The organism is Nostoc sp. (assembly GCF_036917515.1).
GTDB lineage: Bacteria > Cyanobacteriota > Cyanobacteriia > Cyanobacteriales > Nostocaceae > Nostoc.
In genome coordinates this window covers 57672-115342 of sequence record NZ_JBALDE010000079.1, presented here as the reverse complement: position 1 = coordinate 115342, position 57671 = coordinate 57672, and the positions used below count along the sequence as shown (strand labels likewise).

The window sequence follows — 57671 nt, the reverse complement described above, 5'->3', positions numbered from 1 at the left end:
TCCGCCTGTCATTTCGTATTCCCGGCGATTCTAAAGAATTCCCCGAACAGGTTGCGCGAGTCTTTGGATGCAAGGCGTTTTCCGGCGAGGCTGAAGGGAGGGCAGAGAGAGGAGTCCGGCGATGATGCCGTCAACTTCTCCAACTCCGATTCTTGCAAGAGACTCAATTGTAATGTCATGGATGTCTGGGATAATTGGAATTTGTGGGAAGCGTAGATTTAGAACTTGTTGACAGTAAGAGTTGATTTCGCAAAATGCCACAGTTTCAAAACCACCGCTAATCTTATAACCGAGGGTGAAGCCACCAATACCAGAATAAAGGTCAATGGTAAATTGAATTAAAAAGGTAGATTTTTTATGAAATACATCATTCTCCATTAAATCAAATACGCCAAGATAGTTGAAGTAAAATAGGGATTGCCATTGAGCTAACTTGCTAACTGGGGACTAATTAGAAGCGGTACTACATTTCAAGATTTGATTTGTTCGCTCATCCGTTTTGAGGATCACGAAGCTCATCTTTACCCTTCTTCTGTTACTTTCCGAGTATTCTGAATAAAAGGATTAAAAGAAAAAAAATTTGAATTTGAGTCTGTTTCTCAGAATGATTGCCAAACTTTTTGGTCTACTGAATTTATTGCCCTTTGTTACACAATTAATCTTGCGCCATAACCATAAAGTTGTACCAAAAGTACTAAAACATAATAAACTCAATATTGAATTAGGTTCAGGAACATATCTCAATTGGCTAATCACGTTAACATTTATATCCAGTGGATATTCCAGGTTATATACATAGTTCAAAGCATTTTGATCATTGAGGACAGTTGCTTTTAAAAAAAGAGAACTCCATCTGGCAATTGTTTCTATTCCTACATTTTGGTCAATGCTTGGAATTGTGGAATCAGGAATTGGAAAGGGATTATTAGTATTTGTAATACTGTAGTGGTTAGCACCAATAATACCGAGCAAATATTTTGGCGGAGTCTGAAGTTGCTCATAGGTTGTCTTGATTCCGTTAAAGCTAGCTAATCCATCCAAAGTACCAGCTAATAAAGCAATAGGAATACCATCATTATTAATGGGCGGAGTTTGTTCAAATATACCTAATTGATTGAAGTCACTACCATAAAAAGCTCCTCCTACAAGTTCTTGAGGTCGAGTAAACTCACCGATACAATAAGGATATATACAGTTTCCCTCAATGGCATTTAGTCCCACAATTCCTCCATATGAATGTCCAAGTAATACTAACTTATCGATATCTATAATTTCATGAATTGGGGAATTATAATTCGATTTTTCACTCTTTATATAGTCAATAACTTGGTTAACTTCTTCCTCTTCAGAGTAAAAACCTTGGGGAAACCCTGGAGGAACAAAATTTTGATTAAAGTGATTGGGTACGACTACTATAAATCCATAACTTGTGACTATACTAGCAAACTTAGAGTAATTAGATTTATCTACAAGTGCACCTTGCAGAAACAGAGCAATAGGAAAAGTTTCGGTATTTTTCTGCGGTTCTGTTACAGGAAAGTAAACATCAGCAAAATCACCATTAATTTTTGTTTCGTAGCTATTGACCTCTTTAAATAAAGGAGTATCACTAAATTGAGCAGCGGTAGTAGAACTTGCTACACCTAAAGTTATGCTCAAAGTTCCAAACAATGCCAATAACAAGTTTTGACTAACAGATGATAAGTTCATAGTGATTAAATTGCAATTATTTTACTAAGCTTTTATTCTAAAAGTCTGATCTGTTCAACTTCCAGCTACTAGTTTTTTGTTGTTTTTGCCAAAATCGATAGTAAAGTCCGCCTAAAGCAAGCAGTTGATTATGTTGACCTTGCTCTATTAACTGACATTGGTCAAGTACCAAAATCTGATCTGCTGAAATAATGGTTGAAAGTTGGTGAGCAATGATTACTAGTGTTTTGGATGCAACCAGTGAGTCAATTGCTTGTTGAATTAAAATTTGATTTTCTGGATCTACCGATGCAGTGGCTTCATCCAAAATTACAATTGGAGCATTTTTCAAAAAAGCACGAGCAATTGCAATTCGCTGCTTTTGACCTACTGAAAGAGTCGCTCCACCTTCTCCTAAGTAAGTGTCATAAGCATTGGGCAACTGCTCAATAAAATCATGGCATTGAGCAGCTTTGGCTGCCGTTATGATTTCTTCTAGAGTGGCATTCTTATTGCCTATATTAATATTGTTGGCAATAGTATTATTAAATAAATATACGTCCTGGAAGACCATACTGATGTAGGATAAAAGCTGGTCTGTTTGCAAATCTTTGATATTTACTCCCCCCAGCAAAACTTCACCATTGTCAACATCCCAGAATCGACTAATCAAGTTTGCAATCGTAGTTTTACCAGCTCCAGAAGGCCCAACTAAAGCAGTAATAGTTTTCTCAGGAATTTTAAAGCTAACATTTTGAAGAACAGGTTTTTGTTCATAGCTAAAACACACATTTCGGAATTCGATATCAAATTGGCTAATCTGTTTTTCTTGATGAGATTGAGGTAGTAATTTTGTATTCAGAACATTTTTGACTCGTTCTAAAGCCGCATCCATCAACCGCATTATGGCAGAAAGCTCTAGCAACTCATATATGGGTGCATAAAAACGCAAACCCAAAACCAAAAATAATAAAAAGGTAGGAACATTGAGTTGACCGCCTAACAGTCCATAGATGCCAACTGAGAGAATAATCACAAATCCTAAATCGAGACTTCCAGCGAAAGCAACAGTGGGAATTATCAGCTTCCCTACTAAAGCCAAATTTGTTTGTTTATAATCATTCAGTGCTTCTTGCAACTTGCTAAAACGTGTACCAGTTTGATTGAAAGCCTTGATGATTCCAAGCCCTTGAATATACTCAATAATTCGGGAGTTGGCTTCTACCTGAGCACGTTTTTGGTCATTAGTAAGTTTTTTCATCAGCTTTTGGCTGTTGGTAAAAATCGACAATGCCAAAGGTAGCCCAGGCAAGGTGGCTAAAGCCATACGCCAATTTATAAAAAAGAGAAAAGTAGCGATAAAAGTAGGGACAGCGATCGCACTTACTATTTTGGGATATACTTTAGAAGGAATTGATTCAATATTTTGCATATCCTGGTTAACAATAGCGTTGATATCTCCGATTTGTCTCTGTACAAAGAACCCCATTGGTAACTGGCGGATATGATTACCTAAACACAAACGTAAATCGCCAATCAAGCGGTAGCTAGTTGGATAGTTGATTGAGTTTGCCCAGTATAAGGTAATGCCTTGTAAAAAAAGACAGCTTGCAATTAGAATAGTGAAAATAATGATTTTCTCTAAATTTAAAGATTGTTCAAATAGTTCCTTGAGAATCAAATAGAGAAACACGTAAGGGATGGCAGCAAAAAGTGAGGCGATAACATATAAAACAGTTCCTTGAATAAACTGTTGTTTTCTTTTCCCAGCAATTAAGAATAAATATTTAATCATTGTTTTATATTTTGATATCAAAACTCCATTCTCGTGCCGCAACATGAGCATCCCACATCTTACGGTATAGATCATTTTGTGTTAGTAACTCTTCATGTTTTCCTTGACCAACAATTTGACCTTCATCTACGACAATAATCTGATCTGCTTCGGCGATCGTTGATAACCGATGAGCAATAATTAGCAACGTTTTTTGTTTGATTAAGGTAGAAATCGCCTGTTGAATTTGTGCTTCATTTTCTGGGTCTATAAAAGCTGTAGCTTCATCTAAAATAATTATTGGAGCATCTTTCAAAATTGCTCTAGCAATAGAAATTCTCTGCTTTTGTCCACCACTCAATTTCACTCCCCTTTCACCAACAACAGTTTGATAATTATTAGGTAATGCCTCGATGAACTCATGGCAATTAGCAAAATTTGCTGCCGCTATCACATCCTGCTCAGAAGCATTGGGGTTTCCCATTCGCACATTTTCCTGGATAGTATCATTGAACAGCAAAACTTCCTGAAAGACAAAAGCAATTTTAGACATAAGGACTTCTGTTTTCAGGTCTTTGATATTGATGCCACCGAGACAAATTTCTCCTTGAGTAACATCCCAAAAACGGGTAATTAACCGCGCAATTGTTGTTTTTCCTGAACCAGAAGGTCCCACTAATGCTGTAATACTGTTGGCTGGAATCGTAAAGCTAATTCCGTGTAGCACTTCTTTCTCTTGATAAGAGAAATAAACATTTTTAAATTTTATAGTTAAATCAGAGGGATTAATTGCTTGATCTGATTCCAAGATTGGTGGTTCATTCATAATCTCTTGGAGCCGCTTAACACCCTCTTGAGTTTGCACCATAATCTCTGCTGATTGTAAAAATCTAAACAAGGGAGTGCAAATGCCTAGTCCTAAGAGCAAAAATAAAATTAAAGTGGGAATAGAAAGGCTATTATTAAGTAATAACCAGCCTCCTACTGGCAGAATCACAATAATATTAGCACTGAGACTAACTACAAAAAGTGTCCAAGGAAGGAGTGTTTGTAAAGCCCATTTTTCTTCATAATTTTGATAGTTAATGACTGACTTTTGATATTGAGTAAAGGATTCTGTTGTCTGTGTAAAAGCTTTAATTACAGCCATTCCTTGGACATATTCTATAATTGTCTCATTCATCTGGTTCATCGCTTCGTAGTAGCCTTTGAGTAACGGCTGTATATCACGAAACATTAAAATTTGAGCTAGAATAGCCAATAAAATACCGATGAGGCTGGCTAAAGTCATCCGCCAATCGACTGTAAATAAATATGCAGTTGTGAAAATTAAAGTAGCAACAGTACCAACTATCTCTGGAATACCATGAGCAATGAAAAGTTCGAGATATTCCACATCTTCATTCATCACTTTTTTCAGCACACCACTGGAGTTGTAATTAAAATAACCTAAGGGTAAAGTGCCAAACTTTTCTGCTAGTTTAACCCTGATGTCATAGAGAATGTTATATGCAGCAGTGTGGGAAAGAAAGCCAGAAATTGCTAAAAAAATCCACTTGCTAACAATCACAACAAAGCTAACAATCACTAATTTCCAGATATAGGCTGGATCAATGGGTGGATTGAATAGTGATATGGTAATTAAATAGACGAGAATAAAGGGAACCAATCCCATTGCGATCGCCATAATAGACGCAATACAGGAAAGAATTAATTTCCCTTTTTGAGGAGCTAATAATGGTAATATATTTGGAGATGTGCTAGTCACTTTTACCTCTGATAAAGCTCAAAACAATTTCCACAATTCTGATAAAGTTATTCTTAACAGATTTAAAGCGATCTGCTGCTAGAACTTGTTAGAGGTGCTACCTGTTGAGTGTCATCAAAAATTCTGGCAATCACGGTTACACTCACCAAACCAATAAAAATACAAAATGCAAATAATCCCGTATACCCTAATACTTTGGTGATAAAACCACTGAGTATACTAGCAATAATCCCGCCAAAGTAAAGAATCGAAGTCTGGAGTGTGTAGTCTGTAGCAGCAGTAGAAAGCTCACTCTTATCCATCATGATTGTGAACTGAATTGTGTAAGCCATGCTCATAGTAATTTGCACAGCAATACAGACTAGGTAAAGTATTGACAAATTCTTGACACCAATAGCAGGTAAAATGTATGTAGCGATCGCAACTGCCTGTAAAATACCAAATAAGATTAGTGATCGCTTTCGTCCTAACGGTGTAATCAAAACCCCAGCGATTAATGCACCTAACATACTTGCGCTAAAGCCAACAATTCCCGTGAGTAAGCCAATATCTGCTAACGATAGCCCAAGATCAACTAACAGTGGTCGAAACATCGTGTTTGCCATTGTTGTCGCTGCCATGTAAAGTATCAAAATTAACAGCCAATGTCCCATCCCTGGACGATGGCAAAAATTTACTAAAGCCATAAAATTCGGCTTTTTCGCAGTTGAGCGAGTTATCTTTCGCTCTTTGTGTCGTAAAACTGGAATCAAAGCCAGTAAAACACACAAAGCTAAAGTCAGTAAGCTGGCTGTCCATCCCCATCGATTCAGTGCAATTAGCATTCCCCCGCCGCCAAGAATCGCACCTAAGTAATTGCCTGCACTTTGTACCCCATTACCTAAACCTCTTTCGTTGCGATTAAGCAGACCAATAGCAAGCGCATCTGTGGCAATATCTTGGGTAGCAGCCAAAAAGCACATCAAAAATAAACAAGTTAATATCACAACTAAATTTTGTTGAATGTCAAGAAATGCACAAACTACTAAGGTTAAAGTCAAGAAACTTTGGCAGCAAATAATCCAAAAACGGTAATGTCCTAAAGTAGTAAAGCTATAGCGATCTATCAGAGGTGACCATAAAAATTTCAGCATCCAAGGTAGGGAAATTAAGGAAAGCAAACCAATGGCTTCTAAAGACATCCCATGTTGACGCCAAAACACAGGTAATGCTTGATAAAAAAAGGCAAATGGTATGTATTGAGATACATACAAACAGCCCAGCAGAAAAAATTTACTTAGATTTATCTTGCTCATTATTTCTTAATTAAGCTGCTCTAAAGCTAATCCGAATTATTTTCATTGATTTTCGTAAGAAAGGAACATATTTAAATAACTGTAACCAACGCCACCGACTACTATGCCTATCAACGTAGTACCACTCCTGAATAAACTGGATATTTTTATCCCAAGTTTCTAATTCTTTACCCGTTTGAATACCCCATTGAAATACTGCATCAGTTTTTGATACTGCTGCATGACGTTGAGAATTGGAAGTAATAATTGGGCTGAGAGCTTCAAACAAAATTTCTGCTTGGGGAAAACTTTGATTAATTTCTCTAAATAGACGCTTCACCTCTTCTTCTGACAAATACATCAGTAAACCTTCAGCAATAAACAGAATAGGTGATTTAACAAATGGTTTTATTTCTTTTATCCAAGAAAAATCTAAAACAGAATAAGCTAAAAATTTATGCCTCTCTGTTTCTTCAAAAACTATTTCCCAAACTGGCTTTACTTGGGGCAAATCTAGCTCAAACCACCTAATAACATTGTTATTTAAACGAGAAAATCTGGTACATAAACCTGCACCTAAATTTACAACCACTGCTTCCGGATTTTTTGCTAAAAATTCGTCAACAGCCTGATCAAGAATTTCGGTTCTAACAGCACAGCTTATTTGAGTTGACCAAAATCCTTGAGAAAATTTTTTCAGGTCAAGGTTTAATTGGTTAATAATTTCTGAACTTTTTTCATCTTTGATGATTCCATCTTCTCTTTGCGTTTCTAAAAATTTAGCGTAGAGAGGAATTAATAGGGTTTCGGAAACGCCAGTTAGTTGTTCCATAACTTACCTCATGATTAAATTTAGAATTGTGTTTTGAATTGCAACCCAAAAACGGCAGGAGCGCCGTAAGCAACTATTGGTTGTCCAATAAACTCATAACCGTTTGTGACATACTCAGTACTCAAGAGATTGTTAGCAAATAAATAGATGCCATAGTTTTTCGATTCATAACCTAGACGAGCATTGACCACTGCATAAGGATCTTGTCTAAGCCTGTTGCCATCATCAAAATAAGTTGTTCCCACTCCCTGAACTTCAAGCCGCCCTAATAAACCTATGGGACTACGATATTGTAGGGCTAAGTTATAGGTTAAATTAGGGGAAAAGGGTACTTGATTGTTATTAAAGCTTTGACCATTAAAGGGATTAGTATAGTTAGTAAACTCAGCATCAACCAAACCTAATCCAGCAATAATATCAAATCCATTGATTGGAGTTGCCCTCATTTCTAACTCTAAACCATTGATGCTCACTTCAGCATTAGCAATGTTGCGAGTTATGCCTACTTCATCCGCTAAAGCTACTTGATAACCACCCACATCAGTGTGAAATAATGCTAGATTAGCTATTAATTTGTTATCAAACCAAGAAGTCTTGAGGCCAACTTCATAATTCCATGATGTTTCAGTCTTATATCTCAGAGTTTGATCATTTTCAGCGCGATAATTCACCCCACTAGGTTTATAACCTTTAGCAATACTGCTATATAGCATGAAGTTAGGGTTGAAACGATATTCCAGAGCAACACGAGGTAATAATTCTTCACTATTTTGTTCGACCTTATCTAGAGGTGAAAGAATGGTAGAAGAACCAGAGCCATCAGTTAACACAAAAACTCGCTGACGGTTTTTTACTTGGCTATCAACAGATTCATATCGCAAACCAGCAGTCAGAGATAGTGCTTCAGTCAGTTGATAAGTTGTTTGACCAAAAATAGCATAGGTTTTTTGATCAGTATTAGCATTTGTTTGGTCTCTTCCTAGAGGACTACCAAATAGTGGTGCGCCATCAACACCGATAATGAAACCTTCTCCATTGGCATTAAAATCTCTTGATTCAAAATAGCCGCCGATTAACCACTGAAATTTACTCTGATCTTGAGGAGATTGGAGGCGCAGTTCTTGACTAAATACAGTTGAGTCAAATGCAGATACCGCAATACCAACATCAGTAGTAGTAGAGTCAATGTCGTATCTTGTTTCTTGGTCAGAGAAGCGCCTAGATGTAATCGAAGTAACACGAAATCTGGGATTGTTATAAGAGATTTTTAGCGATTGAGTGTTAGAAAAAAGCTGATTAAAACCATCATAATCTTGCTGTGTATTGTAAATATCTGACTGACTTCGCAAAAGTAGTGCTGGTGCATCATCATTACGAGCGTCGAAAGAGGCATTAAAAGACACTTCCCAATCTTTCGAGGGAGTCCAAAGCAATTGAGCGCGACCTGAACCTGCTGACTGTCCACCAAAATCTTTGTTTAAAAAAGTATTTTCTACATAGCCTTCTCGTGATGAATAGCCTCCTGATAGACGGAAAAATAGCTGATCGTCAATGAGAGGTCCACTAGCACTAATTTGAGTGTTCAGACTTTCATAACTACCATAGCTGATTCTAGTTTTTAATTCATCAACATTGCTGGGTTTTCGGGTGATGATGTTAACGACTCCAGCTTGTGCATTTCTACCATAGAGGGTACTTTGCGGGCCTCGTAAGACTTCAACCCGTTCTAAATCTAGTAAGTCAATATTTAAGAAACTGCCATAATCATAGGGAACATCATCCACAAAGAAGCCAACAGCATCTCTAGATAAGAAGTTAGAGTTACCCAAGCCACGAATACTGTAGTTATTGAAGTAACTTCCTATCGAATTAATAGAAAAATTTGGAGTATTGGCAGCAATCCCACTAAAGGAATTAATACCAGTATCTTCAAGTTCTTGTTCGGGTAAAACTGTAATACTTATAGGGACATTTTGAACGTTTTCTTCCCGTTTTTCGGCTGTAACAAAAAGTTCAATTGGCTCCTCAGCTTGATTAGATGGTTGTTCTGGCTGAGTGTCACTCCTCGGCTGCTGTTGTTCAGGTTTTTGTTCCGTCTGCGGTTGCTGCTGTCGTGGTGTGATGGTAGTAGTTACTAGTCCAAAAATCAAACCCTCATTACTATCAAATAGTTCAGCTTTTGGTACTCCCGCCTCTCCTGTCACAGTTACTCGAATAGTATTGGTATCAATGTTAGTTGCTGTGACTGTAGTAATTCCTACAACTGGTTTTTCTTGGCGAAATGTATTACCACTAGATAAACTCAATTGAGCGTTAGGAATATCAGCAATATAGGTGTTACCGTCTTGCTTTGGCACTACCTGTAACTGAGAGCCTTTGCTAGTCTCTAAAATTACCTCTATTCCTTGATTTGTGGGAGTAATCTTGACTCCCGTCACTAGCACGACTTCTCTAGCATTCGACTCGCTGGGAGTGGGTGATTGCACCAAAATATTTGCACTTGTTGACGGATGCTGAATGTCACTTATTTGGGGAATATTTGTAATTGCTTTCAATGGCTGTGCTGAAGTCGGCGAGGGTATTACCCTATCTTCATTTGGCTTTGTACTCGTTGACCTAGCAGAATATTGTTTTCGTTTTACTTGTACGTCTTCACCTTGAGCAGGAGTTATTAGCAACATGACAAGTGAGCCTATGAGCAACAGGCTTTTCAGTAATTCTTCCAATTTCATTTTTTACTCACACCTCACAATTTCTGCTGCGCTGGAATTTATGAAATTAGCAGATTATTAAAAATGATTTGCATTAATGAAAGTAATATACACTATTTTTCAGCAAGTTTTTATTTGTGATCGCTAAATTATTTTCAAGTAAACGATAATCATTATCCTAACATTCACTTTGGGCAACTGTTTCAAAAAATACCATTAGGCAAATAGTTTGGCTTGAAGATGAGAAAATCTAGTATGTCTATTTATCTATAATCCTTTTAAATCAATGGTTTTTGGATATTGAACAACAATTTTGCCAACTATTGATTACAAACATTTTTTTTAAAACAAAATATTTTTTTATAACGCATCTATCTAAAGAAATAAAAATAGTTATTAAGTTCAAATTTAATCATTTTTGTATTGGCCATAACATTTTCCTATTGTTTTGGGATTGTCAAGCTAGTTGAATTGCATTAAGCTAGTAGCAAGCTTGTTGAGAAATAATGTCATTGCTTATGTGAGTAGTTGTGGTAAATCCTATTGATTTATCTCCATTAATTACAATCCTAAAGTAACGACTTTACATAAATAGGACACAGGAATGTCTGAGAGCAAGCCTACGGAAAAATTTTCTTAGTACTCAAATATCAATAAGACTTACGTACTAGTCACAAAAGAATAAAACCGCAGAGGCACAGACACAAGTCTGAGTGGCCATAGAGAAATAAGATTTTGAGAGATATTTTGCATAAGTTCTAATATCTTTTCTATGCAACAGCAGGTGCGATCACACATACTGTCAACTCAAGACAATATTTATACACAGAAATTTATCATGGATTACAACAATAATCAGCAATTTGATGTAGTTGTGTTGGGATCTGGACTTGCAGGCTCTATTTTGGCGACGATCTTAGCAAAACATAACATTCGAGTTTTGATGATCGATAAAGAAGTTCATCCGAGATTTGCAATCGGTGAAGCCATGACTCCCGATACAGATTTGATGATGAGTATTCTTAGTTATCAATATTCTGTTCCAGAAATTGCACATTTGAGTTCTTTTGATAATATCTGTGAGAATATATCACCCTCTGCTTGCGGATTAAAACGCTCTTTTAATTTTATTTACCATCGAGAAGGTGAAAAACAGACACTACAAGAATGTAACAAAGTTGGTGTTCATCCTAGTAGTCACTTATTTCGACCAGATATAGACAATTACATGGCAAAAGTGGCTGTGAAGTATGGAGTTAACCTTTTAGAAAAAACTAATATAAAAGAGTTAAATATAAACAAAGAAGGAGTTAAAATCCAAATAGATAGTGGCGAATATTTTACAGCTAACTATTTAGTTGATGCTAGTGGTTATAATTCTCTGCTTAGTAGTCAGTTTAATTTACGAGATAAACCGATTAAGTGTAAAACGCATTCAAGAAGTGTTTTTACCCACATGGTTGGGGTAAAAAAATACGATGATTGCATCCAATCAGACAGAGACAGCCAAGATGAACTCTTCTGGTATCAAGGAACTCTTCATCACATATTTGATGGCGGTTGGATGTGGGTTATTCCCTTTGATAATCATGAAAAATCTAGTAATCCCATCTGTAGTGTTGGAGTAAATTTTGACTCGCGGCGCTTTCCTAAAACTGAAATATCGCCAGAGTTAGAGTTTCAAAATTTTCTTTCACGCTTTCCTGGTATCGCTATTCAGTTTGAAAAGGCTAAACCTATTCGTAATTGGGTATCTACAAATCGCCTACAATATTCATCACATTCATGTATGGGAGAAAGATTTTATCTACTTCCTCATGCTGCAGGATTTATTGACCCTCTTTACTCTTTTGGTTTAGTCAATAGTTGTACGATCATCCTCCCTTTAGCTGCTAGGATTATTAAGGCGATCGCCAAAAATGATTATTCAACAGAGCAGTTTGCTGATATTGAGACTTTACAGCATAAACTTTTTGACTACAACGATAATTTAGTTAACTGTTCGTACATTTCTTTTGCTAATTTTAATCTTTGGGATGCTTGGAGACGTATTTGGTTACTGGGAAGCTTTACACGTCAGATGAAAGCAGGTATTAAAAAAAGACTTAAAATCGCAGCAGGAAAAGGAGAAGAATTAGCAACACTCAATGTAGATAACTTGGAAAGTCTAACTCCTAGCTATCAAGGATTAGGAGATGATTTCTTTTTCCAAGCTATTGCAATAGTTGAAAAAGTCCAAGCTGGTTTAATATCTGCTGACGACGCAGCAAATCAGGTGATGTCACTGATTAAATCAATTGATTTTCTGCCACACAATTTTTGGAATTTAGGAGATGTTCTCCAAAAAAATATAGATACAGAATCTGATTTCTGTAGAGTTGAGTATTCAAGGTTTTTTTCCTGGATTAAAAAATCGTCAAAGCCAGAAATTAAAAAGTATTTTGACTACGACATAGAAGATTTAGTGGCAGCAACCAAGTTAGCTACAGCTAATAAGTAGTAAAAATAATGTGAAAAAACTATGAGTTTTGAAACTAACGGCTTAGAAGTCGCAATTATTGGTTTATCAGGAAGGTTTCCTGGTAGTAACAATATTGATGAGTTTTGGCAGAATCTAATTAATGGAGTAGAACTCGTTTCAGTTTTTCCTGATTTAGCAAGTAACAATGGAAACAGTCAATCAAATAAGACAATTAAAGCAGGCTCTGTACTCAAAAATATAGAACTGTTTGATGCTGCCTTTTTTGGCTTTAGTCCGAGAGAAGCTGAAATTATAGATCCACAACACCGGCTTTTTTTAGAATGTGCTTGGGAAGCTCTAGAAAGTGCTGGATACGATACAGAACAAGAAGACAGAGCAATAGGAGTATACGCTGGTATCGGAATGGGTTATTACTTGTACTACAACCTTTTTCCTAACCAAGATTTGATGCAATCAATAGGAGGTTTACAAACTTTAATCGCAGTTGATAAAGATTACGTTCCTACCCGTGTCTCTTACAAACTAAATTTGAAAGGACCAAGTGTCAGTGTTGGTACAGCCTGTTCTAGCTCGTTAGTTGCAGTTCATTTAGCGTGTCAGAGTTTGCTTAGTGGCGAATGTCAGATGGCTTTGGCTGCTGGTGTTGCTGTAAAAGTTCCTCAAAATGAATTAACACTATCTCCCGATGGAATTATTTCTCCCGATGGACATTGTAGAGCTTTTGATGCTGGGGCAAATGGCACGCTAGGTGGTAATGGTATTGGGGTTGTTGTACTCAAGCGATTGGAAAATGCGATCGCAGATAGAGATCATATATATGCAATTATTAAAGGCTCGGCAATTAATAATGATGGTGGTGCAAAAATTGGCTACACAGCACCTAGTGAAGAGGGTCAAGCAAGGGTGATTCACGCCGCCCACGTGATGGCGGAAGTAGAGCCAGACTCAATTTCTTATATAGAAGCGCATGGAACCGGAACTCCTTTAGGTGATCCGATTGAAATTGCCGCAATGACACAAGCTTTTAAAATTGGTACTGATAAAAAAGGTTATTGTGCGATCGGATCGGTAAAAGCAAATATTGGGCATTTGGATGCAGCAGCAGGAATTACAAGCTTAATTAAGACATCTTTAGCATTCAAACACAAGCTACTACCACCCAGTATCAACTTTGAGAAACCCAATCCCCAAATTGATTTTGCAAATAGTCCATTTTACGTCAATAACAAGCTACAAGAGTGGAAAACCAATTGCTTTCCGCGTCGTGCGGGTGTTAGTTCTTTTGGAATTGGTGGGACAAATGCCCATATCATTTTAGAAGAAGCGCCTGTTGTTGAACCTGCTAGTCCTTCTCGTTCCCGACAACTATTGGTCTTGTCTGCAAAAACTGCTGCGGCGCTGGAAACCGCTACAAATAACTTGGTGCAACACCTCAAACTGCATCCAGAACAAAATCTGGCTGATGTCGCTTATACTCTCAAAGTTGGTCGCAGAGTATTTGATCATCGGCGCACGGTTGTAGTAGAGAATTGTGTAGATGCGATCGCAGTACTAGAATCATCTGAGCCAACAAGAGTAATTACCCAGTTCCAGGAAGCCGACAATTGCCCTGTAGTGTTCATGTTTACTGGTCAGGGGGCGCAGTATGTGAACATGACTAAAGAACTCTACCAGAGTGAGATAGTATTTCGACAAGAGTGCGATCGCTGTTGTAAATTTCTCCAGTCTCATCTGGATATAGATTTGCGCTCTTGTCTGTATCCCACTCCAGAAGAAGCTGAAAAAACAACTCAGCTACTCCTACAGACTGCGATCGCCCAGCCTGCACTCTTTGTGATTGAATACGCTCTAGCTAAATTATGGATGTCATGGGGAGTGCATCCGACAGCAATGATTGGTCACAGTATTGGAGAATATGTAGCTGCTTATTTTGCAGGTGTCTTTTCCCTAGAAGATGCTTTGTTGTTGGTAGCCACTCGTGGGCAACTAATGCAACAACAACCTCCAGGGGCAATGCTTTCGGTAAATTTGTCAGCAAAGGAAGTGGGATCATTTTTAGGAGAGCAACTTTCTTTAGCATCAAGTAATAGTCCATCTCTGAGTGTGATTTCTGGGCCGATAAAAGCCGTAGAACAACTCGAACATCAACTAAATGAACAAGGTATAGACTATCGCCGCTTACATACTTCTCATGCTTTCCATTCTCAGATGATGGAGCCGATTTTGCAGCCTTTTATGCTTGCAGTCAAAAAAGTCAATCTCAACCATCCTCAAATACCATTTATTTCTAATGTCACAGGTACTTGGATTACTCCAACACAAGCCATAGATCCTCATTACTGGGCGCAGCATCTGCGTCAAAGAGTGCAATTTTCGGAAGGAATCAACGAGTTACTACTAGATGCAAACCGAATTTTTCTGGAAATTGGGCCAGGAAAAACATTAACTACTTTTGTCAAACAACAGACATCTGGAAGAATTGTACTTGGTTCAGTTCGCCATCCTCAAGAGCAACAGTCAGATTTAGGATTTATTTTGCAGACTTTAGGTAAGCTGTGGCTGGCTGGAGTCAATCTAAATTGGTCAGGATTTTATGCTCATGAAGAACGCGATCGCTTACCTTTACCAACTTATCCATTTGAACGCCAACGTTATTGGATTGATCCACCTGCTTGGTTATCTCTGAAGAATGGGAATAGTCAAAAAAACTCTACCAAAACTTTAGATAAAAAGCGTAATATAGGAAAATGGTTGTACCTTCCCAAATGGCAAACTGCTAATATTTTAAATAGCAAATCAAATAGCAATTCAATTTCATCTCACATCCTTGTATTTGTAGATCAATGTGGTTTGGGTTGGCAGTTGATTGAGAAACTTAAACAACAGGGTAAAGAAGCGATCGCAGTTAAAGTTGGCTCAGAATTTGCCCAAATAAATCAGTTTACATACAGCCTAAACCCGGAGGAAAGCAACGATTACAATACTTTATTCCAAGAACTTAAAGTACAAAAAAAGCTGCCAAAAACCATACTTCATTTATGGAATATCACACCACCAAGTGATACAGAATCAGGACTTAATGCAGTCGAAGATGCTCAATTTGTAGGTTTTTACAGTTTATTGTTTATCGCTCAAGCAATTGGAAAACAGAATATTACGCAAAAGCTAAATATAGCAGTTGTCTCTAACGATATGCAGCCAGTTACTAAAGAAGAAAATTTGCATCCCCAAAAAGCAACATTACTCGGAGCTATTAGGGTAATTCCTCTAGAATATACAAACATTATCTGTCGCAGTATCGATTTATCAATACCTTCTACTAGTAACTGGCAAGACAATCAAATAATTACTCAACTCCTTGCAGAACTGACAACTTCCAGCACCGAACAAATCAGTGCTTATCGTGACAATCAACGCTGGATACAAACCTTAGAGCCAGTGCAATTAGATGAAACTTCCCAAAAAATCCCCAGATTAAGGGAAGGAGGAGTGTATTTGCTCACAGGTGGACTGGGAGGAATTGGACTTGTTTTAGCAGAACATTTAGCAAAGACTGTCAGAGCCAAATTACTATTAACGGGACGTTCAGCTTTTCCTGCCAAAGTTGATTGGGAAGAATGGTTAGCTACTCACAACGAATCAGATCCGATTAATCGAAAGATTCGGAAGTTGCAGGAACTAGAAGCCTTGGGCGCACAGATAGTAGTAGCGATCGCGGATACAAGTAACTTAGAACAAATGCAAGTTGCGATCGCAAACTTCACACAACAATTTGGCAAGATCAATGGTGTAATCCACGCGGCTGGAGTTCCTGGTGGTGGAGCAATCCAGCGTAAAACCTTTGAGGAGGCACAAAGGATTCTTGCTCCTAAAGTCAAGGGTACAGTGGTTCTTGATAGCCTACTAAAAAACACGCAGTTGGATTTTTTTGTTCTTTGTTCATCACTAGCCTCCACATTAGGCGGATTTGGACAAGTAGACTATGTTGGAGCCAATGCCTTTCTTGATGCCTTTGCTTACTACAAAACCTTTACAGATAGCACATTCACTGTAGCTATCAACTGGGACGCATGGCAGGAAGTAGGAATGGCAGCAGAGGCGGTGAAGCGATCGGATATCACCAAACCGCAATTAAAATCAGTAACACATCCTTTATTCGACCACTGCATAATTGCAGCAGGAGAACCAGAAATTTATATTTCCAAATTTAGTGTCAGCAAACACTGGATTTTGCAAGAACATAGATTAATGGGAAAAGCGATGATTCCGGGGACAGCTTACTTGGAAATGGCTTTAGCTGCTTGGACAAACTATACTCAACAGCAAGATACTCAATCTACTGAAATCAGAGAAGTTTATTTCCCAACTCCTTTGATAGTAGAAGATGATCAAGAAAAAGAAGTTCGGACAATTCTGAAAAAAAAGGGAGATTACTTTGAGTTTAGAATTGTGAGCCAAACACAATCAAATTCATCTCAATGGTTAGAACACGCTGTTGGTAAAATAACTGATAATAATTTTAATTCGCCTGAAATTATAGACTTCCAAGGAATTTTAGCAAAGTGTAATGACCAGGAAATAATTATTAATAGTGAAGAATATAAACCTTTGGGAGATTTTGCTGAGTTTGGACCCAGATGGCACAATTTAAAAAATATAAAAATTGGGAATAATCAAGGGTTAGCATTCCTCGAACTAGCAGAATTATTTACCACTGATATTAATTGTTATCAAATTCATCCTGCTTTAATGGATTTAGCAGTTCATTTTCTGCTGGGACAAATAAAAGATGACAGTTATTACCTGCCTTTTTCTTATAAAAAATTGAATATAAAAGGTTGTTTACCAAACAAAATATATAGCTATATTAAAATAGCATCGTCAAATATCCAAAAAGGAATTTTCAGCTTTGACATTATCATTGCAGATGAGCAAGGTACGAAAATAGTAGAAATCAAAGAATATACTTTAAGGAAATTAAATGAAAATAAATAATCCAAATACTGTTAACAAAAATATTAGCCAAGAGCAAGAAAAATTTACTTTTGAATCCGACAACTTTTATTTAAGTATCTCTCAAAGTGGTACATTAGAAAACCTAGAATTAAAACCAATCACTCGAAAAAATCCTGGTGCAAGGGAAGTAGAAATTGAAGTTGGTGCTACAGGTTTAAACTTTAAAGAAGTGTTAATTGCACTGGGCTTAATTCCTTTACCTGAAAACTTTCAGATGACATTTGGATTAGAATGTGCAGGAAAAATAGTAGCCATTGGTGAAGATGTTACCGGATTTAAAATAGACGATGAGGTTATTGCCTTTGGTTCTTCATGTTTGAGTAAATTCATCACAACCTCTATTGAATTAGTAACCCGAAAACCATCTCATTTATCAATAGAAGAGGCAGCAACAATTCCTGTTGCCTTTATGACAGCCTATTATGCTTTAGTAAAATTGGGCGGTCTTAGTAAAGGCGAAAAGATTTTAATTCATTCAGCTGCTGGTGGTGTCGGTTTAGCTGCTGTGCAAATTGCTCAATGGATAGGGGCAGAAATTTTTGCTACTGCTGGCAATTCTGAGAAACAAGACTTTTTGCGATCGCTGGGTATTAAATACGTCATGAATTCTCGCTCTTTAGATTTTACTGAAGAAGTGATGAGATACACCAATGGTCAGGGTGTAGACATAGTTTTAAACTCATTAGGAGGGGAGTTCATATCTAAAAGTCTTTCAACTTTAGCTCCCTATGGACGCTTTTTAGAACTAGGTCGACGGGATATTCTTAATAACAGTCCATTAGGCTTACTACCTTTTGAGAAAAATTTATCATTCTTCGCTGTCAATGTCGAAGTAAAACATTCTAAGTTTAGGGAAATATGGCGTGAAATAGTACAACATTTCCAAAATGGTATTTTTAGTCCCCTGCCTTATCGTCTATTCTCAATTGGATTGGTGGATCGGGCTTTTGAATATATGTCTGAAGCCAAGCATATTGGCAAAATAGTGATTTCTTTACATGGTAAAGATACAATACATAACAAAACATCTTTATCGATAAATATACAGGATAACAACTTGCTACAAGGAGGACTATTACCTTCTGAAGGTGTAGATATATTTAGCCAAATTCTCGGAAGTACATTATCTCAAGTTTTGGTATCAACTCGCGATTTACTAATACCGGGTGAGCCAGAAAGTTTAAATGAAGATATTAGTGAAAATAATGTATCTAAACAAACGTATCCGCGACCTAACTTAAATAATCCTTATGTTGCTGCTAGAAACGAGATTGAGCAAAATATTATCAATATTTGGCAAGACCATCTTGGAATCAAGCCAATAGGTATTTCGGATGATTTCTTTGAATTGGGAGGACATTCTCTACTTGCTACCAGACTTGTATCTAAACTGAGTTCTGTTTTGGGGGTAGAATTGCTTTTGGGTCAATTGTTTGAGTCTCCTACTGTGGCTAGTTTAATCGAAGTAATTAGCACACAAGAAATTCAAAATACACAACAAGATACAGCTAATTTTTTACCTATCATCGTATCTGCTCCAGAACAACGCTATCAACCTTTTCCGCTCACTGATGTTCAGCAAGCTTACTGGATTGGTCGCAATAGTGATTTAGAATTGGGGAATGTTTCTACTCATTTTTATGGAGAAGTTGACGGTTTAAACTTAGATATTGAACGATACAATTTAGCTTGGCAGCGGGTAATTGAGCGCCACGAGATGTTAAGGGTAATTGTGCGTTCTGATGGACAGCAACAAATTCTTGAGCAGATACCTTATTTTGAAATCAAAGTCCAAAATTTACGAGGAAAAAGTCAAGAACTAATATCTTGCGAATTAGAGAAAGTACGCGATCGCCTCTCTCACCAAGTTATACCCAGTGACCAATGGCCCTTATTTGAAATCTGTGCATCTTTATTAGATCAAGGACGAGTGCGGATTCATATTAGCTTTGATGCTTTAATTGCAGATTTAAGCAGTGTTGAAGTTATCCTCCAAGAGCTTTACAAAATCTATCAAAATCCCAAAACTATTTTAGAAAGCAGCGAACTTTCATTCCGGGACTATGTTTTAGCGTGGGATAGGCTACCAGATTATGAAATCTATCAACGTTCTTTAGACTATTGGCTGCGTCGGATTCCCCAGCTACCGCCAGCACCAGAATTACCACTGGTAAAGAATTTTATTTCCCTGAGTCAAACGAGATTCAAACGTCGCACTAGTAAATTAGCTGCTGAAATTTGGCAACAACTCAAATATCAAGCTAGTCATGCTAATTTAACTCCTTCAGGACTATTAATTGCAGCTTTTACCGAAGTACTGACAATTTGGAGCAGACGATCACAATTTACTCTCAATCTAACGTTGTTCAATCGTTTACCTCTGCATCCTGAAGTTGACAAAATAGTGGGTGATTTTACCTCCTTAACTCTGTTGGCGGTCGATAATTCTCAATCCGAATCCTTTGAAGTTCGCGCCCAGCGCCTACAAAAGCAGTTATGGGAGGATTTGGATCGTAGTTATGTTAGTGGAGTGCGAGTACTGCGAGAGTGGAGCAAAATTCAAGGCGGGGGCGCTAATATATTGATGCCAGTAGTATTTACCAGCAACCTGATCCAAAAAGAAATATCATCGCAATCTTCCGCACTCAGCAAGTTTGGTGAATTAGTTTACAGTGTCAGTCAAACTCCCCAAGTGTTATTAGATCATCAGGTTTATGAGGACGCGGGAGAGCTAATTCTCACCTGGGATACTGTAGACGAGGTTTTTCCCGACGGGATGCTGGATGAGATGTTTGATACCTACTGTCGTTTCTTGCACCGTCTAGCTACTCAACCAGAAATTTGGCAGCAAAAACGCCAAATCAACATCACAGCACCAGCAATTAATGCAACTACAGCCCCAATTCCAGAGGGATTACTTCACACTGGGTTTGCAAAGCAAGTTCTTCGACAACCAAAACAAGCGGCTGTAATTACTTCTCACCGCACCTTTAGCTATCAAGAGTTAGATTGTCTGGTCAATCAAGTTGCTCATCGACTACGACATCTGGGTGCAACTCCCAACCAGTTAATCGCTGTAGTCATGGAGAAGGGTTGGGAACAGGTTGTAGCAGTTTTAGGGATTCTCACGGCTGGATCTGGATATTTACCCATTGACCCAGATTTACCACAAGAACGTATTTCTTATCTGTTAGCAAATAGTGAAGTTTCCTTGGTACTTACTCAATCTTGGTTGAGTGAAACATTAGAATTTAGATCAGGCATTGAGAAAATTTGTTTAGATACCGCAGAACTAGCAAACGAGAGTGACCAGTCTTTAGAACCAGTACAAAAACCAGATGATTTGGCTTACGTTATTTATACCTCTGGCTCAACTGGTTTACCTAAAGGTGTCATGATTGACCATCAAGGATCTCTCAATACTATTGTTGATATCAATCAGCGCTTCCAAATTGCTCGCCAAGACCGGGTACTAGCAGTTTCATCTTTGAGTTTTGACCTGTCAGTTTACGATATTTTTGGGACGTTAGCGGCTGGAGGTACAATTATTATCCCCGATGCGATCGCTGCTAAAGATCCAGCACATTGGGCTGAGTTAGTATTGCGCGATCGCATTACAGTTTGGAACTCTGTACCAGCTTTAATGCAGCTATTTGTTGATTATGTTGCTCAACGACCTGAAATTCAGCCGCCAGCCTTACGGTTAGTGCTTTTAAGTGGTGATTGTATTCCACTAACTTTACCTGCTCAAATTCAGGTTGTAAAACCCGGAGTTGAGGTAATCAGCTTAGGCGGTGCTACAGAAGCTTCTATCTGGTCAATTCTCTATCCCATTGCAGATATCAACCCCGCTTGGAACAGCATTCCCTATGGACAACCGATGCAAAACCAGCGTTTTTATGTCTTCAATGAGATGCTCGAACCCTGTCCTACGTGGGTATCAGGGCAGTTGTATATTGGTGGGATAGGACTAGCCAAAGGCTATTGGCGAGAACCAGAAAAAACTGCCACAAGTTTCATCACACATCCACAGACAGGTGAACGCCTGTATCGTACTGGCGACTTAGGCAGATATTTACCAGATGGCAACATTGAGTTTTTAGGACGAGCAGACTTTCAAGTTAAAATTCAAGGCTACCGGATTGAATTAGGAGAAATCGAAACGACTATAGAGAAGCATCCAGAAGTTAAAGCAGCAGTTGTGATGGCTGTGGACGAACAACAAGAGAGTAAACGCCTCATTGCCTATGTTGTTTTACATCAAGAGTCAGCACTTACCTCTGGACAATTGCACAGCTACTTAAAAGCACAATTGCCCGAATATATGCTACCTTCTACCTTCACCTTTCTCGAAGCTTTGCCATTAACATCTAACGGTAAAATAGACCGTCGCTTGCTTTTAACATCTGTCGAAATAATCAAAAAAACAACAAAAGATTACATAGCACCAAGTACTCAAATAGAAGAAATGTTAGCGGAAATCTGGATTACTATTCTCAAGATTGAGCAAGTTAGCATTCACGACAATTTTTTTGAATTAGGTGGCAACTCTCTATTAGCAATTCAACTGATGATTCAGTTAAGACAAGTTTTTCAAGTACAGTTATCTCTACGTCAGTTTCTCGGTGGAATCACAATTGCCAAACTAGCAGCTTTGCTTGAAGAAATTATCCTACAAGAAATTGAAGAAGACTTGGATACCTTGACTGAAGAGGAAGCACAACAACTTGTCAACTCAGAAACTTGATGCTTTGAGAACTTTTGCAAAAACTCTCTCAAAATCTTATTTTCTGTGTCTGATCCAAATTTATACTTTACACTCAGCAACGCTACTTTTTGCGCCTTGAAATTTAAACTAATTTTATAGAAAACAATGTCAGAAACTAACAATAAGTCTGGAAATCGCTCTAAACTCAAACAGATATTATTACAAAAACGGTTACAGGGAGAGTTAACCAGCAAAGCCCAGATAAAACAAGAAAAAACTCAAAATTCCATTAATTTACTACCGACAATCGCACCTAACCCTGACTTGCGATCGCAACCTTTCCCACTCACCGAAGTTCAACAAGCATACTGGATTGGTCGAAGTGAAACATTTGAGTTGGGTAATGTACCATCTCATATTTATTTGGAGATAGAAAGTGATTACCTAGATCTAAATAAATTTACTCAAGCTTGGCAGCAGTTAATTGACCGTCATGATATGCTGCGTGCAATTATATTACCTGATGGTCAGCAGCAGATTCTCCCCAAAGTTCCTGCTTATGAAATTGCTATCCTGAATTTGAGAAAGCAAAGTCCAGAAATAATAGAGTCACAATTAATAGCAGTGAGAGAACATTTGTCTCATCAAATGCTACCTAATAACCAGTGGCCCTTATTTGAAATTCGCGCTTCACTACTAGATAATCAACGGACTAGACTACATTTCAGCTTTGATTTATTGATTTGTGATGCCCAAAGCTTCCAAGTCCTTTTCAGAGAACTTACTCACCTATACCAAAATCCGCAAGCTTCCTTACCACCTCTTGAACTTTCATTTAGAGACTACGTTTTAGCACTAAATTCTGTTAAAGAATCGGAAATATATCAGAATTCTATTGATTACTGGCAAAAACGTTTAGCCACACTTCCACCAGCGCCAGAACTTCCCTTAATTAATTATCTTGCTGCTATTAAACATCCTCGTTTTGTCCATCGAAGCGATCGCTTGGAGCCAGAAATCTGGCAACAGTTAAAAACTAAAGCTAATCAAGCTGGTTTAACTCCTTCTGGAGTTTTATTAGCTGCTTATGCTGAAGTACTGTCTTTTTGGAGCAAAAATCCTCGTTTCACGATTAATTTAACACTGTTCAATCGCCTACCGTTGCATCCCCAAGTTAATGATATTATCGGGGATTTCACTTCCCTCAACTTACTGACAATAGATAACTCCATACAACAGCCATTTGTTACCAAAGCCAAGCGCATTCAACAGCAGCTTTGGGAAGATTTAGATCACCGCTATATTGGTGGAATAACAGTTTTGCGGGAACTAGCTAAGGCAAAAGGTAGGGTATCTAGTGCTACCATGCCTGTTGTCTTTACTAGTACGGTCGATCTGAATACCCAAGATGACACATTGACAACTAGGTTAGGAAAAATTACTGATCTAATAACCCAAACACCTCAAGTCTGGTTAGATCACCAAGTTCAACAGCAAGCGGGAGCATTAGTCTTCCATTGGGATGCGATCGCCGAGTTGTTTCCCGCAAACTTGCTTGATGATATGTTTAATATCTACTGTTGTTTACTCAAACGTCTAGCTACAGAAGAAAAAGTTTGGCAAGAAAGCGCAATTGACCTTTTACCACAGACTCAGCAAGCACAGCAAGCTGCTTTCAATCGCACAGATGCCCCCATTCCTTCGGGATTACTGCCCAGTCAATTTGAGACACAAGTAAGAATCCAACCCGACCACCCAGCCATCATCACCCCAGGAAAGACCCTCACCTACGTACAACTATCTCAGCGCACCAACCAAGTTGGTCATCGCTTGCGAGCCTTGGGAATTTGCCCCAATCAATTAGTAGCGATCGTCATGGAAAAAGGCTGGGAACAAGTAGTTGCAGCCTTGGGGATTCTCGCTGCTGGCTCTGCCTATTTGCCTATCGATCCGAATTTACCGCAACAACGCCTTTGGCAACTGCTAGAGTGCGGTGAAGTGCAACTGGTGCTGACTCAGTGGCAAATTAACCAAACTCTACAGTGGCCTGAAGGCATCCAACGTATTTGCCTGGATACTGAAGAACTAGCGACTGAGAACAAAGAGCCATTGCAACCAATTCAGACATCTGAGGACTTGGCTTATGTAATCTATACCTCTGGTTCTACTGGTTTGCCCAAAGGAGTCATGATTGATCACCGTGGCGCTCTGAATACAATTATCGATATTAACCAGAGGTTTAATGTTAGTTCTACTGACCGAGTATTTGCCTTGTCATCTCTTAGTTTCGATTTATCTGTCTACGACATCTTTGGTACTTTAGCGGCTGGTGCAACGATTGTGATTCCTGAAGCTGGGGGAATTAAAGACCCAGCTCATTGGCTGGAGATGATAGTTCAGCACCAAGTAACTCTTTGGAATTCAGTGCCAGCTTTAATGCAGATGTTAGTAGATTACGTAAATAGTCCTTTACCTGATAGCCTGCGCTTAGTACTTTTGAGTGGTGATTGGTTGCCTCTGTCTTTACCTGAGCAAGTCAAAGCCTTAGTGTCAGGGGTGGAGGTAATTAGTTTAGGCGGTGCTACTGAAGCTTCTATCTGGTCAATTTTATATCCGATAACAACCGTAGATTCTGCTTGGAAGAGTATTCCTTATGGGTTTCCGATGGCAAATCAGCGCTTTTATGTACTTAACGAGGCACTGAAATCTTGTCCAATGTGGGTGCCAGGACAGTTGTATATTGGCGGTATAGGATTAGCTCAAGGCTATTGGCGAGATGCCCAAAAAACTGCTGCAAGTTTCATCACACATCCAGAAACAGACGAACGTCTATATCGTACTGGTGACTTGGGTAGATATTTGCCAGATGGAACTATTGAATTTTTGGGACGAGAAGACAGCCAAGTTAAAGTTCAAGGCTACCGCATTGAGTTAGGGGAAATTGAGGCAACTCTTAAACAGCATCCGGCTGTGAAAGCCGCAGTGGTCAGTACTGTTGGCAACCAATTAGTTACCTATGTTGTTCCCGATGAAGAAAACTTTGAACGAGTACAGGATTATAATCACCAACAGATTTGGCGATTTGAAATTAAACCACAAAAATCTCAAAATCTCTCGGAATTAGAAAATCTTGCTAGCAGTATCCAGGATATAGACCGCCTCAGTACAGCCTATATATGTTCTGCTTTCAGAGAATTAGGAGTTTACAATCATCCTCAAGAAAGTCATAAACCAGAGACTTTAGTGCGTGACTTTAAAATTCTTCCGCGATATCAAAAGTTACTCGGACAATGGCTAGGGATTTTACAAGAAGATGTTCTGGTTCAATACCAAACAGATGGTAATTTTGTGAATCTTCAACCATTACCCATAGCTTCTTTAAATGAAATATGGCATGAGATTGTAAACATCAACCAAAATAATCAGTCAATGTTGAATCTTCTCCATTACATTAAAAACAGTGGGGAAAATCTTACTGCCATACTCAAAGGAGAAAAAGACCCATTAGAGTTATTATTTCCTGATGGATCTTGGGAGGTGGCAGAAAATCTTTATCAATTCAATCCTGTGTCTGCCTATATTAATAGTATTGTTCAACAAACTTTAAAGACAGTGGTACAGTTATGGCCATTAGCAAAACCACTACGGATTTTAGAATTAGGTGCTGGAACTGGTGGAACTACTGCCTTTATATTACCAATTTTGCCACCGAATCAAACCCAGTATACATACACTGATGTTTCAAGCTTTTTTCTTAATCTGGCAAAGAAAAAATTCCTAGACTATTCATTTGTTAAATATAAGCTTTTAGATATTAATAAAAGTTTTGATAGCCAAGGTTATGAATCACACAGTTTTGATATAATTGTTGCCGCTAATGTCTTGCATGATGCTCATAATTTGTCAGAAGTATTAAAATCTCTCAAATCTTTGTTAGCTCCTAATGGTTTATTATTATTATTAGAAACAACAAAATATCTGAGAATAAATGCTATTTCTGTTGGATTAATTGAAGGTCTTAGTCAGTTTGAAGACGAAAGAATAGTGGAAAATACCCCATTTCTATCAGTAGAAAAATGGCAGAATCTTTTATATTCTCATGATTTTTATAATTTTTTGGCTCTTCCTCAAAATAGCTCTACAGTAGAAATTTTTGGACAAACTGTTATGCTGGCTCAAACACCATCATCTATAAAGCTAGTGAATAAAGCATCTTTATTTAGTTTTCTCAAAGAAAAGTTGCCGGAATACATGATTCCTTCAACTATAATCACATTAGCAACTATACCTTTGACTGCTAATGGTAAGGTCGATCGTAAATCTCTTCCGCAACCAACTCAAGACATTATTAGCAGTGAAAAAAAATATATTGCACCTAGAACCAAAACAGAAAAACTACTTACTGATATCTGGACTAAATCACTGGTAGTTGAAAGAGTAGGAATTTACGATAACTTTTTCAGTTTAGGTGGTGATTCATTATTAGGAATTCAGATTATTGCTCAAGCAAAGCAAGCTGGTATTGATTTAAAACCTCGACAGATTTTTCAATACCCGACTATTGCTGAGTTGGCATCATTAGATAATCAATTGAGTGATTATACATTTACTTCTCTAGTAAAAATTAAACCTGAAGGAAATAAAATACCTCTTTTTTGTATACATTCATCTAGTGGTAGTGCTGATTCTTTTGCACTCTTATCTCAACATTTAGATGTAGAACAACCACTATATGGATTGCAATCTAGAGGTATGGATGACTCAACAAATTTATTAACCAGAATTGAAGATATGGCAGAACATTATATAAAAGCCATACGCTCGATTCAACCGTTTGGCCCTTACCATTTGTGTGGATGGTCAATGGGGGGTATAGTTGCTTATGAAATGGCACAACAGCTAAACAAAAGTGGGGAGACAGTCGGAATTCTCGCCCTATTAGATATTTCTGCAAACCAATGTTATCAGCAGTTAATTGCTCTCAGCCAAAAAGCTGAGGAACTCGGTTTACTATCTGAACAACTTTCTACATTTCAAGCAGATATATTGTCTAATGTTAGTCAAATCAATTTACAAGCAATGCTGAATTACACCTTACAAAAATATCCAAGTAAAATTACTATTTTTAAAGCTGCTGAACAGCCCAAAAATATTAGTTTAGACCCAGACTTTGGATGGTCTGTATATGCTCAAGGAGGTATAGAAGTACATGAGATTCCAGGAGATCATTTCTCAATTTTGAAAAACCCTTATGTGAAAATTTTAACAGAAAAATTAGACTTACACTTAAATAGTAGTTTATCATTACATCAATAGGAAGTAAAATATGAATAAAATTACAAAAATAGGTGTTATTGGAGGATATGGAGCGACAGGTTCTGTAGTTGTTAATGAACTACTTAAACAAACTGAAAATCAGCTAATTATTGGTGGAAGAAATATTGATAAGGCTCAACAATTCAGCGAAAAAAAGGGTCAGAGAGTGTTAGCAAAATATGTTGATGTCTATGATGATAAAAGCCTTGCAGAATTCTGCCAAGATTGTGGCATTATTATTAATTGTACTGGACCTGGGTATCATATTTTAGATAGAGTAGCTCAAGCGGCATTTAAGCATAAATGTCATTATATAGATACTAGTGGAGAAGAAAAAGTTCTCGAAAGCTTGAGCCATCACCAGGATGAAATGAAAACTTTGGGACTGACTTTCTTATTATCTGCTGGGTGGATGCCTGGTCTTTCAGAAGTGATGCCTATTTATGCAGATATGCTTGCAGAAAAAGAGTTTGATTCCGTTGAGAGTCTCGATTTATATTTTGCAGATGCCAGTAAATGGTCAATGACCGGAACCATAGATCAATTGGAATTTATCTATCAAAATCGTAATGGAGTTAGTTTAGATTTTTCTAATTATGTAAAAAACTGGAAAAGTAAAAATGTAGCGATCAAAAGTTCGCAATTTGTTACTTTACCAAACCCTTTAGGGATACAGAAAGTTTATTTATACTATTTTGAAAATTTAAAAAAGTTTACAGCAAAAAAAAGCTATCCAGTCAAGAGTTATATAGCTTGGTTAAATTGGAAAACCTTCATTACAGTACTTTATATTAAATTTTTTTTAAAAAGAAATCAAGAAAAAGCAGCTAAAACTTTTAGGAAGTTATACGAAAAAACTAATAAAGTTCGTGGAGGTAATGGAGGTTTTATAGTTGTGATAGTTAAAGGAAAAAAACAAAATAAAATACAAAATTTAATTGTTACTCTTTTTGAGCGTAGACACTATTGGCTAACTGGTATTGTCCCCGCTATAGCAGCAAGAATGCTTTTAGAAAACCAAATATCTACTACAGGTTGTCACTATTTAGGTGATGCAGTAAATGCGACTGATTTTATGGCAGAAATAGCTAAATCGGGTATTAAATATGATGTTTTTTTTGAGAATGACAATTGAGAAAAATCCCAGAGTTGAGAAAATTTTTCCGTAAGTATTACCAAATCTCCAGTCCCTAATCAAAGTAAAAATATGACTTTTTTACGTGATAAAGCTCATCTTCAAGCTCTCTCCAACTTATACGATCAGACATGGGCGGGAGCGCGTCTTTCCTGGCTAAACCAAGATAACTTGGCTCAACATTTGGGTTATTGGGATGAGAACACACGCACTCATGCTGAATCGCTGATTAACATGAACAGGGCGATCGCATCCCGGATTAATTTACAGCCAAATGAGTACATCTTCGATGCTGGATGCGGCTTTGGCGGTACATCTCTGTGGTTAGCACAAGAGTATAACGTTCATGTTGTTGGTTGTAGCATTTCAGCAGATCAAGTGGCGCGATCGCGTCAATATGCCAGCAAACGAGGACTAGAGAAACTCGTAAGGTTTGAGCAGAAGGACTATTTATCTACCGATCTAGCTGACGCTAGCTTTGATGTCGTTTGGGCGCAGGAAAGTGTGTGTCATACTCCAAATCAACATGCCTTTCTTACAGAAGCCTATCGACTCTTAAAATCAGGTGGTCGATTAGTGATTGAAGACTGTTATCTTTTTAACCGTCCCTATACCCAAGACGAAATGCATTTGCTACAGTCTTGGTTCCATGACATGCTTATACCTAGTTTACCGAGAGGTGAGCAAGTTATCGCTTGGGCAGAAAATACTGGATTTGAAAACGTTAAGCTTGAAGACATATCTCATTATGTCAAACCTTCATATCGCCGCATTGGTAAAACCTTGTCCTTGATGAACCCAATTGTTTTCACTCTCCATTCGCTAGGTTTGCAATCAGATATATTGTCTAAATTTGGACGCGGTATGCTGGAACAACAAAAAACTTTTGAACAAAGTCTTTGGTTTGTAGGTATTTTTTCAGCTTACAAACCTTAACTGCACTTTTCAACAAACCTAATGTTTGCAACATTAACTTAGCAAATTACATTATTACACAAATATAAAAGTAATTGCTATCTCCATTTGTGCGGTAAACGCTGGTTTCACCAATTTTGCTATTAAATAATTTTGCTGCATGGACACTTTTAAGGTAATGGATACTCTCAAAATAATACTGACAGATTTAGGTGTTGCAGAAGAATTTATTCATGAAGACACTTGTCTAAGACGTGATTTGCAGCTTGATTCTATGGAGACAGTAGAAGTTGCCTTGGGATTGAAACGCAAACTAGGAATCAATATTAAGCTAGGAAATGAACAGGATGTAACACTGGCTCAACTGTGCAACTTAGTGGAGGTACAAATAAATACTAGGTAGGTCATTTTAATTTGGTATTACTCTTGTAACGTCAATAAAATATCGAAATCTTTTAACGAACTACAAAGGAAGTAAAACAGTAAATAACAGAATAAAATAATTTTTTATTCTATGAAGAATGAGTAAATAGTACATAGTCATCACTGAATTTATTGAGATAAAGACTAAACTCATTACTACAAATTTATCAAGTACTAGCTTGGTAAATTACATGGCATTAAAGGAAAGTAAGATGGACAGTATTTCCGAACAACTACCTCAAATTTTTAATATTGCTGCTTACTTTATAGAAGGCAACTTAGCGCAGGGACGTAGTGAGAAAACAGCTTTGTATTATCAGGATGAAAAATATAGTTATGTTCAAGTGAAGAGGTTTGTCCAACGTACTGCTCAGTTATTTTCTCATCTCAATTTAGAGCGGGAAAATCGCATAGCAATTCTTGCACCGGATAGTCCAGAGTTTGTATTTGCTTTCTGGGGTGCTATTTGGCTGGGTGCTGTGCCAGTTCCGATCAATACTGGTAGTAGTGTTGAAGATATAAGATATATCTTGCACGATTCCCGTGCCAAGATTTTTCTGACTACTCAAGAATGGCAAGAGAAACTAGCTCCCATCCAATCTCAGTTTTTGCATCATATTTTATTGACAGATGGTACAAACTCATTTATATCCTTGTTATTTGAGCAAAATGAGACATTAGCTTATGCTGAAACCTCTCGTGATGAAGCGGCTTTTTGGCTTTACACATCTGGTAGTACGGGGCGTCCCAAGGGTGTGATTCACGTCCATCAAAGTATGGTGGTTTGTGCAGAGCGGTATGCTAAAAATACACTGGGCTTACATATAGATGACATCACATATTCCGCTGCTAGTATGCCCTTTGCTTATGGTTTAGGTAATACCTTATATATGCCAATGGCAGTAGGTGCAAGCACTATATTATCTAATGCCAATAATGCTTTTGATATCATCACTGACATCCACCGTTATCAACCTACAGTTCTGTTTGGTATACCCAGTGTCTATACAGCTATTCTCGCTATAGATGAAATCACTACTCTAGATGTTTCCTCATTGCGTTTGTGTGTTTCTGCTGCTGAACAGTTACCTAAAACTATCTGGCTAAAGTGGCTTGATACATACAACCATGAAATTTGCGAGGGTATTGGTACTACTGAATTTTTACACATTTTTCTCTCCAACCTATTAGGAACCTGTAAGCCAGGTAGTTCAGGCCGTCCTGTATCTGGTTACGATATTCAGGTTGTCGATGAAAATGGTTATCCCTGTCCTCCGAATGTAATTGGTGATTTAGAGGTGAAAGGAGAAAGTCTGATGTTGGGTTACTGGAACCGACTTCCAGAAACACGGAAAGTTATTTATGGAAATACTATGCGAACCGGAGATAAGTATTTATATGATGCAGAAGGCTATTTTTACTTTATGGGTCGCAAAGATGACTTTTTTAAAGTGAATGGTCAATGGATATCACCATTGGAAATTGAAGAAGTTTTACATCAACATCCACAGATTTTTGAAGTAGCAGTAATACCAGAATCGGATAATGGTGAACAATTAACTCAAATTGTGGCTTATGTCAGCCTCAAAACAGGACAAGAACCTTCGCCAGAATTAGAAAAGAATATTCAGAAATTTGCTAAACAGCGATTACCTCACTTTAAGGCTCCAAAAATAGTCCGCTTTTTACAACAATTACCGCGCACCGCAACTGGAAAAATTCACCGGAATTTATTGGTAAATAGACAGCATCTAGTTGGTAATACAGTTAGTTAATCAATTATCAAAAAAGGTTAAGTAGATGATAACAGAGCTAAAGACTGAAATAAAATATCAAGAGATATTTGTTGCTGGTCAAAGAGAGCCTATCGTTATTTTAAATAACCTGCTGCAAGCTGGTATTTTTTCAAAATATGTAATGTATGCAGGTAATAATGAGGTGCGGATTGCTGGCAATGAACTTTTGAAGGTATCGGTCAGCCAAGATTCTGTTTCAATCAATGGTTTAGGAAATGCTTACTCTGAGCCAAGCAGCGATCCTTTGAAACAAGTAGAGAATTTGTTAAAGTCTTTGACGATTGAAAATTGGACTGCTTATGGTTATGTGGCATTTGACGTAGCTCGTTTTTATTTTTCATATTCAAAATCAATTGCACAGGAAATTATCTATTTTCTCATTCCAGAAACTGAACTCCGTTTTACAGACAAAGGAGTTTACATCCGAACTACTAAGTCATTACAGCAGGTGAAAGAGCAACTATTTGTTAATCTTAGCTTAACAGATTATTTACCAACTCCCCTACTTATTAATTTTGGCGATCGCCAAAATTATCAAAACCGAATTAGCACTTTAATTAAAGCGATTAAGCAAGGTGAGTTACATAAAGCAATTATCTCACGCTCTATAAAATTAACTGGCAACTTAGATGTTATTGGAACATATTTAGTAGGGAATAAAGCCAATAATGCAGCACGTTCTTATTGTCTAGATGTAGGAAATGTCCAAGCTGTGGGTTTTAGTCCAGAGATTCTCATGCAAGTAAATCGAGATAGGTTTGTTGTGACTAATCCGTTAGCAGCAACTCGACCGCGTGGTAAAACTTTAGAACAAGATGCACGTTTAAGTGATGAATTATTTACTGATGCTAAAGAGGTGAAAGAACATTCACTCTCTGTATGGTTAGCACAAACCGAAATTGCTTCACTTTGTTTACCAGAAACAGTGCAAATATTTGATTTCATGGAAGTTAAGAAATATCGATGTGTGCAACACTTATCATCACGAGTAGGTGGTCAACTACAACCAGAAAAAACTTTTTGGGACGCTTTAAAGGTATTGTTCCCAGGAATTACTATTTCTGGAATTGATAAAGAAAAAGCCTTAGAATGGATTGACCGTTTAGAAGATGAGCCAAGAGGCATCTATGCTGGTGGTATCGGTTGGGTAGATAGTAGTGGTGCAGCTGATATTGCGATCGCTATTCGTTCCGTTTACCAATACGGTAATAGTATTTACTTAAATGCTGGCGCTGGAATCATTGCTGAATCAGTACCAGAAAATGAGTACATCGAGTCAGTCAACAAGATGAATACTATGTTGACTAACTTAGTTTTGAAGTCTTGAAGCGCATCGACAGTACTGAGTTAAGAGTTATTATTCTCTCCCTTGTCTTCCTTGTTTCCCTTGTCCCCCACTCCCCATTCCTTATGCCCCATTCTCCAATAGGTATTCGCTCGCTTGCAGTTAGTTTTCCTAGCATTATACGGACAAATGAGTATTGGCAGAAAAAGTTTCCTTATTTATTTGCTCAGGAAAAGCAAAGAAAAGCAAGAGCTTCCAACTCTGTAGAATCTTCCCCTGACAGTAATGGACTTGACATTTGGTCACAAGAAGCAAGACCTTATTTATCAGATCCATTCCGGGGCAATGTTGAGCGTCGTGTGCTTGATTCAAATGAGTCTTCACTCATCCTAGAGTATCGTGCAGCAAAAGATGCTCTTGATACAGCAAAACTCTCTCCCAATAAAGTCGATTTGATGATTGTTGCCTCTCTCTTTGGCGAACACATTGGGATTGGGAATGCCTCTGATCTTGCTCAGAAACTGGAATTACACTGTCCTGCATGGAATATAGAATCAACTTGCTCAAGTGCTTTGGTAGCCTTGCAAAACGCCCATGCACTGATTAAAACAGGAGCCTACCACAATGTCTTGGTAGTTGTTTCCCAAATCGGATCTAATACTGTAGATGAAGAAGATACTCTTTCTTTATCAATGGGTGATGGTGCAGGAGCTTTTGTAGTTGATTCACTTAAACCCGATCAAGGAATACTTAGCTGCAAAATTGTTCATACTGCTGATACTTGTGGTGCTTACTCACATGAACTAGTAATTGATGCTCAAGGTAAGCCTCGCTTACAGACTCGTACAGGAGCAAACGCGAGTATGCTCGCTCAAACAGCTGTGCATTTTGTTCGTACTTGTTGTTTTGATGCTGTAGCATCTGCTGGTTTAACTCTTGAACAAATTGATTTCTTTGCTTTTAATACTCCTAACGCTTGGTATGCCAGCCTTTGTACACGAGCATTAAATATTGATCCTGAGCGCACAATTAATATTTACCCTCGCTATGCAAACATCGGGCCAGTACTTCCGATCGCAAATCTATATCATGCTGCACAGGCTGGTAAAATTCAGGAAGATGATTTAGTTCTTGTTTATACGAAAGGCGCGGCAGCCACAGCAGCAGCGACTGTGATGCGTTGGAGTGATGTTGCTTTAGGAGTCGCTCCCGCTCCTCCAATTAAGGTGACTCAAGAAGATGAGAAGGTTCATCAAGCCAAAATCAATAGCTCGTCAATAAAAATAAACAGCTTTTCTAGAGAAAAAGTTCTTGCGGCTTACCCAGAAGAAAGACAGCAAATACTGGAAACGTATCTTTTGGAATGTTTGAGTAACTCTTTGCAACTTTCTATAGACAAGCTTAATCGAGAGCAATCTTTTACTTCATTACTAGATTCGTTGACAGCTATTCTTTTAAAGAACCGAATTGAAGCAGATTTACAAGTGCAAGTGTTATTAAAGAATTTTTTAGGCGATCGCAGTATAGCCCAATTAGCTGAATTAGTACTCAATCAATTAGCTTTGACAAACTTAATTACTACAGAACCGATTACTAGTACGGAGTTGAGTAGGGAAAAATTGAGTCTCTGACTCAAAAACTCTCTGCGCTTCTGCGTGAAATTCAAAGACATTTTTTTCGTGCAGAGACTAACCATTGTGCTGGGCGGATTTCCAGCTGTAGCTAACTAGTGTTTCCGACTGTGCATAGCGTCGAAGGGCATCGCAAAGACCAAAGAAAAATATTAAATAAGGTTAAATATATGAATTTACATTTACTTTTAAATAATCTTGCTGATCAAGGTGTAAAACTCTCTGCCGATGGAGATTTACTATTAATTGATGCACCTAAAGGAACGATTACACCAGAAATTCGAGACTTGCTAACTGAGTATAAAGCAGATTTGTTGCTGATGCTGCGTCAGAGCAAGATAAGTGCTGGTGACACTGCTTTACCTGTTATCGTACCAGCGCCAGAGCTACGTTACGAACCTTTTCCACTCACTGATATGCAACATGCTTTCTGGGTGGGTCGAAGTAATGTATTAGATTTGGGAAGTGTCTCTAATCATGGTTATTATGAAATTGAAGATGATAATTTAAACTTGGAAAGATTGAATTGGGCGCTAAAAAATTTAATTGAACGTCATGATATGCTGCGTTCTATAGTTTTACCAGATGGTCAGCAACAGATTTTACCAGAAGTTCCTGTTTACGAGATGGCGATTTTAGACTTGAGAGGACAAGATGAGGAAATTGTCAACTCACAGTTAGAAGAAATTCGCGATCGCCTTTCTCATCAAGTTATACCATCTGACCAGTGGCCTTTATTTGACTTTCGCGCCACTCAAATGGATGGCGATCGCGTCCGGTTGCACATCAGCTACGATTTACAAGTATTTGATGCTTGGAGTCTGTTTCATTTGTTTGATGAGTGGTTTCTACTTTATCAAAATCCTGATGTGGAATTATCGACTCTCGAACTTTCGTTTCGAGATTATGTATTAGCAGAACAATCTCTGCAACATACAGAATTATATAGGCGATCGCAAGATTATTGGTTCAGTCGTTTAGATAATTTCCCTCCAGCTCCAGACTTACCTTTAGCTAAGAATCCTAAAGAAATCAAACAGCATCGATGCAAGCGCTATCAAGGATACCTCTCAAAAGCTGACTGGCAGCAATTAAAGCAACGAGCCGTACAAGCTGGTTTGACCCCTTCTGGAGTCTTGCTGGCTGCTTTTGCCGAAATTTTGACAGTTTGGAGTAATAATTCCCAATTTACCATCAATCTAGCTCAATTTAATCGTCTGCCTTTACATCCCCAAGTTAATCACATTTTAGGAGATTTTACTTCTGTCATCCTCTTAGCAGTAGACAATTCTACACCAGCATCATTTACTGAACGTTCTCGCCGCATCCAGCAACAACTATGGCAAGATTTAGAACACCGCTATTGTAGTGGGGTGCGGGTAGTAAGAGAATTAGCTCGCAGGAAAGGCACAGTCCCTAGCGCCATGCCTGTGGTATTTACTAGTACTTTGGGTTTTAGTTCCTTGGGTCAAAATACTCTGACATTCAGTCATTTTGGCGAGTTAGTCTATGGCATTAGTCAAGCGTCTCAGGCTTGGATGGATATTCAAGTTTGGGAGGAAAAGGGGGAATTGACTTTTAACTGGGATGTAGTAGAAGAACTTTTCCCACAAGGTCTGATTGCAGATATGTTCGTGGCTTATAGTAATTTCCTCAAACAGTTAGCTAGTTCGGAGTCTGCATGGTTGGATATTTCTAGACAACTAATCCCCTCTGCTCAATTATCCCAGCGAGAAGCGATTAATTCTACTGACGCACCAATTTCTGATGAACTTCTACACACTTTATTTGCCAAACAAGTACAGAATCGAGGAGCAGAACCTGCTGTTATTTCATCCCAGCGCACTCTGAGTTATCAAGAGTTATTTGAACTTTCTAATCAAGTCGGTCATCGGTTGCGGCAATTAAGAGTAACTCCTAATAAATTGGTAGCCGTGTTAATGGAAAAGGGTTGGGAGCAAATTGTTGCTGTGCTGGGTATTTTAAATTCTGGCGCTGCTTATTTGCCGATTGACCCTACTTTACCCAAACAGCGCCTTTGGTATCTAATGGAAAATGGTGAAGTCGAGGTAGTGCTAACTCAATCTTGGTTAGAGAAGAACTTAGAATTACCAGAAGGTATACAGTCAATTTGTATTGACACAGAAGAAGTAGCAAACTACAGCATAGAATCCTTAATCCCCACACAAAAACCGGATGATTTAGCCTATGTTCTGTACACTTCTGGTTCCACAGGTTTACCAAAGGGAGTGATGATAGCTCATCGAGGTGCTGTCAACGCCATTACCTGTACCAATCAGTTCTTTAACATTGGGACTAACGACCGGGTACTGGCTCTCACCGCACTGCACCATGATATGTCTGTGTATGACATTTTTGGCATCTTGGCAGCTGGTGGAACTATTGTAATACCCGATGCTACCGCCATAAAAGATGCTGCTCATTGGTCTGTGCTAATGTTACGCGAGAAAGTTACTATCTGGAACTCAGTACCTGCGATCATGGAAATGTTGTTGGAATATGCAGGCGATCGCTCTAAGCTACTACCATCTTGTTTACGCTGGGCGTTTCTTGGTGGAGATTGGATATCTGTCACATTGCCAACTAGGTTAAATAATTTAGTTGCTGGGGTTCAGGTGGTGAGTGTTGGTGGTCCCACCGAAACCACCCTTTGGAATATCTGGTATCCAGTTACAGGGGTTGACTCAACTTGGAAAAGCATTCCCTATGGTAAACCGATAAGCAATACAAAATACTACGTTTTGAATTCAGCATTAGAAGATTGTCCGACATCGGTTCCAGGAGAACTTTGCTGTGCTGGCGTAGGAATTGCCAAAGGTTACTGGCGTAACGAAAAAAAGACTTACGTTAGTTTTATTACTCATCCTCGCACACGAGAACGTATCTACCGCACAGGAGACTTAGGACGTTACTTACCTAATGGCAACATTGAATTTTTGGGACGAGTTGATTTCCAAATTAAAATTCGGGGACATCGCATCGAAGCCGGAGAAATTGAGGCAACTTTAATACAGCATCCAGCAGTGCGTGCAGCAATAGTCACAGCTATAGGTAAAGAACACAATCAACAGCATTTAATTGCTCATATAGTTCCTGAACAGGAAATTACACCCACAGTTAAAGAACTGCGCGACTTCCTCAGTCATAAACTACCAGACTACATGTTGCCATCAGCATTCTCATTTTTGACAACTTTACCATTATTAGCAAACGCGAAAGTAGACCGACAGGCATTGACTACTCCCAAAGATTTGCTTCAGGATTCTCAAATTGCTTATGTAGCACCGCAAAATAAAATTGAGCAAGCTATTACTATAGTTTGGCAAGAAGTACTAAACCTAGAAAAAATAGGTGTAAATAATAAGTTCTTTGAAATTGGCGGAAATTCATTATTACTAACAGCAATTTATAGTAAACTCAAAAAGTTTTTACCCAATGACATCCAGTCAATTTCAATAGTTGATTTGTTTAAATACTCAACTATTAGGTCTTTAGCTCAACATTTAAGTAGTAATCAAAAAGCAGCATCATTAAAGCAGCAAAGCGCTGAGTCTGATCAAGAATTAAAAGCAGGCAAAAATCGTCTTGTACAAAGATATAAAAAATCAGGCGTTGCATAATAGAGGGATGAATTGAGGTGTTCTACTGTGAATTGTCCATACTGCGGGTCTACTGAGATTAGAAAAAATGGTAAGCGCCGAGGTAAACAAAATCACATCTGTATCAATTGTGACGTGCGTTCCGCCCCGCTTCTCTACGAGACGCTACGCGAACGCTAACGTCAATTTCTAGATAGCTATAATCCGCCAAAAGGGCACTCTGATAAGATCAAACTAGAATGTTTAAAAGCTTACGTTAATGGCGCAGGTTTTAGAGCAATTGAACGGCAAACAGGAGTCAGGGTAAGCGCATCTCAAACCCTATTGACAGGAGGCTTCTGAGGTCTGATTATTATAATGAGGTAAACAAGCAGTAAGAATCGTCAACATATAGTTGTTATCCATAGCCGCTCGATTCGATTTTTGACGATTACTGCGCTTCAATGATTGCTCCAAATTCAATGCGTTAATTGCAATTCGACGCAGCAATGACAAATTTTGTGGAGCATGACCAGTACGGACGCAGCAAGCGTCTCATTGAATGTAACATCCAAAGTCCAATGTAACCCGTTTTCAAAGCTCCAATGGAGGCGAATAGCTTGCCCTAGTTTGCAAGCATCGCAATCCAAACTAGTGAGATAAGGGACTTCCAAAGAATAAATTATTCCAAAAAAATAAGGGATAGGATTGATATCAAGAATGATAATCATTTTTGGGGTGGGAGAAAGGGGTTGCCTATGTCTTCCCCTTTCTCCCATTCAACGGGAGCATGAAGAGCCAATACACTTATCATTATCGTCAGATGAAACAGTGCAGATTGAATGTGCTTTATAGAACCCATTTGAGATCTATACAGGAGGGCAATCGAATTTGGCTGAACTACGAGCTAAGTTACAAATTTTATAGATTGATCGTCAGGATTTTTTTCTTGCTTTTTTTGTCGCTCAACACGACTGTATTGTAGGGTAATGTATCCGTTCCCAGCGGAATTGGCAGCTTAAAACTGGGGCTTTTATGATCGAGTTCGCCTAAATCAATGCTTTTCGTTATATCGCCATCTGTTGCCAGATAAGCGGTAAGTTCGCCTTTATAATCTTCAATTAAAAAGTCTCTAAAGAAAACGACTGCCCCACCCTCAGGATCTATACCAAGGATGACCGTACCGCTGAAAGTTGTGCCTTTTCGTTCTTCATCAACCGTTGCCACTGTGATTTCCGAGGGGTCTTGACCGGACTTATCTGCCATAAACTTTTTCCTGGGCAAATTCTCAACAATTGAAAATGATTTTACAAGAGCGCTATGGGCGATCGCAAAACTCTCAGGACGTATTTCTGCATCGGTCTTGCAAATGTATAGCCAAGTTACTTCTGGTTATACGCCTAATTGGAAGATTGAGTAGGGATGATTCGGGGCTGAAAGCGATCACGAAGCGTTGCTGCAAAGCAGATCGCATCGCAGAAACCTGATAGAGGGGAGACGTTGAGAAGTTTCCGCATAACTTGATCCGACTTTGCCTCGGCAGTAGAGTGCCCTTATCTGTGAACTGACAGGTTTATGGAGTCCAAGGATATATAGAACCCATTTGATATCTATGCCTGAGCTAACCGCTTAAGCATGAGTCTGATAAAACATAGATTGAGCTTGGCAGTCGCATGAGGCAATGTTCGCTTCTTCGTTCTTGACCAAACTCTTACATCGTTCCATCCAAGCATTTGAACCTTCTCTTCCCCCAACGAGTTGCAACCGGGACAAACCCTGTTTTACCAAGGGCATCTTTTTCTGCTTTCGTGGGTTTGGGTGCCAGTTGGAATCTGAGCTTGGTCATAATCTGAGGATAAAGTGTTTGCAGGGCGGCTGTGATCTTCTCTGGATGGTAGCCGTCGCCCGTGCAGAATCGTAATCTTTGGAATATTCATAGGCTTGGCACGAAAGTAATCCAAGTTCTAGCTCAATAGTTCAATCAAGCCAAGGTCATCACTCACACTGGCTCTAGTGCAGTGGGTGAAGAATGGTAGACCGAGAGTATCTACTGCCAAGTGCCGTTTGATGCCATTGGTACACTTTTATGAGCAGAACCCTTTGGACTCCACGCCTGCATTGCAGGTATTCTTGACTGCTTGCGAGTCGATGATCAGTAGGGTTGTCCATTTTGGTTTTTTTTTGCATCTGCGCGCACTTCCCATGCAACGTCGTCATCATCTGCTCTATTACTCCCCCTTCTCGCCACTGCTTGTAGTGCCAAAACACCGTTGAGTAGGGCGGTAAATATGCAGGGTAAATCACACCAGTTACACCCATTCTTGAGTTGATAGAAGATACCATCTAAGATTTGTCGCTTTGTCCACTTTGGTGGTTTGGTTTGCTTTTTCTGCGGCAATAGTGGTTCAATGATTGCCCACTCTTTGTCGGTTAACCTGCTGGAGTACGGCATTTATTTCTCATTTTACCCGTTCTTCCAAGATCCCAAATGGGTTTTATAGATTGATAAATGCTACCCTTATAAATAAGTCACTATATTTTCTCATAACAGATATCAACAAACCAATTACCTAAATTGGAAAAAACTTCATGGGTAGAATTGGTTAATCGCTCAATCTGTTTCTCAATTTGAGACATAGCTTTTTTGGTAAGCTTTACCCCCGTTTCATAAGTTTCATGTACCAGTTTAACTACCGGATGTTTTTCTTTCCATGTCATCGTGGCAGCAAAATTTAGAGCTGTTTCTATTTCATCTAAAATACTGCCATTCCAATGATTTTCTAATACTGCCCAAGTCCGTTCAATAGGATTATATTTACTGTGGTATGGAGGATAGTAGGCTAAACGTATATTTACTTGGTGTTGAGAGGCAAACTCTACTATACGTTTTATAAATTGGGTACGCCGTGAACTGTTCTGCGGCCCATTATCTTGATTGAGAAGTAGTGTTTTAACTTGAGAAAAACAATGCTTTTCACTCATCCAAAAATCTTCTAAAACATCAACGATAAAATCACTTGTAACTTTCGATTCTGTAAAGTACAAAAATAGCTCATCAAGCTCTGGAAGGAATATCCCATAAGGAGTTACAGTTGTTTTTGGATTATAATCATGGTCATCAGCTTTCGCCCCATCGCGGCTTTTACCTCCTCGGTCAAATGAGCCGATCTTAACGCGGGCTTTTCCGTCCATACTTAGACGTAAAACGCTCTTATCTTCATCTGCATCTTGATTTATTATGTCTAATTGCTCAAAGATTGCATCAGTTTGTGGGATTTTTTTTGGGGTTGAACTTTCTTTACTTTTCTGAGCTTGTAACCTAAATTATTTAATTTGACTTTTTAGGCGAAATAAATCAAGGTTTATCTCCAGAACAATGGAAAATTCACTGCGTCCGCTTTGCTTTTAATTGCCCATCCCAAAATCCTATAGAAGATATTTGGTTACAAGCAAAAACTTGGGTGAGACGTTTTTGTGCTTTAATTCCAACATTCTCTCATTTCAAGTGGATGGAAGAAATGGTTTATCCGAAACACAAATGAGTGATTTTCTGTCTCTCCAGATGTACGGAGTTTTTTCAGAAATCAAATACTAGTCCTATATATAGTCTTTGACTTTTAAAGCTGGGATCAGTTTGACTATAGAAGTCAACTAAATCTTTTATATCTTCTAAAAGATTTGGCAGGTGTGATTCTGCTTTATAACGCCCTTTGCCACTCATGTTATCAACACAAGTAATACCGCTTTTTAATTCTCTTGTTCCTTTCCGAATCGTGTCTCGATTCCATCCTAATTCTGATTGTGCAAGCCTTTGCCCTCCTAAACCTAAGCCCTGAACTGTCTGTGCTATAAATTTGCGCTTTGCTGCACCTTTTAATTGAGACGCAGTTTGAATTAACAACTTTTTGAGAGAATCAGTTAATACTATAGCCACCAGTTACCACACTCAAAAACTCAATCATTATTCAAATTACTACAAAAGGGGATGAAGGGGCTGCCGACGGCAGCCCCTTCATCCCCTTTAAAATGATTATCATTATTGTTAATGGAATAGTTTATTTTCTGGAAGTCCCTTAAAACTGCACTTCACGGATTGTTTAGTTCGACACATGTCTCACGCGCACAACGATAACTATAGACCTTAATCCGGACCAATCAAAATGATTGTCTAGGGGTGGTAATTGAGAAACGGGAACACACCAACAGGAGCGTTTTTCGGTGCGGTGATCCTCTTTTTCTAGTCGTTCGTCGTAACTATGGGTAATCCCTGAAAAATCTTCTCGTAAGCACTGCTCAAACCAGTCTTTAACTTGTACATGAAGCGTGGGATGGTTTGCTTTGAGCGCTAAAACGTAATCCGCTTTTGCATGGAAAAATAATCAGGGTTTCAAGCGACGTTTTTGGGCTGATGATTGCGTAGGCGTAGCCCACCGTAGGCATCGCTTGCACTGCATTCTTAACTCACCAACACCGCCCGTTCCTTGAAAAGTAGACTCTAACAGGATTGCAGCAAATTGTGTTCCTAAACTCAAATGAACAACTGGTAAGGATTCTGGAAAACTTTTCGATCTACTGACATGCTCGTTCCAAATAATCTGTTTTTTACACTACAAAATTAAATGCGCTTACCCTGAAAACTATGTCTGTAGAAGTTATTGCCACTCACCAACTAAATTAATACTTCTTTGCTGTTGTCTGATGCCTTTCTTTGTCAGATTAAAAACTCCTTGACGAAGTTGTGATCCTAGTTTGGAAAATTATCAAAAAGCGATCGCCATATCTACATGAAGGTGCATTCCTACTCTTTGCCTCCAGTGCCTCATACTCAATGCAACTTTTCTAACGTTTGTTAACCAAGATATGGTAGTGGGAATTATAACACTAGTATAAAGAAATTTTCGTCAAAATTTATGAGCACAAAAGTTGATGGAACTTTAAGGATTGCTGGCTACCAAATCATCGAGCAACTTTATTCAGGTTCTCGTACTCAAGTGTATCGGGCAATTCGAGAATGCGATCGCCTACCAGTTGTCATCAAGCTCTTAAAACGAGAATACCCAACTTTTAGTGAATTAGTACAATTTCGCAACCAGTATGCGATCGCTAAAAACTTAGATATTCCTGGCATTATCAAACCCTACAGCCTGGAAGCCTATCACAATGGTTATGCCCTAGTCATGGAAGACTTTGGTGGTGTTTCCCTGCGGCAATTTCCTCAAGGAAAAACACTGACATTAGAGCAATTCCTACCCATTGCTCTGCAACTGCTAGACACTTTACACCAGTTACATCAACAGCGCGTCATTCACAAAGATATTAAGCCAGCCAACATCTTGATTCACCCTGACACCAAACAAATCAAGCTGATTGACTTTAGTATTGCTTCGCTTTTACCACGAGAAATCCAGGAAATCCAGAGCCTCAATGGATTGGAGGGAACGCTAGCCTATCTGTCCCCAGAGCAAACCGGACGGATGAACAGAGGCATTGATTACCGCAGTGACTTCTATTCTTTAGGTGTGACTTTCTTTGAATTACTGAGTGGACAACTGCCTTTTGACTCCCAAGAACCGATGGAGTTAGTGCATTACCACATTGCAAAACTTCCACCTTGCGTTTGCGATTTCAATCCCAAATTGCCGTTGATGCTGGGCGAAATTATCCGCAAACTGATGGCGAAGAACGCCGAAGACCGCTATCAAAGCGCGCTAGGACTTAAACATGACCTTGTTACCTGCTTAGAACAGTGGCGAGAAACAGGCAAACATACCTGGTTTGATTTAGGACAGCGAGATATTAGCGATCGCTTTCTCATTTCTGAAAAACTCTACGGACGCGAATCGGAAGTACAGACGTTACTGGAAGCATTTGGTCATGTCGCTAATGGTGACTCTCAACTGATGCTGGTGGCAGGTTTCTCTGGCATTGGCAAAACCGCAGTTGTTAATGAAGTGCATAAACCGATCGTCCAGTGGAATGGCTACTTCATCAAAGGAAAATACGACCAGTTCAACCGAAATATTCCTCTATCTGCTTTTGTCCAAGCCTTTCGTGATTTGATGGAACAGTTGCTTAGTGAAAGTGATACTCAACTAAAGCAATTGCAGAGCAAGATTTTAGCGGCAGTTGGTGAAAACGGGCAACTTCTGATCGAGGTGATTCCTGAACTGGAGCAGATAATTGGTAAACAGCCTGCCATCGCTGAATTATCGGGGAGTGCCGCACAAAACCGTTTCAATCTGCTGTTTCAACAGTTCATTCAGGTGTTCGCAACAAGAGAGCATCCTTTGGTAATATTTCTGGATGATTTGCAGTGGGCAGATTCGGCATCGCTGAATTTGCTGAAGTTGTTAATGTCTCAGAGTAATTGCGGCTATCTATTCATTATTGGCGCATACCGCGATAATGAGGTGTTTGCGGCTCATCCACTGATGTTAACGGTAGATGAAATCAAAAAGGCATCTTCTGCGATCAAAACCTTGAGCCTAGCTCCCTTAAGTCAAGCAGATGTCAACCATTTAATCGCCGACTCCCTCAGTTGTACAACGGCACAGGCATTACCGTTAACAGAGTTAGTTTATCAAAAAGCTAAAGGTAATTCCTTTTTCACGACTCAGTTTTTGAAACTGCTATATGAGGATGGGCTGATTACCTTTGATGCAGAGGCAGGTTACTGGCAGTGTGATGTAGCGCAAGTGCGATCGCTTGCCCTCACCGATGATGTGGTGGAATTTATGGCACAGCAGCTGCAAAAATTGCTATCTAACACTCAAAATATTTTGAAACTAGCAGCCTGTATTGGCAATCAGTTCGATTTAGCGACGTTAGCGATCGTCTCTGAAAAGTCGCAGATGGAAACTGCCTTAGACTCGTGGAAAGCATTGCAAGAAGGATTAATCGTTCCCATCAATGAGGTTTACAAGTTTTATCAAGATTCGTCATTGGTCATCGATGATTTGCAAATGACAAATCACAGAGAACAAATGACAGTTTATAAATTCTTGCACGATCGCGTTCAGCAAGCAGCCTACTCTCTCATTCCCAACCAGCAAAAACAGGTCACTCATCTGAAAATTGGGCAACTTTTGCTGAATCATACGCCAGCTGCAGAACAGGATAAAAAACTATTTGAGATTGTTAATCAACTGAATATAGGAAATAGCTTAATTATCGATCCATCTCAGAAAATAAAACTCGCTCAACTCAATTTACAAGCTACACAAAAAGCAATAGCTGCAACAGCATACGCCGCCGCATTTGAGTATGCCACTATAGGTATTGCAATGCTTGCACAAGATCGATGGCAAACAGAATATGAACTAACCCTGACACTTTATGAAGCTGCCACCGAAGCAGCTTACCTAAGTGGCAACTTTGAGCAGATGGCACAATTTGCAGCAGTCATTTTGGAAAATGCTAGAACTTTATTGGATACCGTTAAAGTCTATGAAATCCAAATTCAAGCCGCTCAAGCTCAACATCAATTTTTACAGGGCGTGGATCTGGCTCTCAAGATTTTAGAGCAGTTAGGAATCCATTTTCCCAAGCAACCCAGCGAATCAGATATTGCATCGGCGCTCAAAGTAACCAAATCTATCTTAGCTGGAAGGCAACCGCCAGATTTAATCGCTCTACATCAGATGAGAGAGTCAGACAAATTAGCCGCTATGCGGATTCTCGTAGGTGTCTCTTCTTCTGCCTATGTTGTCGCTCCAACACTCTTACCATTTATTATCCTTGAGCAAGTAAATTTATCTGTTCATTATGGCAATACCTCAGACTCTACAAATGGTTATGCCTACTATGGACTGCTGCTTTGTGGGGCGGTAGGAGATATTGAATGCGGCTATCAGTTTGGACAACTGGCACTTAAATTACTCGAACATTTTAATGCCAAAAAGTTGAAAGCCAGAACCTATGTTGCAGCATGCTGTAGTGTATTGCACTGGAAAGAGCCGCTCAGAAATACCTTAGGGCTTTTCCGGGAAGGCTATCAAATTGGGCTGGAAACGGGAGATTTAGAATCAGCTACCATTTGTGCATTCGGTTACGTCATGCACTCTTTGTTTGTCGGTAAAGAACTGGGGGAGCTAAGTCGGGAGAGTGATGCCTTTTACCTTCAACTCACTCAACTAAAACAAGAAGGACTTCTCAGCCATCTGACTATTTTTCAGCAAGGGGTTTTGAATTTAAACGGTGATTGTACCCAAGTATGGCAATTGGTTGGTAAGGCTTTCAATCAAGAGCAAATGTTGCCAGTTCTCCACCACTCAGGCGATCAAACTGCGCTGTACTATTTCTATGTGAGTAAACTTTTTCTCAGTTATTTGTTTGGGAAGTTTGAACTTGCAGTGGAAGCTGCGATCGCAACTGAAAATTATCTAGGCAGTGTCATCGGATTATTTGTGGTTCCAATCTTCCACACTTATGATTCTCTAGCTCATCTGGCAATCTATTCCCAAGTTTCCCCAACAGAACAACAACACATTCTTGAGCGGGTGAGCAAAAATCAGCAAAAGATCAAAACTTGGGCTAGCTATATTCCAGCCAATCATTTACACAAGTTTTATTTGGTTGAAGCAGAACGATATCGGGTTCTGGGACATAAATCAGAGGCAATAGAATTATATGATCGCGCCATTGCTCTTGCAAAAGAACACGGCTACACCCAAGAAGAAGCACTTGCCAACGAACTAGCCGCCAAATTTTACCTCGACTGGGGCAAGCAGCGCATAGCTGGGGAATACATAATTGAAGCTTACTATGGCTATGCTCGTTGGGGCGCTAAAGCCAAAGTCGCCGACTTAGAACGGTGCTATCCCCAACTCCTTGCTCTCATCCTTGAGCAAACTCGTTCTCCCCTCTCCACTCACGAAACTATCTTTACATTGGGGAGTGTCACATCTACCAGTTCCGCCACTTCCAGCAGTAGCAGCGTCTCTGTTGCTTTAGATTTAGCTGCCATTATCAAAGCTTATCAAACTATCTCAGGGGAAATCGAACTCGAAAAACTGCTCTCAGCATTACTGCATATCGTCATTGAAAACGCGGGAGCCGATAAGTGTGTGTTCATGCTTTTGGAATCAGAGCGTTTGCTAATTCAGGCGTCAGCACAGCTTTCCTTAAACGGTGTACAGAACCAGGCTGCTAAAGTCGATTTTTACCCAATGTTGCTCAACCCACAGACTGTTGAAGACTCATCTGATGTACCAGTTGGTTTAATTAATACCGTCAAACGCAGCTTACAACCAACAGTGATTATTGATGCTAGAGTGCATCCTCAATTAATTAATGACTCATATATTCAACGACAGCAGCCCAAAAGTGTCTTGTGTAGCCCGATTTTGCATCAGGGTAAGTTGCTGGGCATTTTGTATCTGGAAAATAACTTAGTAACCAAAGCCTTTACGAACGATCGCGTCGAACTACTAAACTTACTTTGCGCTCAAGCTGCAATTTCTCTGGAAAATGCCCGACTTTATGGAAATTCCCAGAACTATGCTCAACAGTTAACACAATATCTAGCAAAATTGCAGGCTAGTGAAACTCGCTTCCAAAATTTGGCGAATAATATTCCTGGGATGGTGTACCAATTTTGTTTGGCGGCCGACGGTTCAACTTCAACACCTTATGTTAGCTCTGGCTGTTTCGATTTATATGGGTTAGAGCCAGAGTTGGTGATGGCAGGGACGCATAGCCTTTACGACATGAATCATCCTGACGATCGCCCAGCTATTGCCCAAGCGATCGCCTACTCTGCTCAATATCTCACATCCTTTGAGCAAGAATGGCGCATTATTCTACCTTCAGGAACCGTGAAATGGATTCAATCTGCTTCTCGGCCAGAGCGACAAGCCGATGGCTCAATCATCTGGGATGGGGTAGTGATTGATATTAGCAAAAGCAAACAAGCTGAACTTGCCTTGCAGCAAAAATCACTTGACTTAGAACAAGCGCTAACCGATCTGCAAAACGCCCAATTACAAATGGTGCAAAGTGAGAAAATGTCTGCACTAGGCAACTTAGTTGCTGGTGTTGCTCACGAAATGAATAATCCTCTCGGTTTTATTGCTGCCAGTCTCAAACAAGCTAAACCTACCCTGACTGATGTAGTTGAACACTTAAAACTTTATCAATCAAGCTTGCCCAATGTGAATGATGAAATCAAAGATCATGCGGAAGAAATTGACTTGGATTATAGCTTAGAAGATTTGCCCAAGATGATTGATGCCATGTCGATGGCGTGCGATCGTCTGAAAAATATCAGCACCAGTTTACGAACTTTCTCACGTGCCGATAAAGATTATAAAGTACCGTTTAATATTCACCAAGGCATCGACAGTACTATTTTAATTTTGAAACATCGTCTCAAGGCTAACGAGCAATGTCCAGCAATTGAAGTGATAACTGAATACAGCACTTTACCTGAAGTTGAGTGTTTCCCTGGACAATTAAATCAAGTATTTATGAATATCTTAGCAAATGCTATTGATGCCTTGGAGGAATCGAATCTTGACCGAAGTTTTAGCGAAATTAAAGCAAATCCAAACTGTATTACAATTACAACTACAGTAGAAAATAATCTAGTTAGAATTACAATCGCCGATAATGCAAAGGGTATAGATGAAGAGGTAAAACAAAAAATATTTGACCATTTATTTACGACAAAAGCTGTCGGTAAAGGCACAGGATTAGGATTGGCGATCGCTCGTCAAATTATTGTAGAAAAACATGGCGGAGCGATTACGGTGAATTCTCAACTTGGCGAAGGAACTGAATTTGTGATTCAGCTACCGTTATCGGCATAACTAAATCTGATTTGTTAAACCATTTCACAAAAAATCTGATATAGATGCAAACCCTGAAAGCTTTGCTGCATTTTGTGTTTTTTCATTGCGAATTGTGAATTAGTATTAGCTATGGTATCAGATGAGGTGTGAATCCTCACCTGATTTGTTTTCTTGTCTCCTTCTTCAAGCTTTCCCTGCCACCATCGAGTTTTTCACCAAAAGTTCGACTGCTGCTTGATATTGCAGATCCGCTTCGGTGCCAATCTGTTCGCGATTAATGGCTGGTTGGGAGATAATTTTATCCGGCTTAATACCTAGTTTGTTAATATCTCGGTGTTCAGGAGTTTCATACTTCGCAATTGTCACTGCCAAACCCGAACCATCTGATAATTCAAACAAGGATTGAATTAAACCTTTACCAAAGGTGGTTTCGCCTACCAACTGGGCGCGATGGTTATCTTGGAGTGCGCCAGCGAGAATTTCACTGGCACTAGCAGTTCCTTGATTCACCAAAATCACCAGAGGATCTTTCGTCAAGGCTGGCCCAAGGGCTTCAAAACTACCCTGAATGCCTTGTCGGTTAACAGTGTAGACGATAATCCCAGAGTCTAACCACAGACGGGCGATTTCAATTCCTGATTGCAATAAACCCCCAGGATTATTTCGTAAATCTAGAATGTAGGCAGCAGCGCCTTTTTTTTCTAGACTAGAAATAGCGTGTGCCAATTCCATTGAAGCGTTGGCATTAAATTGTGTAAGACTTAGGTAGCCAATGGGTGTACCCTCAGTAGAAACACGTAAATCTGAAACCACAGGGTTAAGAGCAATGCGATCGCGTGTCAATCTAATTTCCGTTTCTGCCTCTCCGTCCCGTTCGATCACAAGAGTAACAAGGCTGCCACTTGGCCCGCGCATTCTGGTTGCAGCTTCATCAAGGGTGAGATTTTCTGTGGAAACGCCTTCAATTTTGAGAATGCGATCGCGTGGTCTAATCCCCGCTTTATCCGCCGGTGAACCTGCGATAGGAGCCACTACTTCCAACTTCCCATTCTCAGGATTTAGGGCAATTTGCAATCCTACCCCAGTCAGTTCCCCAGAAGTATTAACCTGCAAGCTGCGATACTGTTCTGGATCTAAAAAACGAGTAAAAGGATCGTCGAGGCTTTTGAGCATCTTCCCAATAGCCGTATAAGTGGCATTTGAGTCTGCTAGTGGCTTCTCCAGAACCTTTTGCCTGACGGCTGCCCAGTTTTGATGATTAAAGGTCTCATCTAGATAAGTACGATTAACAATTCGCCAAACTTCCGAAACCAGCTTTTGTTCCCCCGTCAAAGCCACCGCCGACTGAGTAAGCGTACCCAACGTCAAGCAAAACGCCATTAACAGTGAAAATCCAACCCGAAAGACTTGTTTGTTCATGAACCCCATTATCAATTCCACCTCAACCCAAATTGCCTAGATAATGCCCACTTCCTCTGTTGTTGATGAAATCTATCTCTCGATTATGTTACTTTTTTTATAGAAGTGGTGCATTTTTCTCATCAAGTTGTTCAGTCAACTGATGCCTCGTATCCACTCACCAAAGGATAAAATCTACTTTGTGTCCACCATTTTGTGTGTAGAGGCGTAAAGAGATCGCAATATATTCCATCTTTACAGAGTGTAAAGTTTCTGAAGTCTATTAGCACGCCAAAAGCTGAAAAGCTTTTCTAAAAACTCCCCTTTACTAAAATCCCAAAATTACTAGTTGGGAGAGAAGTCTGAGCAATGGCTTCTGCCGATTCAGAACTTCGGGATTTATCAACCGCAACCGATTCTTAGGGACTTGAGATTGTATGGCCAACGTTTACGACTGGTTTGAAGAACGCCTAGAAATTCAGGCGCTCGCTGAAGATGTCACTAGCAAGTACGTCCCTCCCCACGTCAATATCTTTTACTGCCTGGGTGGAATTACCCTGGTTTGTTTTCTCATCCAGTTTGCTACTGGATTTGCCATGACATTCTACTACAGGCCAACAGTTACTGAAGCTTTCTCCTCAGTACAGTACATCATGAATGAAGTCAACTTCGGCTGGCTAATTCGCTCTATCCATCGCTGGTCTGCCAGCATGATGGTGCTGATGATGATTTTGCACGTCTTCCGGATTTACCTAACCGGTGGTTTCAAAAAGCCCCGCGAATTGACCTGGATAAGTGGTGTTATCCTGGCTGTGATCACCGTTTCCTTTGGAGTCACCGGCTATTCCCTACCTTGGGATCAAGTTGGCTACTGGGCTGTGAAAATCGTTAGCGGTGTACCAGAAGCAATTCCTGTGGTTGGTGTTCTGATTTCCGACCTGCTGCGCGGCGGTTCGAGTGTTGGTCAAGCAACACTAACTCGCTACTACAGCGCACACACCTTTGTACTGCCTTGGTTGATTGCGGTTTTCATGCTGTTTCACTTCTTGATGATCCGCAAGCAAGGCATTTCCGGGCCTTTGTAATCTTAGCTATTAGCGAAAGGCAACATTTGTCAGTTTTCAGATCGAGTTATTTGTTTTAAACTTATGAAACACAAGAAGTTAATTGCACATAAGTTCCAAAAAACAAATACTTGTATCTGAAGCCAAAAACTGTAGATAAAACTCTAGGTGGCTGACCGGAAATAGACACAAATGCTGCCGCCTGTTGGTTGCCTAGTAGCTGATAGCTTTCACAAATGCTTTAATTTAATTTAAGCAGGAGAACACATTTCAAAATGTCAACACAAAAAAAACCTGACCTGAGCGATCCTCAGTTAAGAGCCAAACTTGCTAAAGGCATGGGTCACAACTACTATGGTGAACCAGCTTGGCCTAATGACTTACTTTACGTCTTTCCAATTGTGATCATGGGTTCCTTCGCTGCGATTGTGGCTCTAGCTGTTCTAGATCCCGCAATGACCGGTGAACCAGCAAATCCTTTCGCCACACCATTGGAAATTTTGCCAGAGTGGTACTTGTATCCAGTCTTCCAAATTTTGCGATCGCTTCCTAATAAACTTTTAGGAGTGTTAGCAATGGGTTCCGTACCAGTAGGTCTAATCCTCGTTCCTTTTATTGAGAACGTGAATAAGTTCCAAAACCCCTTCCGCCGTCCAGTTGCAACCACAGTATTCCTCGTTGGTACTCTTGTCACCCTGTGGCTGGGTATTGGTGCTGCTTTGCCATTGGATAAATCTTTGACCTTGGGACTATTCTAAATTAGTCACCAGAAAGTGCTTTGACGCCTGTGAGTTTCAAGAGCAGATGCAGATGTGCTTTTGAAAACAATCAACAGGCGTCAATTTTAACAAGAAAGCCAGAAACCAGAATTCAGAATTAAATTCTGAAAGCAAAAGCTAATAGGGCTACGCAAAACTAGTTCGCGTAGCCTACTCTTAAGCAAGCTAGCAAGAGCATCTGAATAAAAGGGTTTAAGTCCCCCACTAAATAATATGCTTTCATTAGTGGTCAATAATACAGTGGAGATGTGAATCCCCCACTGATTGCATTCTGAATTCTTCTTCAATAGTTTCAGACTGCATCTGGGATCTGAAGTTTTGGATGGAAAATCTATTCCAAAATCTCTAATCATCAAAAGTCAACAAATACAAACATTACTTACTTAACTTAAGTTGCTAGTTACAACCCTCAGAAAGCCAAAATCATTCATGTTTTGTATTTTGGTACATAAAAGATGTCAATTTAGATTTTTTTCTGTCAGAGAAATTTTGCGAACAACGCAGAATTTAATAACTAGCAACTTGGGTTTACTTATATTCAACTTACAGTTAATGCTTAGTATAGTGCAGCAAGACCATCTGACGGTTAAGAGCGAACTCAGGCTCTTAAACCAGGTGCAAGAATGGTTTGAGCAATTTTGTCTGCAACACTTGTCTCAACTTGGCTGGTCAAAAACCCAACTTGATCGCCTCAATTTAGCATTAGCAGAAGGCTTTACCAACGCTGTTCGTCACGCTCATCATGCTTTACCCCCGGAAACAACCATTGAGATTAACGTTTATCTGTGGATTGACCGACTAGAGATTAGAATTTGGGATTATGGAAAACCTTTCAATCCTGATGCGCTCGCAGAGCCAGCCCCAGGTACTCTACAAGTCGGTGGGTATGGATGGTTTCTCCTTCGGCGGTTGGCTGACCGGGTTGTATACGAACGTGGTGAGGATGGTAGAAATTGCTTGCTCATTGTCAAATACTCTGTAGAAGCACAAAAGCAACAGTGAAATAGTCAAGGATAAAGGAAGGTAAGAATACTTCTGATGTCAATTTTGGCTTGTGAGCGGAGTGGAGGTAGGGAAGTGCGCCTAGAAAAAACGACGGCTTGTCTTCTCTACAAAACTCTCTTGCTAGCTTGATTGCACTTAGGGGTCAAACAAATAAAACTTCTCATATAGTCGTCACCAAACTAACAAAAATTTTGCTCAAGGTTGAGCCACTCACTTTAAAATAGAGCCGTTTCTGCTGAAATACATAGTTATTTGATTGATAAAAGTATACTCCTTTTTGAATATGATTTAAATTAGAGTAATATGTTTTTTACGTAAAATTGCTTATTCATTATGATTTTTTTGTAAAATCTCAAATAAGATTTTTGTATAAAAAGAATTAGTGAATATAGTAAAAATAGCATTCGAGTTACACAAGCTCCCTTGTTAAGATTTGTCAGCAGTGTTGAGAGTCTTAATGTTTGTTCTCTAACAAGTGCTATTTAGTGCTTAAAGAGATAGACAGAATAGGGGACATATGACTAAGACAGCCCTAATTACAGGAATTACTGGTCAAGATGGCTACTATCTCAGTCATTTGCTCCTCAACCGTGGTTATCGAGTTGTCGGATTAGTACCCTCACATCGACAACCTAATTTGACAAAACTGGGAATACTGGCAAATCGGGTAGAAATTTTTACGGTTGACTTGAGGGATAATGCGGCACTGTTGACCGCAGTTGAACAACTGCGTCCCCAAGAAATCTACAATTTGGCGGCTCCCAGTTTTGTACCCGACTCCTGGAACGACACACTGGGAACCCTAGATTTAATAACTGGTACTGCTACTAGGCTCTTGGAAGTAGTACGAAAAGTTGGTTTGTCTACTAGATTTTATCAAGCCAGCAGTTCAGAAATGTTTGGTGATATATTCCTCTCGCCTCAAGATGCACATCACTACAGTGACAAAAAACCTGAATTTAGGTGATAAAGTTAACAAAAAAACTAACCATGTCTTCGTCTTTTTAGAAATTTTTGCTCACGAAGGTGGTATTCAATCGTATATAAAAGATATTTTTTGCGCTTATTTGGGATTGAGTCAAGATTATAAAGCAGAAGTTTTTTTGCTGCGAGATAGTGCTGATAGCTTAAATCCATTTGAAGAAGAGAACTTAAAATTTCATTACTTTAAAAATCAGTCTCCCTATTTGGGGAGATTGCAAATGGCAGTAGCTTTACTGAAGTGTTTGTTGCAAAGCCGTCCGCAGCAAGTTTTCTGCGGTCACATTAACTTAGCAGTATTAATCCAAACACTTTGCCAGCCCTTGGGGATTCCTTACACCGTACTAACTTACGGCAAAGAAGTCTGGGAACCGTTGAAAAATCAGGAACGTCGCGCCCTGACATCAGCAGATAGAATTTGGACAATTAGTCGCTACAGCCGCGATCGCGCTTGTATTGCCAATAGTCTAAACCCAAAAATGGTACAGATGCTGCCTTGTGCAATTGATGGGGATAAATTTACTCCTGGTTCCAAACAACCAGAATTAGTCCAGAAGTATGGCTTAACTGGTGCGAAAGTGTTAATGACAGTAGCGCGGTTATGGTCAGGAGATATTTACAAAGGTGTAGATGTCACCATTCGGGCATTACCACAAATCGCTCAGGTTTTTCCAAAAGTGAAATATTTGGTAATTGGTCGCGGTGATGACCAACCGCGATTAGCTCAACTTGCAGAAAATTTAGGTGTGAGCGATCGCGTCGTGTTTGCTGGTTTCGTTGCCACAGAAGAATTAATGGAACATTACCGCCTTGCTGATGCCTATATTATGCCTTCGCAAGAAGGCTTTGGCATAGTTTATCTAGAAGCAATGGCTTGTGGAGTACCTGTATTATCCGGTGACAACGATGGTTCTGCTGACCCCTTGCAGGATGGTAAACTGGGATGGCGAGTACCACACCGCAGTCCTGATGCTGTAGCAGCAGCTTGTATAGAAATGCTTCAAGGGGATGACCAGCGATGTAATGGAGAGTGGCTGCGAAAACAGGCGATCGCTTTGTTTGGCATAAATGCCTTCCAACAGCACTTGCAAAAAATGCTGCTATCCTCAGTAATGAAGCGCATTTGAGTCAAAATAACAAATAACAAATGACTAATAAACTGAGTCATAAACTAATGACTAAAATCGCTATCCTAGAAGGAGAGCAGGACGATATTTAAAAAATGAGCTTTAAGTCATTTCAATTGAATCTTTTAAATCTCCGCCCTTGGCTCACCCTGCTGGCAGTTATTTGGTTGCTGGCGTCAGTGGGCTTGGGTTGGTTGGTTAATTCATTGTTAATTATTTTCGGGTTGCTGTTGTTGGCACCTATTGTGGCTTTTTTTGGCTTTCGCTGGTGGTTGCAACGCAACTTGGTTGCCGATGGGTGTCCCGTCTGTGGATATGAATTTACAGGTTTAAATAACAGTCAGTTGCAATGTCCTAACTGTAAGGAGTTACTGTTAGTACAAAATAGTCATTTTCAGCGCTTCACACCAGAAGGCACAATTGATGTCACTGCTGTCGAAGTTCCAGCCAAATCACTGGAAGAATAGTCATTAGTCATTTGTCCTTTGCTAATGACTAATGACAACTATTTATTTTTTTGCGAGATTGAGAGGGTGTAAGTATACTGTTGCGGGGATAGTTCGCCCACATACAGCAAGTATTTTCCTGCCTGCCAATAACCAGAAAGTTCTGACTTACCTCCAGAATAACTATCTGCTAGTACACAAAAGCGCCCCCCAGGCCCGTTGATCAACAGTGTTGGCTTCCCTTTACTTTCTACTACTAATCGCAAATAAGGTAGTGACTCTGTAACTTGGATAACTTGATTAGGTTCACTGGTAATATTGCCACAATTACTTTTGACAGTTCCCCCAGACTTTCCGTTCAAAATTAATGGATCTGGTTGGGAATTTCGATTAATTTGGATTGTTGGTGTCTGTGCCAAATTAGCCTCAGTGAAAACCAAACTCATCGCCAAAGCTGTAGGAATAATTGCAAGTAGCCTAAGCGTCTTCATTTTAATTAATGCTCCAGATTTTTTTAGAGCAATATTGTTATACAGTCTGATCTATATAGACGACAGCAATCCGTTTTAGTTTCCAAAGCTGCCGTATAAAGCAATACCAGTCCATTAATAATTATTTGTGAAGATTTAATAGGTGTATATCTGTAGAGATGTTGCATTGCAACATCTCTACAATTATTGATGTCTGGAAAGCAACAAAAAAAATATAATTTTTCCCTGTCCAGAAAGGTCTTGCACTCACAGACATTAGCTAAAATCACTAAGACAACCACCAAAAATAGAATTTGGTTGGTCTATTGTTGAATAAGTATGCTACTGAGGTAAGAAAGATTGATGAATCCTCAACCAGAAGAAGACTTACAGCGTCGCCTCAATCAGCTAGAGGCAGAGATTAATTCCCCGCCTAGGGTGGTTTCACAAGAACAAAAACAAACGCCCCAGTCTGTTTTTGCCAGCTTCAACTTGCAACTGGAGCGATTTCAGATTTGGTTCAACGGCTTATCTAGTGCGAAAAAGCTGGTAGTTTCGGGTGTGACGGTACTAGTAGGCTTGGCGATGCTGCAAGCAGTGTTTAAACTAGTTGCATCTGTAATCAGTCTGGCACTTTTGGCAGCGTTAGTGTATGTTGGATACAAATTTTTTGTGTCTGGTAGCTTTCAACGCAAGCAATAAGTTGATATGCATTTACTTTGCATGCCTGAAGTTATGAGAGTCAGGAGCCAAAATACAAACGGTTCCTGACTTATAACTCCTAAATTCTATTTCAATATGCTTTTCTTTTTGCTGATTAGCTTAGTCTATTTTAATTGTGCCGATCGCGGCGTAGAAATAATATCAAAGGAAACTATACGATGACGTCACCAATTGTCAGAAGAACTAGTAATCAATCTGGTCAGTCAAAAAAATCGGAAAGAGCCAATTCGCTACTGCTAGCAAGTAGACGTTTTGCTGCTTGGGCGGCTGAAATCACACTAGTGGTTACTAGTGGGTTAATTCCCTTCGGCATTGGTGTCTATGCCAATTCTAGAAGCAATCTGAACCGAGTGCCGCTTAATCCCGTATTGGTAGTCACAGAAAGAGCGATCGCCAGACCCTTAGCTCTACCTGTAAGCTATGGCATCCGTAACGTTGCATGGCCGACTAATATTTTGTGGACAATCGCTTTGTTAGCGCCCGTAACTCTCTCGTGGTGGCAATTGTATTTATTAGCTAAGACTGGTAGCACAA

Annotated in this window: 33 protein-coding genes and 3 pseudogenes (2 of these 36 cut by a window edge); 22 read left to right on the top strand and 14 right to left on the bottom strand. The window is 39.3% G+C overall.

From position 1 onward, the window contains the following. The 8 genes from V7K89_RS09920 to V7K89_RS09885 form a co-directional block, all read right to left on the bottom strand. Positions 1-12: the 5' portion of a hypothetical protein gene (locus V7K89_RS09920; protein WP_335186649.1), read on the bottom strand. Its footprint begins 111 nt before the window's first position; the window shows 12 of its 123 coding nt (coding positions 1-12); it begins with the start codon at positions 10-12; its stop codon lies off the left edge, out of view. Between the two features lie 18 nt (positions 13-30). Beyond that, positions 31-378, bottom strand: a complete 348-nt coding sequence (locus tag V7K89_RS09915; RefSeq protein WP_335186647.1) for a DNA cytosine methyltransferase — start codon at positions 376-378, stop codon at positions 31-33. Positions 379-564: 186 nt separating this feature from the next. After that, positions 565-1710 carry an alpha/beta hydrolase family protein gene (locus V7K89_RS09910; RefSeq protein WP_335186645.1) on the bottom strand — a complete coding sequence of 382 codons (1146 nt, stop codon included), beginning with the start codon at positions 1708-1710 and terminating at the stop codon, positions 565-567. 37 nt (positions 1711-1747) lie between these two features. After that, positions 1748-3484: an ABC transporter ATP-binding protein gene (locus V7K89_RS09905; protein WP_335186643.1), complete on the bottom strand. Its 1737-nt coding sequence runs from the start codon at positions 3482-3484 to the stop codon at positions 1748-1750. Between the two features lie 4 nt (positions 3485-3488). Next, entirely contained in the window at positions 3489-5231 is a 1743-nt protein-coding gene (locus V7K89_RS09900) for an ABC transporter ATP-binding protein (protein WP_335186641.1), read from the bottom strand. A 62-nt stretch (positions 5232-5293) separates the two neighbouring features. Then, positions 5294-6526 (bottom strand): MFS transporter, encoded by a 1233-nt coding sequence (locus V7K89_RS09895; protein WP_335186639.1) that lies wholly within the window; start codon positions 6524-6526, stop codon positions 5294-5296. Between the two features lie 10 nt (positions 6527-6536). Then, positions 6537-7337: a class I SAM-dependent methyltransferase gene (locus tag V7K89_RS09890; protein WP_335186637.1), complete on the bottom strand. Its 801-nt coding sequence runs from the start codon at positions 7335-7337 to the stop codon at positions 6537-6539. Positions 7338-7357: 20 nt separating this feature from the next. Further along, positions 7358-10069 carry a TonB-dependent receptor domain-containing protein gene (locus V7K89_RS09885; RefSeq protein WP_335186635.1) on the bottom strand — a complete coding sequence of 904 codons (2712 nt, stop codon included), beginning with the start codon at positions 10067-10069 and terminating at the stop codon, positions 7358-7360. A gap of 817 nt (positions 10070-10886) precedes the next feature. On the opposite strand from V7K89_RS09885, the gene V7K89_RS09880 reads away from it, so the two are divergent. From V7K89_RS09880 to V7K89_RS09825, 12 genes and pseudogenes are all read left to right on the top strand, one after another. Next, positions 10887-12548, top strand: coding sequence for an NAD(P)/FAD-dependent oxidoreductase (locus V7K89_RS09880; protein WP_335186633.1), 1662 nt, complete (start codon positions 10887-10889; stop codon positions 12546-12548). A gap of 21 nt (positions 12549-12569) precedes the next feature. Continuing rightward, positions 12570-17525: a type I polyketide synthase gene (locus tag V7K89_RS09875; protein ID WP_335186631.1), complete on the top strand. Its 4956-nt coding sequence runs from the start codon at positions 12570-12572 to the stop codon at positions 17523-17525. After that, positions 17512-22293, top strand: coding sequence for an amino acid adenylation domain-containing protein (locus V7K89_RS09870; RefSeq protein ID WP_335186629.1), 4782 nt, complete (start codon positions 17512-17514; stop codon positions 22291-22293). The genes V7K89_RS09875 and V7K89_RS09870 overlap by 14 nt, the downstream gene beginning before the upstream one ends. A gap of 126 nt (positions 22294-22419) precedes the next feature. Then, entirely contained in the window at positions 22420-27570 is a 5151-nt protein-coding gene (locus V7K89_RS09865; RefSeq protein WP_335186627.1) for an amino acid adenylation domain-containing protein, read from the top strand. Positions 27571-27580: 10 nt separating this feature from the next. Further along, a complete protein-coding gene (locus V7K89_RS09860) occupies positions 27581-28705 on the top strand; it encodes a saccharopine dehydrogenase family protein (protein ID WP_335186625.1) in 1125 nt (374 codons plus the stop codon). Positions 28706-28777: 72 nt separating this feature from the next. Further along, a complete protein-coding gene (locus V7K89_RS09855) occupies positions 28778-29641 on the top strand; it encodes an SAM-dependent methyltransferase (RefSeq protein WP_335186623.1) in 864 nt (287 codons plus the stop codon). Positions 29642-29798: 157 nt separating this feature from the next. After that, entirely contained in the window at positions 29799-30023 is a 225-nt protein-coding gene (locus V7K89_RS09850) for an acyl carrier protein (protein ID WP_335186621.1), read from the top strand. Positions 30024-30255: 232 nt separating this feature from the next. Further along, the gene (locus V7K89_RS09845; protein WP_335186619.1) at positions 30256-31818 is read left to right on the top strand and encodes a benzoate-CoA ligase family protein; all 1563 of its coding nucleotides are present in this window, start codon (positions 30256-30258) and stop codon (positions 31816-31818) included. 25 nt (positions 31819-31843) lie between these two features. Next, entirely contained in the window at positions 31844-33166 is a 1323-nt protein-coding gene (locus tag V7K89_RS09840; protein WP_335186617.1) for an anthranilate synthase component I family protein, read from the top strand. Between the two features lie 83 nt (positions 33167-33249). Further along, entirely contained in the window at positions 33250-34755 is a 1506-nt protein-coding gene (locus V7K89_RS09835; RefSeq protein ID WP_335186615.1) for a 3-oxoacyl-[acyl-carrier-protein] synthase III C-terminal domain-containing protein, read from the top strand. Positions 34756-34925: 170 nt separating this feature from the next. After that, positions 34926-38396 (top strand): non-ribosomal peptide synthetase, encoded by a 3471-nt coding sequence (locus V7K89_RS09830; protein ID WP_335186613.1) that lies wholly within the window; start codon positions 34926-34928, stop codon positions 38394-38396. Between the two features lie 27 nt (positions 38397-38423). After that, positions 38424-38675 (top strand): annotated as a pseudogene (locus V7K89_RS09825) (transposase-like zinc-binding domain-containing protein); the annotation flags it as partial. Positions 38676-39275: 600 nt separating this feature from the next. On the opposite strand, the gene V7K89_RS09820 reads toward V7K89_RS09825, so the two are convergent. Continuing rightward, positions 39276-39620 (bottom strand): hypothetical protein, encoded by a 345-nt coding sequence (locus tag V7K89_RS09820; RefSeq protein ID WP_190729359.1) that lies wholly within the window; start codon positions 39618-39620, stop codon positions 39276-39278. Between the two features lie 35 nt (positions 39621-39655). Between V7K89_RS09820 and V7K89_RS09815 the strand changes: the two genes are divergently transcribed. Next, on the top strand, positions 39656-39841 hold the full coding sequence (locus V7K89_RS09815) for a hypothetical protein (protein ID WP_322736366.1): 186 nt from the start codon (positions 39656-39658) through the stop codon (positions 39839-39841). Positions 39842-40135: 294 nt separating this feature from the next. Here V7K89_RS09815 and V7K89_RS09810 read toward each other — a convergent pair whose 3' ends face one another. The 3 genes and pseudogenes from V7K89_RS09810 to V7K89_RS35815 form a co-directional block, all read right to left on the bottom strand. Then, a complete protein-coding gene (locus V7K89_RS09810) occupies positions 40136-40291 on the bottom strand; it encodes a hypothetical protein (protein ID WP_335186611.1) in 156 nt (51 codons plus the stop codon). Between the two features lie 215 nt (positions 40292-40506). Next, positions 40507-40806 (bottom strand): transposase, encoded by a 300-nt coding sequence (locus V7K89_RS09800; protein WP_335186609.1) that lies wholly within the window; start codon positions 40804-40806, stop codon positions 40507-40509. Between the two features lie 80 nt (positions 40807-40886). Continuing rightward, a pseudogene (locus V7K89_RS35815) lies at positions 40887-42282 on the bottom strand (ISAzo13 family transposase). Between the two features lie 982 nt (positions 42283-43264). Here V7K89_RS35815 and V7K89_RS09780 point away from each other — a divergent pair. Beyond that, positions 43265-49162 carry a trifunctional serine/threonine-protein kinase/ATP-binding protein/sensor histidine kinase gene (locus tag V7K89_RS09780; RefSeq protein ID WP_335186607.1) on the top strand — a complete coding sequence of 1966 codons (5898 nt, stop codon included), beginning with the start codon at positions 43265-43267 and terminating at the stop codon, positions 49160-49162. A 165-nt stretch (positions 49163-49327) separates the two neighbouring features. On the opposite strand, the gene ctpA is transcribed toward V7K89_RS09780, so the two are convergent. Further along, positions 49328-50572 (bottom strand): carboxyl-terminal processing protease CtpA, encoded by a 1245-nt coding sequence (gene ctpA, locus V7K89_RS09775; RefSeq protein ID WP_335186605.1) that lies wholly within the window; start codon positions 50570-50572, stop codon positions 49328-49330. Between the two features lie 407 nt (positions 50573-50979). On the opposite strand from ctpA, the gene petB reads away from it, so the two are divergent. From petB to V7K89_RS09745, 6 genes and pseudogenes are all read left to right on the top strand, one after another. Then, on the top strand, positions 50980-51627 hold the full coding sequence (gene petB, locus V7K89_RS09770) for a cytochrome b6 (RefSeq protein ID WP_335186603.1): 648 nt from the start codon (positions 50980-50982) through the stop codon (positions 51625-51627). Between the two features lie 254 nt (positions 51628-51881). Further along, entirely contained in the window at positions 51882-52364 is a 483-nt protein-coding gene (gene petD / locus V7K89_RS09765) for a cytochrome b6-f complex subunit IV (protein WP_094352635.1), read from the top strand. Positions 52365-52937: 573 nt separating this feature from the next. Further along, a complete protein-coding gene (locus V7K89_RS09760) occupies positions 52938-53387 on the top strand; it encodes an ATP-binding protein (RefSeq protein WP_335186601.1) in 450 nt (149 codons plus the stop codon). Between the two features lie 520 nt (positions 53388-53907). Next, positions 53908-54318: pseudogene (locus V7K89_RS09755) on the top strand (GDP-mannose 4,6-dehydratase); the annotation flags it as partial. Next, positions 54317-55498 carry a glycosyltransferase gene (locus V7K89_RS09750; RefSeq protein WP_335186681.1) on the top strand — a complete coding sequence of 394 codons (1182 nt, stop codon included), beginning with the start codon at positions 54317-54319 and terminating at the stop codon, positions 55496-55498. The pseudogene V7K89_RS09755 and the gene V7K89_RS09750, both read left to right, overlap by 2 nt. 95 nt (positions 55499-55593) lie before the next feature. Next, positions 55594-55965: a hypothetical protein gene (locus V7K89_RS09745; RefSeq protein ID WP_334911977.1), complete on the top strand. Its 372-nt coding sequence runs from the start codon at positions 55594-55596 to the stop codon at positions 55963-55965. 38 nt (positions 55966-56003) lie between these two features. Here V7K89_RS09745 and V7K89_RS09740 read toward each other — a convergent pair whose 3' ends face one another. Next, positions 56004-56435, bottom strand: a complete 432-nt coding sequence (locus V7K89_RS09740) for a hypothetical protein (protein WP_335186599.1) — start codon at positions 56433-56435, stop codon at positions 56004-56006. Positions 56436-56777: 342 nt separating this feature from the next. Here V7K89_RS09740 and V7K89_RS09735 point away from each other — a divergent pair, with 342 nt between their 5' ends. Then, positions 56778-57116: a hypothetical protein gene (locus V7K89_RS09735; RefSeq protein ID WP_335186597.1), complete on the top strand. Its 339-nt coding sequence runs from the start codon at positions 56778-56780 to the stop codon at positions 57114-57116. Positions 57117-57295: 179 nt separating this feature from the next. Continuing rightward, on the top strand, positions 57296-57671 hold the 5' end (the start) of the coding sequence (locus tag V7K89_RS09730) for a pentapeptide repeat-containing protein (protein ID WP_335186595.1). The gene runs 1766 nt beyond the window's last position; 376 of the gene's 2142 nt are visible here — the first part of the coding sequence; it begins with the start codon at positions 57296-57298; its stop codon lies beyond the right edge, outside the window.

What these genes read in the sequence shown, in the direction of transcription:
- V7K89_RS09850 (WP_335186621.1), top strand. Translation starts at nt 29,799, where the DNA reads ATGGATACTCTCAAAATAATACTGACAGATTTAGGTGTTGCAGAAGAA.
- V7K89_RS09810 (WP_335186611.1), bottom strand. Translation starts at nt 40,291, where the DNA reads ATGAATATTCCAAAGATTACGATTCTGCACGGGCGACGGCTACCATCC.
- V7K89_RS09780 (WP_335186607.1), top strand. Translation starts at nt 43,265, where the DNA reads ATGAGCACAAAAGTTGATGGAACTTTAAGGATTGCTGGCTACCAAATC.
- V7K89_RS09870 (WP_335186629.1), top strand. Translation starts at nt 17,512, where the DNA reads ATGAAAATAAATAATCCAAATACTGTTAACAAAAATATTAGCCAAGAG.
- V7K89_RS09890 (WP_335186637.1), bottom strand. Translation starts at nt 7,337, where the DNA reads ATGGAACAACTAACTGGCGTTTCCGAAACCCTATTAATTCCTCTCTAC.
- V7K89_RS09745 (WP_334911977.1), top strand. Translation starts at nt 55,594, where the DNA reads ATGAGCTTTAAGTCATTTCAATTGAATCTTTTAAATCTCCGCCCTTGG.
- ctpA (WP_335186605.1), bottom strand. Translation starts at nt 50,572, where the DNA reads ATGGGGTTCATGAACAAACAAGTCTTTCGGGTTGGATTTTCACTGTTA.
- V7K89_RS09815 (WP_322736366.1), top strand. Translation starts at nt 39,656, where the DNA reads ATGATTTTACAAGAGCGCTATGGGCGATCGCAAAACTCTCAGGACGTA.
- V7K89_RS09865 (WP_335186627.1), top strand. Translation starts at nt 22,420, where the DNA reads ATGTCAGAAACTAACAATAAGTCTGGAAATCGCTCTAAACTCAAACAG.
- V7K89_RS09860 (WP_335186625.1), top strand. Translation starts at nt 27,581, where the DNA reads ATGAATAAAATTACAAAAATAGGTGTTATTGGAGGATATGGAGCGACA.
- V7K89_RS09905 (WP_335186643.1), bottom strand. Translation starts at nt 3,484, where the DNA reads ATGATTAAATATTTATTCTTAATTGCTGGGAAAAGAAAACAACAGTTT.
- V7K89_RS09845 (WP_335186619.1), top strand. Translation starts at nt 30,256, where the DNA reads ATGGACAGTATTTCCGAACAACTACCTCAAATTTTTAATATTGCTGCT.
- V7K89_RS09885 (WP_335186635.1), bottom strand. Translation starts at nt 10,069, where the DNA reads ATGAAATTGGAAGAATTACTGAAAAGCCTGTTGCTCATAGGCTCACTT.
- V7K89_RS09760 (WP_335186601.1), top strand. Translation starts at nt 52,938, where the DNA reads ATGCTTAGTATAGTGCAGCAAGACCATCTGACGGTTAAGAGCGAACTC.
- V7K89_RS09820 (WP_190729359.1), bottom strand. Translation starts at nt 39,620, where the DNA reads ATGGCAGATAAGTCCGGTCAAGACCCCTCGGAAATCACAGTGGCAACG.
- V7K89_RS09910 (WP_335186645.1), bottom strand. Translation starts at nt 1,710, where the DNA reads ATGAACTTATCATCTGTTAGTCAAAACTTGTTATTGGCATTGTTTGGA.
- V7K89_RS09800 (WP_335186609.1), bottom strand. Translation starts at nt 40,806, where the DNA reads ATGCCGTACTCCAGCAGGTTAACCGACAAAGAGTGGGCAATCATTGAA.
- V7K89_RS09830 (WP_335186613.1), top strand. Translation starts at nt 34,926, where the DNA reads ATGAATTTACATTTACTTTTAAATAATCTTGCTGATCAAGGTGTAAAA.
- V7K89_RS09895 (WP_335186639.1), bottom strand. Translation starts at nt 6,526, where the DNA reads ATGAGCAAGATAAATCTAAGTAAATTTTTTCTGCTGGGCTGTTTGTAT.
- V7K89_RS09750 (WP_335186681.1), top strand. Translation starts at nt 54,317, where the DNA reads ATGCACATCACTACAGTGACAAAAAACCTGAATTTAGGTGATAAAGTT.
- V7K89_RS09840 (WP_335186617.1), top strand. Translation starts at nt 31,844, where the DNA reads ATGATAACAGAGCTAAAGACTGAAATAAAATATCAAGAGATATTTGTT.
- petB (WP_335186603.1), top strand. Translation starts at nt 50,980, where the DNA reads ATGGCCAACGTTTACGACTGGTTTGAAGAACGCCTAGAAATTCAGGCG.
- V7K89_RS09875 (WP_335186631.1), top strand. Translation starts at nt 12,570, where the DNA reads ATGAGTTTTGAAACTAACGGCTTAGAAGTCGCAATTATTGGTTTATCA.
- V7K89_RS09880 (WP_335186633.1), top strand. Translation starts at nt 10,887, where the DNA reads ATGGATTACAACAATAATCAGCAATTTGATGTAGTTGTGTTGGGATCT.
- V7K89_RS09735 (WP_335186597.1), top strand. Translation starts at nt 56,778, where the DNA reads ATGAATCCTCAACCAGAAGAAGACTTACAGCGTCGCCTCAATCAGCTA.
- petD (WP_094352635.1), top strand. Translation starts at nt 51,882, where the DNA reads ATGTCAACACAAAAAAAACCTGACCTGAGCGATCCTCAGTTAAGAGCC.
- V7K89_RS09855 (WP_335186623.1), top strand. Translation starts at nt 28,778, where the DNA reads ATGACTTTTTTACGTGATAAAGCTCATCTTCAAGCTCTCTCCAACTTA.
- V7K89_RS09740 (WP_335186599.1), bottom strand. Translation starts at nt 56,435, where the DNA reads ATGAAGACGCTTAGGCTACTTGCAATTATTCCTACAGCTTTGGCGATG.
- V7K89_RS09835 (WP_335186615.1), top strand. Translation starts at nt 33,250, where the DNA reads ATGCCCCATTCTCCAATAGGTATTCGCTCGCTTGCAGTTAGTTTTCCT.
- V7K89_RS09915 (WP_335186647.1), bottom strand. Translation starts at nt 378, where the DNA reads ATGGAGAATGATGTATTTCATAAAAAATCTACCTTTTTAATTCAATTT.